The sequence below is a fragment of the Dictyoglomus sp. genome (genome assembly GCF_049968615.1).
Classification (GTDB): Bacteria; Dictyoglomota; Dictyoglomia; order Dictyoglomales; family Dictyoglomaceae; genus Dictyoglomus; species Dictyoglomus turgidum.
This window is the reverse complement of the sequence record NZ_JBMFQK010000002.1, coordinates 1-57671: the sequence shown is the minus strand read 5'-3', so window position 1 is coordinate 57671 and position 57671 is coordinate 1. Positions and strand designations below refer to the sequence as shown.

Below are 57671 nucleotides of genomic sequence, written 5' to 3'. Positions count from 1 at the left end.
AAGATCTCCTTAAGAAGAAAGAGAGCGATATGAGAGAAATTCGCGGTAATAAAATCTCTATGATATTTCAAGACCCAATGACTTCTCTAAATCCTGTATTTACTATTGGTGATCAAATAATGGAAGCAATTATTTTGCATCAGAAATTAGATAAGGCTTCAGCAAGAAAAAAGGCTATAGAGATGTTAGAACTTGTTAGGATCCCTGAAGCAAATAAGAGGGTAGATGAGTATCCTCATCAATTTAGTGGTGGAATGAGACAAAGGGTTATGATTGCTATGGCTCTGTCTTGTAATCCTGAAATACTTATTGCAGATGAGCCTACCACAGCTCTTGATGTAACTATTCAAGCTCAGATTTTGGATTTAATAAAACAGCTTCAAAGGGAATTAGGTATGTCCTTAATACTCATAACCCATGATATGGGAGTAGTAGCAGAAACCTGTCATAATGTCCTTGTGATGTATGCAGGAAAAGTAGTAGAATACGCCGATGTTAAAACCATATTTAAAAAACCTGCTCATCCTTATACTATAGGTCTCTTAGAATCGGTTCCTAGACTTGATATAAGAAAAGAGAGATTAAAGGCAATAGAGGGTCAACCACCCGATTTGATATCTCTCCCTAATTACTGCTATTATGCAGAAAGGTGTCCGTATAGAACTTCTGAATGCTTTGAGCAAATACCAGAGCTCGTAGAAGTTGAACCAGGACATTATTCTCGCTGTATATATGCTAAAAACCTCGGGAGGTCCTATGAATAACTTTTCAGAAGAAATTATAATAGAGGTAAAAAATCTTAAGAAGTACTTCCCTATAAAGAGAGGAATAGTTTTATCTAAACATGTAGGTGATGTAAAGGCTGTTGATGATGTGAGTTTTTATATACGTAAAGGGGAAACCCTTGGTCTTGTGGGAGAATCAGGTTGTGGTAAAAGTACTGTGGCAAGAACCATTATAAGACTTCTTGAACCAACAGATGGACATATTATTTTTGATGGTATTGATATTACAAAACTTCCCTCAAGAGATTTAAGAAAAATTAGAAAAGATATGCAGATAATATTCCAAGATCCATATTCTTCTTTAAATCCAAGAATGACCGTGAGTGAAATCATAGGAGAGCCATTAAAGGTTCATGGTATTGTTAAAAATTCTAAAGAGAAGGAAAGAAGAGTGCAAGAGCTTTTAGATCTTGTAGGACTTGCTCCCTACCATGCCACAAGGTACCCCCATGAGTTTTCAGGTGGACAAAGACAAAGAATAGGAATAGCAAGAGCTCTTGCTTTAAATCCTAAATTCATAGTGGCTGATGAGCCAACTTCGGCATTGGATGTTTCCATAAGATCTCAGATAATCAACCTAATGCAGGATCTACAAAAAGAGTTTAAATTAACTTATCTTTTTATCTCCCATGATTTAGCAGTTATAAGGCATATATGCGATAGAATTGCAGTAATGTACTTAGGAAAAATTGTAGAAATAGCTAATAATGACGATCTATATAATTCTCCTTTGCATCCCTATACTCAAGCCCTACTTTCCGCAATACCTATTCCAGATCCTGAAATGGCAGAAAAGAGAAAAAAAATAGTACTTACGGGAGATGTGCCAAGTCCTGTAAATCCTCCTTTGGGTTGTAGATTTCATCCCAGATGTCCCAATGTGATGGATATATGCTCTAAAGAAGAACCAAAGTTAAAAGAAATTAAGCCGGGCCATTTTGTGGCTTGTCATCTTTATTGAAGCTATGGAAAAAAGAGATTTTAAAGAACAACTTAAGAAAACTGCTCATCTTGCAAGATTATATCTTACTCCTGAAGAGGAAGAGCTTTATGCTAAGCAATTACAGGATATTCTTGACTACTTTAAAAAATTACAGGAAGTGGATACTTCAAATATAGAACCTATGGCTCATGTATTGTCTCTTTCTAACATTTGGAGAGAGGACGAACCCAAAGGGAGTATATCTCAAGAAGAAGCCTTTAAAAATGCTCCTGAGATTGAGAATTTGGGATTTAAAATTCCAAGAATAATAAAGAGGGAAGAATGAAAACTATAAAAGAGATAAAAGATCTTTACAAAAATAAAGAGGTAAGTATTAAAGAAGTTGTTGAATACTACATTAACAAGATAAAAGAATGGGAACCTTATATCAAAGCCTTTCTATATGTACCTTATGATAATATAGAAGAGCAAGTTAAAGATCTGGAGAAAAAAGATTCTAAACTTCCTCTTTATGGTGTTCCCATTGCCATAAAAGACAATATTTTGACAAAGGATATAAGGACTACTTGTGCATCAAAAATCCTTGAGAACTTTATACCACCTTATGATGCTACAGTGATCAAAAGACTAAAAGAAAATGGTGCTATTATAATCGGCAAAACTAATTTAGATGAATTTGCCATGGGATCTTCTTGTGAAAATTCTGCCTTTGGACCTACAAAAAATCCTTGGGATATAGAGAGAGTTCCTGGAGGATCCAGCGGAGGATCTGCTGCGTGTGTCTCTGCAGGCGAAGTTCCTGTATCCTTAGGATCCGATACAGGAGGATCCATTAGGCTTCCTGCATCTTTTACGGGAGTTATTGGCTTAAAACCGACTTATGGATTAGTTTCCAGATTTGGACTTGTTGCTTTTGCATCATCCTTAGATCAAATAGGACCCTTTGGAAGAACAGTGGAAGATATAGCAATAGTACTTCAGGTTATTGCAGGACATGATCCTATGGATTCTACTTCGTCTCCATATGAAATTCCTAATTATTTGGAATCTTTGGGAAAAAGTGTAAAAGATTGGAAGGTGGGGATTCCAAAAGAACTTTGGCAAAAAGGGGTTTCAGAAGAGGTACTTATCATATTGGAGAAGTCTTTTGATGTTTTTAAAGAAATGGGTGTAAAAGTTGAAGAAATATCTCTACCTTCTTTAGAATATGCTCTTCCTGTTTATTATATAATCTCTACCTCGGAGGCAAGCTCAAATCTTGCTCGTTATGATGGGGTAAAATATGGTTATAGAGATTTTTGGGCTGAAGATCTCATATCTATGTATAAACAAACCCGAGGAAAGGGATTTGGGAGTGAGGTAAAAAGAAGAATAATTCTTGGCACCTATGCTTTAAGTGCAGGATACTATGATGCATATTATTTAAAGGCTACAAAAGTAAGAAGATTGATAAGAATGGAATTTGAAGAAGCATTTAAAAAGGTGGATATTATAGCATCACCTACAAGTCCTGTTTTACCTTTTAAGCTTGGAGAAAGAATTTCAGACCCATTACAAATGTATTTAACAGATATAATGACTATTCCTGTAAATCTTGCAGGAATTCCAGCTATATCCATGCCTGCTGGTTTTTATAATAATCTTCCTGTAGGAATCCAATTTATGAGCCCCTTCTTTACAGAAGATAGGTTACTACAATTTGCCTATATTTATCAACAGTTCATGAATTTTTCAGAAAAATATCCTGACCTTCCTAATAAGGAGAGAGTATAGATATGTATAAACCTGTTATTGGGCTTGAAGTACACGCTCAACTTTCTACAAAAACCAAATTATTTTGCTCTTGTAGTACTGAACATGAGAACCTACCTCCAAACACTAATGTTTGTCCTATTTGTATGGGATTTCCTGGGACTTTACCAGTGGTGAATAAAAAGGCAGTGGAATATGCTATAAAAGCTGGAATTGCTTTAAATTGTGAAATATCTAATTATTCTAAATTTGACAGAAAGAATTATTTTTATCCTGATCTTCCTAAGGGGTATCAAATTTCTCAATATGATTTACCTCTGTGCAGAAATGGATATATAGACCTTTATGTGGATGGAGAGATAAAAAGAATAAGAATAAAAAGAATTCATCTTGAAGAAGATGCAGGAAAGCTTCTTCATATAGGTTCTGGTGATAGACTTTCTGAATCTGATTATAGTCTTGTAGATTTCAATAGGGCAGGTATACCTTTAATTGAAATAGTTACAGAACCTGATATAAATTCTCCAAAAGAAGCAAGACTCCTCTTACAAGAGTTAAGATTAATACTAAGATACCTTGGTATAAGTAGCGGTGACATGGAAAAAGGCTCACTACGGTGTGATGCTAATATATCTATTCAGACAGAAGAGGGTAAATTTGGAACAAGAACAGAGATTAAAAATGTGAACTCTTTCTTCTCTCTTGAGAAGGCTTTGGAGTATGAAATAGAGAGACAAGTTGAAATATTAAAAAGGGGAGAAGAAGTTATTCAAGAGACAAGACATTGGGATGAAAAGAATCAAAAAACTATAAGTTTAAGAAGTAAAGAAGAAGCTGAGGATTATAGATATTTCCCAGAGCCTGATCTTCCCCCATTAATTGTAACAGAAGAGATGAGGGAGAGATTAAATAATGAAATTCCAGAACTCCCATCTAAAAGAAGAGAGCGATACTTAAATTTAGGACTTTCTCCCATAGAAGTTGAGATTCTTGTCTCCGATAAAGATCTTTCAGAGTTTTTTGACAAATCTCTAAGGATCTATAACAACCCTAAAAATCTTCATAGTTGGTTATCGGTAGAGATATTAAGTTATTTAAATGAAAACAAAATTGAATTTAAAGATTTGGAAATTGAGCCTGAAAAATTTATAAGGCTTATAGAGATGGTGGATAAAAATGAAATAACAAGACCTGTTGCCAAAGAAGTTTTAAAAAAATATCTCTTCCAAAAAGAAGATCCTTTGGTTATAATAGAAAAAGAGGGGTTAAAGACTGTTTCCGATACTTCTTATTTACAAGACGTAATTAAGAGGGTTATATCAAATAATCCGAAGGCGGTGGAGGATTGGAAGAAGGGTAAAAAGCAAGTTATAAACTTTTTGGTAGGGCAGGTAATGAGGGAAACTAAGGGCAGAGCGAGTTTGGATATAGTTAAAAATCTTCTTGAAGAAGAATTAAATAAATTATGAAAGAAAAAAAGCCTTTAGGTGAATACTTATTAGAACAGGGGCTAATTACTAAGGAACAGTTAGAAAAAGCCCTTGAAGAGCAGAAAAAAACAGGTGCAAAACTTGGACAAATTCTCATTGAAAGAGGATATGTAAAACCAGAGGATATAGGAAAAGTTTTAGAGAGGCAAAGTGAGATTCCATATATTTCTCTTACCGAAGTTCAGATAGATGAAAAGCTTGCAGGAAGCTTTTCGGAAAATCTGCTGAGAAGATATAAATTTATCCCTATAAAAAGAGAAGCAGGAGTTTTGCATGTAGCAGTTGTTCCTCCTATTGACCCTGCAATCATAAACGAGATAAGACGAATTGTCAAATCTCCCATAAGAATTTTTATTACCACTGATAAGGAATTTAACCAAATAATATCAAGGCTTTTCCCCTTAGAAAAAACTACTCTTTCCGTGGTACAAGATTTTCAGAGAACTGCACCAGAACCCATGGTAGAGACTCCACCTGCTATAGGAGTAGAGGAAGCCCCTATTGTAAGGTTGGTTTCTTCCATAATAAATGAGGCAATAAATAGAAATGCCAGCGACATCCATTTAGACCCTCAAGAGAAAGAAATGAAGGTAAGATATAGGATACATGGAATACTTTACGATATAATGGCTATTCCAAAGGAGATCCAAGATGCAGTAGTTACAAGAATAAAAGTAATATCGGGAATGGATATAGCGGAAAAAAGAAGACCCCAAGATGGGAGAGCTACTTATAGATATGAGAATAGGATATTTGATCTTCGTGTAGCATCCATAGGTACCACCTATGGTGAGATGGTGGTAATAAGACTTTTAGATAAGACAAAGGTGCTTATTGAACTTGATAGATTAGGGATGTCAGACTATGATCTGAAGATTTTTGAAAACCTTATAAGAAGACCTTTTGGGATGATACTTGTTACAGGTCCTACAGGGAGTGGAAAAACTACTACTTTATATTCAGCCCTTAATGTATTAAACAAACCTGAGGTGAATATAATTACCCTTGAAGACCCTGTAGAATATGCTTTACCAGGAATAAACCAAATTCAAATACAACCCAAAATAGGCATTGATTTCGCAGTAGGACTTAGAAATATCTTGAGACTTGATCCAAACATAATTATGGTAGGTGAAATAAGGGATACTGAGACATTAAATACATCCATTGAAGCTGCGTTAACAGGACACCTGCTTTTGAGTACCTTTCATGCTAACGATTCTGTGAGTGCTATAGCAAGACTTGTTCAAATGGGAGTTGAACCTTTCCTTATAGCTTCATCCTTAATTGGTATTGTAGCTCAAAGGTTAGTAAGAACCATTTGTCTCTCTTGTAAGGAAGAATACTATCCTTCACCAGAAGAAGCAGAAGAGCTTGGCTTAACAAAAGAAGAGAGTAAAAACATAACCCTTGCTCGAGGGAAAGGGTGTCTCTTTTGCAATTACACAGGATATACAGGTAGAACAGGAGTTTTTGAGATTCTTAGAATTACAAAGAATATAAGAAACTTAATAACCTCAGGTGCATCTATTGATGAGATAAGAAGTGCAGCTCTTAATGAGGGAATGAAAACCCTATTCATAAATGCAAGAGAAAAGGTCTTAAACCAAATTACTACTATTGATGAAGTAAGAAGAGTTATAGCCTGGGAGGAAGATTAACTTGCCTTCTTATAGATATGTAGCAAAAGATCTCCAAGGGAAAATATATAAAGGTATATTAGAAGCTTCTTCTGAAAGAGAATTAAGAAAACTTTTAAAGGCAAGAAAATTATATGTAGTTTCTATAAAAAAAGAAACGGGACTTTGGAAAACCCTCACTTATAAGAAAAAAGTTACCCTTCCTGAATTAGTACTTTTTACTTCTCAATTTGCCACTCTCCTTAGATCTGGGATTATCTTAACTGAGTGTTTATCAACCCTTGCATCTCAAACTGATAATGCCTACTTTAAAGATGTACTCCTTGATGTGAGAAAGAATGTAGATGCTGGGTTGAGCCTTTCTGAAGCCCTATCTAAATATCCTGATGTATTCCCAAAAATATTTATAAGCCTTGTGAGAACAGGAGAGGTTACAGGAAGCCTTGATGTAATGTTGGATAGACTTTCCAAATATTTTGATTCCCAACATGAGCTTAGAGAGAAAATAAAATCTGCAACTACCTATCCCACCATTGTTATAATTGCAGCCATAGTGGTGGTAATCTTTATGTTGACTTTTGTGGTCCCAACCTTCCAAAGAATTTATGGAAGAACCAATGTTCCTCTTCCTTTTCCTACAAGAATTACCATTTTTCTTGGCAATTTTGTAAAAAATAATATCTTGATTATATTAGTCCTTTTAGCTCTTCTTATTGCGGGAGCAAGACAAAGTTTAAGAAACAAAAAAATAAAAAGATGGTGGGATGAAAATAAGTTGAAAATCCCTAAGATAGGAAAATTATGGAGACAAGTGCTTCTTACAAGATTTTCTGGTACCTTTTATGTCCTTCTCACAGGAGGTATTTTGATAACCCAATCTTTGGAAATATTAGAGGATGTAATAGGAAATCTATATTTTTCAGAACATTTAAGAAAAATGCTCTCGGGAGTCCTCGAGGGAAGAAACCTATCGGATATGATGGATGAAGAAGTTTTTACTCCTCTCTTAAAACAGATGGTAGTAATAGGGGAGAGAAGTGGTAGACTTGATACCATGTTAGAAGAATATACAAAATTTGCAGAAAGAGAAATAGATATAGCTACAAAAAGACTTACCGCTATGATTGAGCCTGCCTTGACCATATTCTTGGGGGTTGTGGTATTCTTTATTGCCATCTCCATGTATCTTCCCATGTTCAATATGGTAAGACTCTTTAGAAGATAAATTGAAAGTTATTAAAAATGTGTTATAATAAAAAAAATTTTAAAAATATAATAAGTACGAAAGGAGGTGAATAATTTTGAAGAACAGTAAAGGTTTCTCCCTTTTAGAACTCTTAGTAGTAATTGCAATTTTAGGAATTCTCGTAGCTATTGCTCTACCAAGATATTTTGATGCAGTAGCAGACGCAAAGAGAGCAGCTCAAAAATCTAACGTAGCAATTATAAGAACAAGCCTTGAATATTATAGAAACAAAAATAATAAATATCCACAATTAACAGAATTCAATTCATTTATATCAAGCCAAACCTATTTTGCAGAACCTCTTGTATGTCCATATAACAACAAAACTTATTCAGTAGTTGATCTTACAGAAACCTCTACATACTGGGGAACATCAGGTAATGAACATTATCTAGGATATACAAGCACAGATAACTCATATACTTTAGTCTATACTGCTCCTTAAAAAACTACAACCCGGGGAGTTTCCCCGGGTTTTTATTAAATTTAGTAAATGAAGATTTTCTCAATCTTTTCCATTAGAAGATACAAGAGAGGTATAATTTATGTTATACTTATCAGTGTTCTTCTTTTTTCGTTATCCATGCTTTTTCACATCTTCTATTGGCTAAGGGTAAACACTTTTATTTTATCCCATGAAGTTATTATAAATTCCAAATATGCTTTGGAATTATCTATAACTAAAGGAGAAAGAATAATATATTCCTTTGAATATTCACCTAAACTAAATACTATACTTTTTTATTGGATTTATGGAGAAAAAAGTAAAAAAGTATATCTTCAACCTCAGCTTTTACCTTCGGAAATAAAGGGGATAAGTCCTACAAATACTTATACTTTTTATTTTGACAATGGGAATTTATATCCTGAAGGAGAGATTCTTTTTTCTACGTATTTTTATAAAAAAGGAGTAAAGTTTTATAAAAACGGAAGAGTTGTTTTTGTGGACAAATGATTACTCTTGTGTAATATTTATTTTTTTATTAAAATTAAAAATATGAAAAGGGGTTTTAGCTTCATTGAGGTTATTGTAATAGTTAGCATTCTTGCTATTCTGCTTGTAATAGCTCTTATATCCTTTAGATCTTCGCCTGACAAAAAACTGATTTTGGAGAACATAGTAAACCAATTTAAAGAAGATATTAGATTCGTAAGACAAAGGGCAATTATAAATAAAACTACTTGGACTCTATCTCTAATACCTTCTTCCACCTCCACCTATACCACTTATACTTCTTATACTTTTTTAGATGATAAAAATAAAACGGTCTTAAGAACTCTAACAAATCTTGATCAAGTAACATCTACAGCAACTCTTTTTTCCTTTGACAAAGATGGAATTTTTACAGGGGATGCTTTGGAAACTTCTGCTACTTTAACTTTTCAAATTGAAACCTATTCTGCCACAATAAGGATAAACCCTATGGGCTATATTGAGGTTACAGGATTATGAGGAAAGGTTTAACCTTTTTAGAGGTTCTTATTGCAGTACTTCTTTTAGGTATTATTATGTCGTCAGTAGGTGTTGCAATCTCTTACATATTAAGAGCTGATGAGTATGAAAACATGATGAATATCTGTTTATATCTTACGGAAAAGAAATTAGAAGAATATAGAAAAGCAGTTCTTGCCAATTGGAACATTTCTTTTACTTACTCAGGAAACTTTGCAAATATTGGATATACTGATTTTTTTTACAGTCTAACGGTATTTAATACTACCTATTCTTTAAAACAAATATTTTTACAAGTATGGAAAGAGGAAAACAATAATAATAAATTAGATGATTTTGAGCCAGAGACTATAATTATTACTTATATTTCAAGAAGGAATTAGTATGAAAAAGGGATTAACTTTTATTGAGATTTTAATAACCATACTTATATTAGGGCTTATAGCCATCTTGCTGGTAAATATTTTTTTTAATACTAACGGGTTGTTCTCACAAAAGTTGCAAGAAAGAGAGTCAATAAGTAATCTTCAAATCATTATAGATAAACTTACAAGGGATATAAGACAAGCAAAAGAAGTTTTAGATATAGGTTCTTCTACTCAAACTCTGGGTTACGTAGTTTTATCTTTTCCCTCAGGAGATCAAAGTACTTATTCTTATACTTATTACAACGGAAAGTATTATTTTACTGTTGATGGAGAAATTCTTGCAGGGCCTATAAAAGAAATAATATTTACAGGACTTGATGATAACTTGACATATACCATGTTAACTTCCTCTATAAGAACCCTCTCCATAAGTGTTACTATGGACGATGGAAGGTATATGAGTACTATGGTGGCTTTGAGACCTCAAATAGTTCCTCAAATTACAGGAATATTCATCTCCGAGATCATGTATTATCCTGCTCTAAGAGATAGACAAGGAAATAATGTAAATGAGAACCTAATGGAGTTTATAGTAATTAACAATGCAACTAATTCTCCGCTAAATCTTTTTAATTGGAAGATTAATAACCATGCAATATCTAACACTAGAAGTGGTACTTATACGGTACCAGCCTATGGTTGCGCTATTATAGGGGTTTCAGGCTCAAACTTATCCACTCATTATTTTGTTCCCAAGAATTATATTATCCTTGAAGTAGCTGATGCATATTTAGGTCAGGGGAACAACCCCCTAAACAATAATAGTGATACATTAGTACTTCAAGATAGTAATAATGTAACTATAGATAAATTAACTTATAGTAGTAGCTGGGGAGGACAACCTCAAGGAAATAGATATTACTCTTTGGTAAGAAAAAGCATACAAAATCCCTCTCAGGATCCATCTAATTGGATAAGTAGTATCTTTAAGAATTACTCTGTTCAAAATATTGATGTATATTGCCTTGTTCCTCCCGTTTTAATAAACGAAATAATGTATTATCCAGCTCCTTATGATAAAAATCGAAGATCTAGAAATGAAAGAGATATGGAATTTATAGAAATATACAACGCCTCAAATCAGACTATTAATATTCGAAACTGGCGAATAAACGGCAATACATTATCTAACCTTGTTTCTGGAAACTGGGATCTTTCTCCAGGAAGTTATGCAATAATAGGAGGAAGTTGGTCTAGATTAAATAATTATTATAATTTACCGGCAGGTACTACTTACATAAAAGTGAATAACAGGGGGCTTGGTGCAGGTGGAATAGAGCTTTCTGATAGTGGAGCAACTATAACCTTGTCCGATGCTAATAACTTGGTTGTAGATCAGGTAAGTTATTCCTATACTTGGGGAGGCTCTCCTTCAAGTTCTGGAAATTATAGGAATTATTATTCTCTTGAAAGGGGAAAGTGGGATGCATCTCCTAATGATCCTTCTAATTGGGGAAGTAGTAGCAATTTAAATTATTCTGTTTTTATTAATCCTTTAACTTATTATGTATATTGCACTCCGGGAGGAAAGAATTCCAATTCACCATGAATAAAGGCCAAATTCTTATTACAGTTTTATTAATTATTGCCATGTTGAGTCTTATCTTCTCAGGACTTATCATCTTCTGGGAAGGTAATATATCTAAGGTCTCCGCCCAGATTGCGGAAAAGCAATCTCTCTATTTGGCAGAAGGTATGGCTGAGATGGCTATTTATAGTTTAATCTGGTTTACTGGTATTCCTACCTATACCACTTTTGGTCCTATAACTTTTTCCTATACTAATTTTTACGGTATTGCAAAATCTGATTTTACTTATAGTCCTACAGAGAGCTCCTTTATAATAACTTCTAATGCAATTGTTACTGTTATATATACTGGACAAACTTATACCTATTATAGGTCCTTAAGATTAGAAGGGATAAGAATTGGAACTTCGGTTCCTTATTCTCTTACTATAATAAACTGGGTGGAGGAGTAATATGATTGGAATTCAATGGCTTAATGGAAAATTAAGGATTGCGAGGATTTCTAAAAAAGGAAAAAAAGTAGAGCTGAGAGATTATATTGAAGTAGAAATTCCTACGGGAGATTTTTGGAATAGAGGATTAGAAGAAGTAAATTTAGTTAAAGAGAGAATTGAGAAGGTCTTTAGGGAAAACAAAATAAAAGACAAAGAAATTGTTATGCTTTTTGAAAGCAAAGATATATCTCTAAGGACCTCAGAATACCCTTATATGTCTATAAAAGAGCTTGAAATGGCAATTCTTGATGACCTTGAAGAGTATCAAGCCTTTGATGAAAATTATAGTCTGTTTACCTTTTCCATGCTTGATCAGGATAAAAGTAAGATAAGAACTACTGTGGCCACAATTCCTAAGGTAATAGTTAATACTTGGGAGAGCATCTTTAAGAATTTAGGATGTAAGCTTGTTTCTTTTGAGCCATCTTTTGTCTCAGGGACAAGGTATATTCTTTGGTCGGGTAAAAATAAGTATCCCAATGGAATTATATTTATAGGTAATGAGACCACAGATTTAGTTTTTATAAAGGAAAAAAAGATTAATTCTATTATAAACTTAAGTGTGGGAATTAATGATTTCTATAACTTAGATGAACTATCCTTTGATACTACCTTTTTAAGCTGGCAAGAAGAGTTGATTACTTATTTAAACAGTGCTTTTTATGAACTTGGAGATAAAAATATAGTAATATTTGGAGAAGATGAAAGATATTTTAAGGTTGCAGAGAATTTTGTAAAAAATCTATCCTTAGATTACAAAGTAGATATCATAGAAAATCTCAATATTTCCCTTTTGGGAACAGCATTGTATGACGTAAATATACTAAGGATCAATTTTATAAAAGAGAGGATTCTTATAGATAGAGAATTAATCATAAGATCCCTTATTTCCTTTCTTCTTGCTCTTTCTTTAATCTTTCCTATAAATTTCTATTTTGATTTAAAAATTAGAGATTTGGATAGGAAAATAAACTATCTACAAAGCGAAATTCTCAAATACAATGATCAAATTTCTAATTTGAGGAAAGAAGTTGACAATCAAAATGCAATGGTACAAATACTAGAAAAATGGCTTGAAGAAAGATCTGCAGTATCTCTTCCTTTTATTTTTCTTTCCGACTTAAGATATTTTATCCCTAAAAATGTATGGCTTACAGCTCTTGATATTGGAATTGATAAAAAATTAATTATAGAGGGATACAGTCTTGATACCGAAGGAGTTGCGGATTTTTTGCTTGCATTGTCTCGTTATGAGAGGATTAAAAGTATTAAATTAGAAAGCGCTATTTTAGAAATTATGGAAAATAAGGAAGTACAAAAATTTAGGGTGGTGGGGTATATAAAATGAGAAACAAAATACATCTATACATTTTTACCATCGTTTTACTTCTTGGCTTGATTTTATTTGTAATGCCAAAATATTCTCAGGTAAGTAAGAAAGAAAGGGAGTATAACACAAAAAGATTAGAGTTAGAAAATGCCATAGAAAGCATAGCCACATTAAGGGATACCTTAAATAAAATAGAAGAAAGAAGAAGGGTTATTTTTGCGGAGAGAAATCTTCTTTTTTTAAGAGAAGAGGAAATTCCCATATTTTTTAAAGATCTGAGCATAGTGATAAAAAGAAACAAAATAACGAGCTTTGAGATAAAACCTTCTGATTTTGAGGAGATACAAGATCTTCCTGAAAATTTCCCTTTGAAGCTCAAAAAATTGCCTATTAACTTAAAGCTCATAGGAAATTACAATCAATTTATAGACTTCTTTAGGGATCTTTATGACGAGAGTTATCCTATAAGCTTTAATCAAGTTCAACTCATGAGTAGCGAGAACCTGTTAACTCTTAATGTAATTTTTGACGTATATGTCCTTGAAGGAGGGGAATAATATGAAGAAGATAGACTATTTATTAAGTACTTTTCTAATTGCCTCCTTAGGATTAAATACTTATCTTGTAGTTAATGTTGACAGACTCTTAAGGGAGGATTTTGAAGAGATAGTATTAGCAAAAAAAATATCCTTTGTTAAACAAGATGCAGAAAAAATAGAAGATATTAAGGCAATAAAAACTATGGATGGCATTAGAAAAAATTATAGGTTATCTTTAGGAAGAGATGATCCTTTTAAACCACTAATAAAAGTGGAAAAAGAAAAGATTAGTATCAAGAATTCTGTATCCACTGATAAGACTGTTCCAAAGGTTGTATCTGAACTTGAAAAGCCACCCTTTATCTTAAGAGGAATACTAAAGGGAGAGTATAGCGAAGTAGCAATTTTAGAAAGAGTTGGAAGGGAAGAGAGTTTTGTGGTTGAAAAAGGTAAAGAAATAGATGGATATCATATAATTAAGCTTGATATTAACAATAACACTATTACTCTACGCAAAAATAATAAAGACTACATCCTGAAATTAGTAGGAGATAGGTAATTCCTCTAAGAATACCGTTCCATTGAAGGTAACGTCTCTTGTTCTTACTATATTTTGATACCTTCTTTGAATGCTTAAAGAAACTTGCACCTGTTGAATATTTGTATTTCTTGAAGGAATAGTATCGGTATAAGTAGTTAAAGAGTATGTATTGTTTGACGGATCCAGAGTACTATAATCAATTACATAATAGCTTACAGTAAAGCCGTTGGGTACTATGTAATCCGCAATTATTTTTGGAAATTCTCCAGAAGTAAAGGTTATATTTGTAGGATAATTAGTGATTTTTCCTATCTTTAGAGTCTTAGATGTGCCTGTAAAAGCGACAGTAATGGTATAAGTAGCGTATTGAGGGCTCCAATTTATAAATTTTCTATAATATAAAAGCATTCTTGCATTTGGAAGAGCACTATCTGTAGGAACTCTTGGTCTTGTTAAGTAGACATTTAAAAAGTAACCTCCTGAGGAGGCAGGGGTGATTGTAAGAAGTTTATCATAACCAATTCTTTCATTTATATTAAGATTAAAATTTGAACTATCGGAAAGCCTTATATTTACATTTGGAGGATATATAAAAATACTCTTTAGCACAGAATCAAGGATGTTGGTTTTTGCTGAATTAAGATACTCGTATATTTCTCTATCAAGTTTTTGAGAAATAAAATCCCTCTGTACCGACATCCATATGGCGAAGGTTACTGCAAGTATAATAAATAGTATGAAGAGAGAAATGATTAATTCAACTAAGCTCATTCCTTTTTTCATGGTCTTGTAACTACCCCCGCAAGTTCTGCCAAAGGATTTTCATACCTTTTTGGCGGTGCACCACTTCCAGGCTTATGTATACTGGTATTAATTTCTCCATTTGGCTTCGCATAGTACACCCTCACCGTAATTCTCTTCATTATAGCAATAGAAGATCCCGGACTTTGATAATCTTTGACAAGAAATTGTACTACATATTTAGGTGCTCCATTTACCTTAGGAATGTTATAAAAATCCGTATATAGTCTGTCATTTTCAGGTGGATCTGCAGGAATTGCAGGTCTTATGGTAGGTATTGCAGGGATTGCTCTTGTACTATTTACTTCATTTTCTACTAATGCATCAAAGTTTGCTTCGCTACTTCCCGCCCAAATTTTTGTTGTCTCAATAATATTTTTGGCAATATCCTGAGCTTCAGCTCTATCTCTTGCTCTTTTGTTTAAGGCATAGCTCCAAATAGTAGCCCCCGTTAAACTAAGTACTAATATCATCAAGATAATGGTGAATACCACTACCCCCACTAAAGATTGTCCTTTTTCCTTATCTATTCTCACACCATCACCCCCCAAGATTTTATTCTACAAACTCCACAAAGGGAGGATAAGGACCCTTTTCAGGTGTGTTATTAATATTTAAAGTGTTGGTTGACTTAACTGTGCTTTCAATCTCCAAATTTATATCCTTTTCCACTCTTTCCTTCATCTCCTTTGGTGATGTATATTCATTGAAATTCCTAATTGAAAATATTTTAAAGATCAATATGACTATGAAAATAGCTATACTTATAATTAACAAAACTTTGTCAATATTTTTTATTTCCATATTTCCCTCCAAGAGTCAATGGAAATCCATCTTTGGGTTTGAGGATTGCCTTCTTGTATAGTTCTTCCTGTGGTTGGGAAATAGGGTGGAGCATAGCCTGATCTCATTCTATAATCGTACCAAAAATCTCTACCATAACCACTTGTTGGAATTGGGTTTCCATTTCTGTCTGTGGAAAAGGTACCAAAAGCTCCATAGTTTTTAGAGATAATACCTCCTAAAAGATGTACATCCCCAGCTGGGGGTCTCGTGCTATAATTTGCTACCTGTACCACACCGTTTGGAGCCATAAGTACTGCATGAATATTGGGATCTCCCAATACATTTCCACTACTATCTTTTGGATCAATAATTATATTGCCAGTTTCTGCAAGAAGTCCGAGCACATTTACAGCATCTGGATTGTTTCTTGGATCATCCTCATAGGTCAAATGATTTGTAATGGTAATGTTACTTTTAGCAACCACTGTAATCCTTTGATCTTTCTGTACCATACCTTTTATACTTGTGACATTTCCATTAACATAAATAACTCCATTAGGGGCTTTATTTATCTCTATAATTTGATTTCCTATTTTTACATAGGTTTTGTTATTTTCAACATCAACTGTAAATACATAAGTACTCGATCCCTGGGTTATAGTATAAACTGATCTACCCAAGGAATCCTTTCCAAATTCTATACTGGCATCACCCTGTATATATATTCCACCGCCATTGGCTATAGTTATGGTATATATTCCGTTAGGAGGGGCAGTGTTTCCAGGAGGCAGTCCAAGATAGTTTCTTATTACCGAATAAGTGGGACTGTACGTAGGAAAATTATCATTTGGAAAGTAGGAAAGGGCAGCATAAAGCTGAGTATAAGCTACAGTAGGAAGATTGATTGCAGGAGCTCCCCTTGTAAATCCCTTCGCAAAATAAGGGATATCTCTCGGAGGATTGCTATCTGCTGCAAGTTGTCTTGGATTTCCACCATTATAGAAGTATGCGGTTGTAGCTACCGATGAAACTTCATCAAAAAATTGTGGAGTATAAGCAAAAGCAAATTGTCCATTAGTATGAACAGGTCCATAGAACTTTGTTCTATCAGTAAACCAGACCCTTGAACCATCGCTCATTAAGTGTCTATCGGTAAACAATGCAAACCTAGCAAAATTTTCCTTTCTTAGCACTCCTTCGATTTTTCCCGTGACGGTAACTTGAAGGGTTATGGTAGGATTAAAATTTACTTTTTGTCCGAGACAGGTTATAGTATATACATAAGTATAGCTAACTTCGTCGGTTGTTCCACCTCTTGTTATTGCAGTGTAGTTTGCTAAACTAAAAGAGTAATCTAAAATGGAGTAAACAGTATTAGGATCTACCTGGGAAGTATTTGTATAAATATAATTGATAGTATTAATAAAATTGGTATTATTTTTTGATAAAAGGGAGGATAAAAAATTCTCATCTATGTCTGTTAATTTTCTTCTTGTTAATTGATCTTTTAAGTAGTATCTTGCAGTGGTGAGAACGGTTTTAATTCCTACTTGAGTAGCGTATAGTACTTGATCTCTTGCTTGACTTCTACGGGTAAAGAAGGACTGTTCAATGGGGAAATTTACCACAAGAGCAATCAAAGCAGTTATAAAAATGGCAAAGGTTATAGCTGTTATCAGGCTAATATCACCCTTTTCCCCTTTTTTGATTCTCATTTGTTAACACTCCTTATTAAAAATTAAGATTTTTCTAAAATAAATTATACACCTAAAAACGTAAAAATAAACACAGTTATTTCCAAACTAATAGGGTTTGAAGTTTAGATTTGGTTTTTTAAGTTTTAAAATATATCTATAGAGATATTTTACCTGTTGCCATTATTTTAATTGAATAGGATAAATTTATACTCATACTCTTGCCTGTTATCACCACCCCATTATTGTCTATATTACTATCTGAATACAAAGTTCTACCACTTAATAAATTAACAATTTTAGCTTGTCCTCTAATTTCATTAGCATTTCCTCCAGCTTTAAACACAACCCCTAAATAATTTTTGCCGTTAATACTCACAGTAGGAGAAATAAATTGTAACTTTATATTCTTAGGCAGTTTTACAATTTTAAAATAACGAGAATTAGCATCTCCTGGTACAAAATGTATATTGTAAATTTGAGGATTTTGTAACATTCCATATTGCATGAACTCAATATAATACTCATCCTCTCCTATGTAGGCAATAAGATCTTGCTGCTGAACAATTGCCTTTTCTCTTGCAATCCTTAAATCTTGAGCAAGTTGCCACATTATATTTTCCAAAGTCTTTCTCTCATAGAAATTTCTTAGAGTTGGAATACTCGCTATTGCAATAATGGCTAAAACTGCAATGACAATATATAACTCTATTAGACTGAACCCTTTTCTCATAGCTCGGTCCTTACATCTTTATATTTATAATAGGATTTAGAGAGCTTACATAATTCTCAGAAACAGTCTTAGTTATAATCTCTGCCCATCTGTTTCTTAATACTTTTCCTGAAGAGGAAAAGGCTTCAAAAGAAACATTAACATACTTCAATGGCTCTCCCATCAATGGTGGTGGAGAAATAGTATTATTAGCGAGTCTGTTATCATAAACAATATTTTGGCTCCCGTTGAAGGTAACTCCTTGAGTACTTCCATAACCACCTCCAATAACAGCTCCAAATATGGTAGAGTTTCCATTAAAGGTAATGTTACTGTATGGAGCATACATTAAACCGTGATATTCTACGTTTCCATTAACTACTATTCCTCCATTTGTTCCTTGCCCTAAGGAGACAAGAGCTGAAATACTTTTATCGTCAAGATATTTAATTCTTTGTGCTCCATTGAATTGAATCTTCTTGGTTGATATTATGGTTCCTGAGCCTTTTATCTTAACTGTTCCGTTAAAAATTACATCTCCATTTACCCAAATAACTCCAGGAGAATTAAACTCAAGGGTACAATCACCATTAAAAGTGAGATCTCCATTAACATATAGAGCTACAGGAGGATTAGATGAGGTGGAGTTTATTTTTACATTTCCAGTTGCATTTAAGGTCAAGCTACCGTCTATGTAATAAGGAACGTTTGTTCCATCATATTTTCTTCCATTTACTATAAGGGTATAGTTACTATAAGTAGATAGTGATCCTTTTTGGATTGCACCGTAAGAACTTGCTATCTGTTTTATTTGTTCCTCTAAGGGAAGGGGAATTTCTGGTAATGATTCCTTTTGGTTGTAAATTATTTGTCCTTGAATATATGGTGCTCCAGTTATAGTGATAGGATTTACCTCTTGAGGCTGTGAAGTTATCAGATTCCCATATATTCTTGGATTTCCATTTAAAACTATATTTCCATCTACATATAAATCTCCATTAGTATATGTAGGTGTATAGGTTCCATTTGGAGATATGTTGCCTGAGTATATATTTAAGGCTCCATTTATGGTTAAGCGATTTCCAGACCAAACTGCATGATTAAAAGCAGGAGGTGTTATATTGTTAGTATAATCCTTAATAATCTGGGCTAAGATGCTTCCAATTTTGGCAGAAGAATAGATAGATCTAATTCTATTTGGACTGCTTAAATAGTAGGCTGTAATTCTTATCTGAAACTCGCCATTACTTCCATTATCATCATTGTATTGCACATTTGTTCTTATTACTATCCATCGAGAATTTATTTTAAAATTATAATCAAGGTCAGAAAGCCTATAAACGTTGCTTGAATAAAACTCCTGCAGCAATGTACTCCCATTTATTTCAGATAAGTTAGGAACTAAATAATATATCCCATTACTATTTAATCCAACTACTTTATACAGCCTTTTATCAGATAAATCGTATAAATATGTTCCATAATTGTCTAAAATATCCCATAATGATCCAGGAGTTTTATTCGCTTGAATATAATTACTATAACTTGCTCCTATATCCTGATAGGGATTTAAGCTGTTGTTTAAATTAACTACTTCGCCACCATTAATTTTTGAGAGCAAAAAGCTCAAAACGTAATATGCTGATGCTTTTTTAATCATGTTTTCATCAGTTAATTTTGTAGATATGATACTCAGGTTTTTATAAATATCTGAATTAACATTACGGGCAGATAGAGATAAAAATTTAGGGAAATCACTTATAGTAAGGAGTGTGTTATCAAGCATTAAATCACAAGCGACAAGGAGATTATCTGACATTTTTTCTTCACTAAAAAGGGTATCCTTGGTTAGGGCTGTATTAAGAAGAGTTATTGAGATTCCAAGAAATATTAAACCCAAAACCAATACTAACACAATAGTAGAGTATCCTTTTTCTGTAATTTTAATCATATTAAACTCCCCCCAGTCAGAAAAGATTAATTTACTGTCTTAAAGAGATCAAAAAAATCCTGTACATATTTATTGTATTTCCGTAGGGAAGAAGAGACTCTGCGAAGATCTCCACCTCCACAACTTTTGGATCCCAATAAGGTCTTCTTATGATTATGTTTTTGAATACCTTATCAGTTAAAGGTTGACTGCTGATGACACTTTGATATGTAAATCCACCATCGGTAGATAGATTTAGACTATAAAGCACCTCTCTCATTCCTTTAGAGTTAGGAGCTCCAAAAGAGTAGATTATTTTTCTGATCTGATTTTTATCATCTCTAATATTGAATTCAATTAATTTATTTTGACTAAAATCAGCGAAGTTATCAGAATATGTAGAATATGCCGGAAAGGTTATAGTATAAGCCTGTCTTAACTCATTGGACAATTGTTGAATAAAAATATTTATATCATCAAGAATTTCATCATATACTTGTTGAGATCGAGATATTTGAAAAGAGTAGAGAAGAGCACCAAAAATAAGGGAGAAGATAATCATAAATATGACAATAACTATCAATGTTTCTATAAGAGTAAATCCCTTTTCTCCTTTCCTCATGTTATTCTCCCCAGGTCATTATTTGGCTTGATACCTCATAAGAATATTCTCTATTCCCATAAACCCAAAAAACTTTCACAAGAACATCATAAAATTGCACATGGTCTGGCTCGTTGGGGTATCTTTTTCTTGCCACTATTCGGGTAAGAACCCTAAAACCCTCATAATTTGTTGTGTTCTTTAGTAAATTACTATCATTTGTGTAGTGAGGATCATAATCAAAGGAAGTAGGATCAGTTTTTCGTGTGTCATCTGTGTAGATCTTTGGAGTATAATTTTCTTTTGCCCTAAAAATATATTTTGGTATATTTTTTGAGTACTTAATTATGGGGAGTAAGTTGGTGCTTTTATCTCTATTATTATTAAGATTGGGATCAGAAACTCCATAGGGTACAAAACCTTGTAATACAGAGTAAAAAGCTTGAGGATTATTGTTATAAGTTTGGTAGGGAAGGCTAGGGCTAATATTAATACTTAAAGGATTTCCATTTATGTCTACCAATCCAGGATAATAATGAGAAGAGTCATTTCCTAAAGTATAACTGTTTCCATAGCTTAAGCCATATTTAGCATCTATAATAGATCCTTTTTCAGGATTGTTTTGACAAGTTATGTTTCTTGCCCTTATATACTCCATTGTATAAAAAGCTATGTTTTTAGCTATTTCTGAAAGTTCAGTCTTTTTAATCTTCTCTCCAGAGGAGACAAAAACTGGAAGAGAAAAACTCATAATGATAAGTAGTATGGTCATACTAACGAGAAGTTCTACTAAGGAAAAGCCTTTCAAATTTTTAAATAAGCTCACATCTTTCCTCCGAACTGATATCTTTCTTATTTTAATTTATACCCAAAATTTTTAAAATTTATTCAATTAAAATTTATTCAACTATTTAAATAAAGAAAATTGACTTATTGTTCTATAACTTTACATAATATATATTATCGGAAGTAAAATAGAAAATTTGAAAATTCTTTTATAAATTTATCTCATACCCTCTTTACAAAAAAAACATACTATGATATCATTACTGACTAAAATAAATCCTAAAAATCAATGGCGATGAAGAGGAGTAGTACGTAATTTCCCATATTTACAGAGAGCCAGCATAAGGTGAAAGCTGGTAATATGGGATTACGGAACTCGCCTCGGAGCTGAGATCCTGAATGAGTAAAGTAGGGATCTCCGTATACCTGCGTTAAAGGTTAGAGTTGCCTTGAGTTCTTTAACTTGAGGCAAGAAAGGTGGTACCGTGGGAAAGCTTCTCACCCTTTATGGTTGAGAAGCTTTTATTTTAAGAAGGGAGGTAAAAAAAATGTTAATGACTGTTGCCGAAGCAATCATAAAGTATATGCAGGAAGAAGAAGGCATAGAAGTAATATTTGGATATCCAGGCGGCGCAGTAATAGGTTTTTATGATGCCCTTCATAATTCCACTCTAAAACATGTTCTGGTAAGGCATGAACAAGGTGCGGCTCATGCGGCAGACGGATATGCAAGATCTACCGGTAAGGTTGGAGTTTGCATAGCCACATCTGGTCCTGGTGCTACAAATCTCACCACTGGAATAGCTACTGCTTATATGGATTCGATACCAATCGTAGCTATAACAGGACAAGTTAAAACTTCTGCTATTGGAAAGGATTCTTTTCAAGAGGTAGATACAAGAGGCATAACCATGCCAATTACGAAGCACAATTATCTTATTACTAATCCCCACGAAGCTCTAAGAATCATAAAGGAAGCTTTTTATATTGCAAAAACAGGAAGAAAAGGTCCTGTACTTGTAGATATACCTTCAGATGTTTTCTTATCTAAAATAGAATATTCTGTCCCCTCAAAGGTTGACCTTTTGGGATATAAACCTAACTATGACCCTCATCCTTTGCAAATAAAAAGAGCTGCTCAGTTAATTAAGGAGGCAGAAAGACCAATAATTCTTGCAGGAGGTGGAGTGATAGCATCAGAAGCCTCACAAGAATTAATAAAATTTGCCGAGAAAATAAATGCTCCTGTGGTTACAAGTCTGATGGGAAAGGGTTCAATTCCGGAAACCCATGAACTGTCTTGCGGATTCATAGGAATGCATGGCGCAGCTTATGCAAGCTACGCGATTAATGATAGTGATCTTATTATTGCCATTGGCGTAAGATTTTCCGATAGATCTACGGGAAAAGTAGAAACCTTTGCCCCTAATGCCAAAATTATACACATAGATATTGATCCTGCTGAAATAGGTAAAAACGTTAATCCTTACGTTCCTATTGTGGCCGATGCTAAGAGAGCTCTAGAAAGACTTGTAGAAGTGGTTGAACCAAAGATAAATGCTATGTGGTGGGAGAAAATAAAGGAATGGAAAACCAAATATCCATTAAGATATAGAATGAGTAATGATATAATCAAACCTCAATATGTTATAGAAAGAATATATGAACTTACCAAGGGCGAAGCTATAGTAGTAACAGAAGTAGGACAAAATCAAATGTGGGCTGCTCAATATTATAAAGTGAAAAGGCCAAGACAATTTATAACATCTGGCGGACTTGGCACTATGGGGTTTGGATTTCCAGCGGCTATTGGAGCACAAATTGGTAATAGAGATAAAATTGTTATTGATATTGCTGGAGATGGAAGTATTCAGATGAATATTCAGGAGCTCGCCACAGCAGCCTCAGAGAGACTTCCAGTTAAGATTTTTATTCTTAATAACAGTTGCCTTGGTATGGTAAGACAATGGCAAGAATTATTTTATGAAAAAAGATATTCTTGTACTCTTCTTGATGTTGCTCCTAATTTTGAAAAACTCGCAGAGGCTTATGGAGCATACGGAAGAAGAGTTGAAAAAATAGAAGAATTAGATGAAGCCATTGAATGGGCATTAAATATTAATGATTCCCCTGTAATAGTAGACATCCAAGTTAATAGAGAAGAAAATGTATTTCCTATGATTCCTGCAGGCGGGTCTATTGACAAAATGCTTATTGATTAGAGGAGGCGATATTATGCAACATACCCTTTCCTTAATTGTGGAAAACAAACCAGGAGTACTCGCAAGAATAGCTGGTTTATTTAGTAGAAGAGGATATAACATTGAGAGTCTTGCAGTAAATACTACTGAAGTTCCTCACCTTTCAAGAATAACCCTTGTAGTTAAGGGTGATGAAAAAGTATTAGAACAAATCACAAAACAAGCCTACAAGTTAATTGAAGTAGTTAAAGTTAATGATTTTACTGGAGTTCCTGTAGTGGAGAGAGAGTTGGCTCTGATTAGGGTTAAATCCGATGCTACCACGAGAAGAGCGATAATTGATCTTGTAGAAATTTTTAGAGCCAACATTATAGATGTTAGTGATAAGGATTTGATAATTGAAATTACAGGTGATAGCGAGAAAATTGACGCTTTTAAAAAGAATTTAGAACCTTATGGGATTAAAGAGATGGTAAGAACAGGAAAGATCGTTATGGAGAGAGGATTAAAACTCTATTAATTAGGGAGGGTTTAAAAATGGCAAAAGTGTATCATGACACAGAAGTTAGTCTTGAGGCCTTAAAGGATAAAATTGTCACCATTATAGGATATGGAAGTCAAGGAAGAGCCCATGCCTTAAATTTAAGAGATAGTGGAATAAAGGTTATAGTCGCAGTAAGACCTAATGGAGAGTCCTGGAAAAGAGCTCTTGAAGAAGGTATGACGGTAGAAAAAATAGAGGATGCCGTTCAAAAATCTGATGTTTTAATGTTCCTAATACCAGATACTGAACAGCCTACAATTTATAAAGAAAAGGTTCTCCCCTATTTGAGACCAAATCAAGCATTAGGTTTTGCTCATGGTTTTAACATTCACTTTTCTCAAATAGTACCACCCCCATTTGTAGATGTATTTATGGTAGCCCCTAAGGGCCCTGGACCGTTAGTAAGAGATTTATATGTAGAAGGGAAAGGAGTCCCTGCCCTTTTTGCTGTGTATCAAGATTATACTCAAAAATGTAGAGATATAGCTTTAGCTTATGCTAAGGGAATTGGTGCAACTCGAGCTGGAGTTCTGGAGACTACTTTTAAGGAGGAAACTGAAACTGACCTCTTTGGAGAACAAGTGGTACTTTGTGGTGGGGTGACAGCCCTCATAAAAGCTGGTTTTGAAACTTTGGTAGAAGCAGGTTATCAACCAGAGGTGGCTTATTATGAGTGTCTCCATGAAATGAAACTCATTGTAGATTTAATAAACCAAGGTGGAATAAGTTTTATGAGGAAAGCTATTTCTGATACGGCAAAATATGGAGATATTACTAGAGGTCCAAGGATCGTAAATGAAGAAACAAAGAAAGAGATGAGGAAAATATTAAACGAAATTCAGAGCGGACAATTTGCTAAAGAATGGATATTAGAGAATCAGGTCGGAAGACCTGTTTTTAATGCTCTATTGAAAAAAGATGAAGATCATCTTATAGAAAAGGTTGGAAAGGTTTTAAGAGAAATGATGCCCTGGTTAAAACCTAAGAAATAGGGTGGTGATTTTGATGGGTAAGTTGTATATCTTTGATACTACTTTAAGAGACGGAGAGCAAACACCTGGGGTAAACCTGAATAAAGAAGAAAAATTAGAGATCGCAAAACAACTTGCAAAACTTAATGTAGATATTATTGAGGCGGGATTTCCTATTGCTTCTCCTGGTGAATTTGAGGCAGTCAAAAACATTGCGGAAAAGGTAAAGGGACCTATTATTGCAGCCTTAGCAAGAGCAATTCCTATGGATATTGACAGAGCCTGGGAAGCTATAAAATATTCTGAGTCTCCAAGAATCCATACTTTCATTGCTACTTCTGATATTCATATTGAGAAAAAATTAAAGAAAACCCGTGATGAAGTTTTAGAGCAAGCGGTCTCTGCAGTAAAATATGCAAAAAGATATTGCAGCGATGTGGAATTTTCTGCGGAAGATGCAGTAAGAAGCGACTTTAATTTTTTAGTAAAAATCTTTGAGGCAGTTATTGAAGCAGGAGCAACAGTCATTAATGTGCCAGATACGGTTGGTTATGCCCTACCCTGGGAATTTGGGGAATTGATAAGGAGGTTAAAAGAAAACATCAGAAACATTGACAAAGCTAGAGTGAGTGTTCATTGTCATAATGACTTGGGTTTAGCTACTGCTAATTCTCTCTCTGCTATAGTAAACGGAGCTGAGCAGGTAGAGTGTACCGTAAATGGACTTGGCGAAAGGGCTGGAAATGCAGCTATGGAAGAGATTGTTATGGCAATAAAAGTAAGAAGACTTCCCTTTGAGGTTAGTATAAAAACCGAAGAGATATATAAAACAAGCAAGTTAGTGAGTAATCTCACAGGCATACCTATACAACCCAATAAAGCAATTGTAGGTGAAAATGCTTTTGCTCATGAATCAGGAATACACCAACATGGGGTAATTCAAGATCCAAGTACCTATGAAATAATTGATCCAAAAACTATTGGAATTCCTGAGAGCAAAATTGTTCTTGGAAAACATTCGGGCAAACATGCCTTTGAAAAAAGACTGCAAGAGCTTGGATATTCTTTACCTCCTGATCAATTAGAAGAGGCTTTTAGAAGATTTAAAGAACTTGCTGATAAGAAAAAGGAAATTACTGATAAAGATATAGAAGCTTTAGTATCCAATCAAATAAGAATAATACCTGAGTATTATAAATTGCGTCATTTACAAGTAGTAAGTGGAATTGGTATTGTACCTACTGCAACTATAATAATTTCTGAGAATGGAGAAGAAATAAAAACTGTAGAAATTGGTAATGGGCCTGTAGATGCAGTTTATAAAGCTATAACAAAGGCAGTTAAAGTTCCCCACTCTCTTGAAGACTTCTCTTTAAAATCTGTGACTGGTGGAACCGATGCACTGGGAGAAGCTATGGTGAAATTATCTGATAAGGATGGGAACATATATGTAGGGAGAGCCACCAGTACTGATGTTATTGAGGCAAGTGCTTTGGCTTACTTAAGGGCATTAAATCAATTGGTAATGTTAAAAGGAAAAGATTAAAAGGAGGAAATGGATCCATGGGAATGACTATTACAGAAAAAATATTGGCTGATCATTCAAGCAAAAAAGAAGTATTTCCTGGTGAATTGATATTTGTTAAATTAGATTTTCTATTAGCTAATGATATAACTGGTCCCCTTGCTATAAAGGAATTTGAAAAAATTGGAGTGGAAAAGGTTTTTGATAATGAGAAAATAGCATTAGTACCTGATCATTCTACGCCAAATAAAGATATAAAATCAGCTATGCAAAGTAAAATACTGAGGGAATTTGCTAAAAAGCAAGGTATAAAATACTACTACGAAGTAGGTAGAGTAGGAATAGAACATGCATTGCTTCCTGAAGAAGGCTTAGTCCTTCCTGGAGATGCTATAATTGGCGCTGACTCCCACACTTGTACCTATGGTGCCCTTGGTGCCTTTTCTACTGGTGTTGGAAGTACGGACCTTGCTTATGCGATGGCAACGGGAGAAATATGGTTAAAAGTGCCTGAAAGCATAAAATTTGTGTATTATGGAAAACTTTCTCAGTGGGTTACAGGTAAAGATCTAATACTTTATACCATTGGACAAATAGGAGTGGATGGCGCAAGGTATAAAGCTATGGAGTTTACTGGTGAGGTAATAAGGAATTTATCTATGTCCGATAGGTTAACTATATGTAATATGGCTATAGAGGCGGGAGCTAAAAATGGAATAATTGAGCCTGATGAAATCACCTTGGAGTATGTAAGGAATAGAGCTAAGAGAAACTTTAAAGTATATAAGAGTGATGAGGACGCTCATTATAAAGAAATCTATGAGTGGGATGTTACAAATTTGGAGCCTATTGTTGCTTTTCCTCATCTTCCTAGTAATATTAAAAAGATCTCTGATATAGGGAAAGATATCTATATTGATCAAGTATATATAGGATCATGCACTAATGGAAGAATTGAAGACCTAAGACTTGCAGCAAAAATCTTAAAAGGACATAAAGTTCATAAGGATGTGAGATTAATAGTAACTCCTGCTACTCCTAATGTATATATGCAAGCATTAAAGGAGGGTTTAATAGAAATATTCCTTGAGGTAGGAGCCTCCATAACTCCTCCAAGTTGTGGTCCATGTTTGGGAGGTCATTTAGGAGTTTTAGCAGAGGGAGAGAAGGCAGTAGCTACAACCAATAGAAATTTTGTGGGAAGAATGGGACACCCAAAGAGTGAGGTTTATTTATCAAATCCTGCAGTTGCAGCAGCCTCAGCTATTTTAGGAAGAATAGCTGCTCCTTGGGAAGTGGAGGTGAAGGAATGATGATATATAAGGGTAAAGCATTAAAGTATGGAGACAATATAGATACTGATGTTATTATTCCTGCAAGATATTTGAATACTACGGATCCAAAAGAACTTGCAGAACATTGTATGGAAGATTTGGACTTAAATTTTAAAGAGAAAGTAAAAGAAAAAGATATTCTTGTAGTAGGAGAAAATTTTGGTTGTGGATCTTCAAGGGAACATGCACCCATAGCTATAAAAGCTTCAGGGGTGAAGTGTATAATTGCAAAGTCTTTTGCAAGAATCTTTTATAGGAATGCTATAAACATAGGACTTCCTATACTTGAGATTTCAGAAGCAGTAGATAGGATTAATGAGGGGGATGAGTTAGAAGTAGATTTTGATAAAGGTGTTCTCAAAAATTTAACTACAGGGGAAACTTTTACCACTTTCCCCTTCCCTCCCCTTATTCAAGAGATAATAAAAAAGGGTGGATTGATTAATTTTGCAAGGGAGAGGGTAAAAGGAGGTAGTTTATGAGGGTAAAGATAGCTGTACTTCCTGGTGATGGTATAGGTCCTGAAGTGGTAAAACAAGCAATAAAAGTAATAAACGTGCTTTCTAAAAAGTTCCACCATCAGGTAGAAATAAAAGAAGGTATTGTAGGAGGTGCCGCCATAGATAAATTTGGAGACCCCCTTCCCGAAGAAACCTGGAAAATATGCGAAGAGAGTGATTCAATATTATTAGGTGCTGTTGGAGGACCAAAGTGGGATAACCTTCCTGGAGACAAAAGACCTGAAAAAGCATTGTTAAAATTAAGATCAGGATTTAATCTTTTTGCCAACCTAAGGCCAATTTCTATTTTTGATGAATTGATTTTTTCCTCTCCAATTAAAGAAGAATACTTAAAGGGAGTTGATTTTATAATTGTAAGAGAACTTACTGGAGGTCTATATTTTGGAAAACCTAAGGAAACCAGAATAGAAAATGGTGAAGAAATTGCTATTGATACCATGATATATAGGACTTCTGAGATTAGAAGAATAGCACATGTCGCCTTTAAGATGGCCCAAAAAAGAAAAAAGAAAGTGACCTCTGTTGATAAAGCAAATATCCTTGAATGCTCAAGACTATGGAGAAAAATTGTGGAAGAAGTGGCTAAAGAATATCCTGATGTAGCTCTCGAACATATGTATGTGGATAACTGTGCTATGCAAATAGTGAGAAATCCTAAGCAATTTGATGTGATTCTTACGGAAAATACTTTTGGAGATATATTGAGTGATGAAGCTGCAGTGATTACAGGTTCTATTGGAATGTTGCCTTCTGCAAGTCTTGGAGAAACCAAAAAGGGATTGTATGAGCCTATTCATGGTTCAGCTCCAGATATAGCGGGTCAAAACGTAGCAAATCCCATTGCTACTATTTTGTCTGTAGCTTTAATGTTCAGATATTCTTTTGATCTTGAGGAGGAAGCAAAACTTATAGAAAAGTCTGTAAGAAAAGTATTAAGTCTTGGTTATTTTACAAAAGATCTCTATGCTAACAATCCCTATGCTCAAAAAATGGTAACAACCGAGGAAATGGGAGATCTAATATGTAGTGTAATCGAGGGAGGTGCTTAATATTAATGAAGAAAGTTTTTTTTTATGATACCACTCTAAGAGATGGTGCCCAAAGTGAGAGAATTTCATTTTCTCTTGAAGATAAGATAAGAATAGCCCAAAAGCTTGACGAATTTGGGATAGATTATATTGAGGGAGGATGGCCAGGATCTAATCCTAAGGATTTAAATTTCTTCAAGAGGATAAAAGAAGTTCCCTTAAGACATGCTAAAATAGCAGCCTTTGGGAGTACAAGGAGAGCTCAAGTATTGCCAGAAGATGATGCCAATCTAAAAGCTCTTCTTGATAGTGATACACCTGTAGTAACTATCTTTGGAAAAAGTTGGACTTTACATGTAACAGAGGTGTTGAGAACAACTTTGGAGAATAATCTAAAAATGATTTATGACTCTGTAAAATATCTAAAAAGTTTTGGAAAAGAGGTAATATACGACGCAGAGCATTTTTTTGACGGGTATAAAGCCGATCCTGAGTATGCTCTCTCAACCCTTGAGGCTGCATCAGAGGGTGGTGCTGACTGGATTGTACTTGCAGATACCAATGGTGGTACGCTTCCTTGGGAAGTGGAAGAGATCTTGGAGAAGGTAATGGAAAGGATTAAAAAACCTATAGGAATACATGCCCATAATGATTCGGGACTTGCAGTAGCAAATTCTATAGTCTCGGTAAAAAAAGGGGCAACACAAGTTCAAGGCACTATAAATGGATATGGAGAAAGGTGTGGAAATGCAAACCTGTGTACTATAATACCTATTCTTCAATTGAAAATGAATATTGAAGTTGTACCGGAAGAAAAGCTTTCTCAACTTACGGACCTTGCTAATTGGGTCTCTGAGATTGCTAACTTACCTCCTGATCCCTCTTCGCCATTTGTGGGAAGAAGTGCCTTTGCCCATAAAGGTGGGGTTCATGTGAATGCTGTTCTTAAAAATCCTAAATCTTATGAGCATATAGATCCTGCTAAAGTAGGAAATAAAAGAAGAATACTTGTTTCTGAACTTTCTGGAACAAGCACCATAGTATCAAAGGTGAAGGAATTTAATATAGATCTTGACAGAGATTCTCCTTTGGCAAAATTGATCTTAGATAAAATTACTCACTTAGAGAATGAAGGTTATTATTTTGAAGGAGCAGAAGCTTCTTTTGAGCTTCTAGTAAGGCATCTTTTAGGTCAGGAGACAAAATTGTTTGACTTAATAAGCTTAAGGGTTTTAATTGAAAAGATAGGAGACTCTGGCGAAACAATAACTGAGGCAACTTTAAAACTTAATGTAAAAGATCAGATTGTTCATGTAGCTGCCGAAGGAGATGGTCCTGTCCATGCCTTAGATCAGGCTTTAAGAAAAGCTCTAATTGAATTTTATCCTGAATTAAAGAACATTCATCTCTCTGACTTCAAAGTAAGAGTAATCAATGGTAATGCAGGTACAGCTGCAAAAGTTAGAGTATTGATTGACTCTACTAATGACAAAGGTGATACTTGGAGTACCGTTGGGGTCTCTACAAACATTATTGAGGCAAGTTGGGAATCTCTAGTCCAAAGTATAGAGTATGGAATAATGAAAGTGCGGGAGGCTTAAACCTCCCGCACTCCATTAGAAGTCTCCAATATTAAAATATCCGGCTTAAACCCAAATTTTTTTTCATAACTTGTAGTAATCTTCCCTATCCATTCCTCAATAATGGTTTCTGGTACAAGGTTTATAGTGGAACCTCCAAAACCTCCTCCCGTCATTCGAGATGCGAAAGCGCCATACTCAAGAGCTTTTTCAACTAAGAAATCTAATTCTTCGCAGGTTACCTCATATAAATTTTTTAAGCTTAAGTGAGAGTCTAACATATATTTGGGTAGATTTTCCCATTTATTATTTTTCAAGTCATTTACAAAATTTAGAACCCTTTTGTTTTCGTTATAGACGTGGGCAACTCTCTCTTTCAATGGGGAGGGTAGAATTTCTTGAGAAAGCTCAAAAGCTTTTTCATCAAGTTCTCTCAATGAGTTTATATTTAAGTGTTTTTGTAGCATTTTCAGAGCCTCTTCTCCCTCTCTTCTTCTTGTAGAATAACCTTCTCCTGCTATGGAATGTTTTACCTTGGTGTCCACTACTGCGAGTCTCAATTCTTTACTTTTTATATCAAAGGGAATGTGTTCATAATCCAGAGTTAAAGTATCGATTAAAAGAGCAGTATTTTCTCTTCCAAAAGTTGCAATAAACTGATCCATAATGCCACAAGGTGCTCCTACAAAGTTATTTTCTGCTCTCTGAGAAAGTTTTGCTATCTCTTTTTTCTCAATATTTAAATTAAAGTATTCAGAAATTCCATAAGCAACTGAAACTTCATAAGCAGCTGAACTTGATAAGCCTGCTCCCATAGGAATCTCTCCATATAAATAGGCATCAAAGTAAGGAATTTCTCCTTTTATTTTTCTTATCTCGTTTATCACACCCATAAGGTAGTTTACCCAGGGTTTTTCTTTATTAAAAATCAAATCCGAATAATCAAACTCAAAATAATCATTAAAGTTTTCTGAGAAAACTCTAAATTTATTCTCTGTATTTCTCTTCAGGTAGAAATAAAAAAACTTATTTATGCTTATGGGCAGAACAAAACCATAATGATAATCAGTATGTTCACCTATTAAATTCACTCTACCCGGAGCCCTAAAAACCCTAAAACCTTCTTTACTTCCAAAAATTTTTTCGAAGTTACTTCTCATTTTTAGAAATCCTCCTCAAACTTTCTCTCATAAGTTCGGCCGATTCTTCAGGTGGTAAAGGATTTATAAAGGTTCCAGCTCCAGATTCTACGCTTGCAAGATATTTTATCTTATCTTTTGCTCTATGAAGAGAGTAAAACTCTACATGAAAATGATAATTAGGATAATCCCCTTTAACGGGTTTTTGATGAAATACCATCATGTACGAAAAATTAAAGCCATAGACATTATCATAAGCTTTTGTTATTTTTTGAATAATCTCAGCAAGGTACATCTTTTCAGCATAGGTCATCTCGGTGAGAGAACCTAAATGTCGTTTGGAATATATGTGGAGTTCAAAGGGATATTTACCATAAAAAGGCATAAATGCTGTAAAATACTTATTTTCATACACAATTCTTTTTTCTTCCTTTAGCTCCTTTTCTAAAATAGAGCAAAATAGACATTTTTTGTACTCTTCATAAAATTCATTAGTGGCTTTTAGTTCCTTCTCAATTATAGGAGGTATAAAGGGAAAAGCGTAAATCTGACCATGAGGATGATGTAAACTTACGCCTACTATCTCTCCCCTATTCTCAAATATAAGAACATACTGAATAAAGTCTAAGCTTCCCAAATCCTTATATCTATCTTCCCAAACTAGTATCAGTTTCTCTATTTGTTCAAGAGGCATTCTGGACATAGAGGAATCGTGATCCATAGTGTATAAGACTACTTCACAAACTCCCTTACCACCTTTTACTTTGTATATCTCATCTTCCCATTCAGTAATGTCAGGAGTTTCCTTGGTCAAAGAGGGATATCTATTTTCAAAAACTGCTATGTCAAAGGGCTTTGGTACCTCTATTCCACCATAACACAGAGGGCAAGCATTTCTTGCAGGAAGAACAGGTCTCTCTTGTACTTTGCCAGCAACTATTACCCATTCTTTTAAAAATGGATGCCAGCGTAATTCACTGCTCATCTTCTATCTCTCCTTCTAATTCAAAATCATAATAATACATCAATCTTCCATCTTCCTTAACTTCTATTTTTTTTATCATTTTCCATTTTCTCATAGGTTATACCCCACCTTTTGCTTTATTAGATTTTTGATCCAGTTTTTAATGTATTCAATTTGTTCAAGATTTTCAATTTCTTTAAATTCTTTCCAGGACTCTAATGCATATTTGATGAAAGACACTATGTCTTTAAAATTAATAATACCCTTTATAAAAAGTTCCACCAAAACTTCATCAGATATAGCAAATATAGCAGGATAGACTCCTCCTTTCTTACCCACTTCATAAGCCAGTTGTAAAGCGGGAAACTTATCATAATCCACATCGTAAAATTCAAGTTTCTGGTTCTTTAAATCAAAAGGACTCCATTTTATTTTGGGTCTTTGAGGATAGAATAAGGCGTACTGTATTGGTATCCTCATGTCTGGATATGCCATTTGGGCTATAATAGAGCCATCCACAAGCTCTATCATACCATGTACAATACTTTGAGGATGAATCATTACTTTAATAGAGTTATAATCAAAATTAAAGAAGAAATGAGCTTCAATTACCTCTAAACCTTTATTTACTAAATTAGCAGAATCAATAGTAGTTTTGTATCCCATTTTCCAGGTAGGATGTTTCAATACTTCTTCTAACTTAGTTTTTTCCATTTCTTCTCTTGACTTATTCCAAAAAGGACCTCCTGATGCTGTTAAAATTATTTTTTCAATATTCTTCTTCCTAAAAGAGTTTATCAATTGAAATAAAGCACTATGCTCGCTGTCTATAGGTATAAGTTTTGACTTTGATTTTTTTAACCACTTTTTTATTAAATCCCCGCATGCCACAACAATCTCCTTAGTAGCAATAGCAATATTTGCACCTCTCTCTATGGAAATTTTCAAAGGATAAACTGCTTCTATACCTGAAATAGACATTATTACAAGATCTGAATCTAAGTTTGCAAGTTGTTCTAATCCTTCTTTACCATAAAAAGTCTTTGCATTATAAGATAAAGAAAAAGGCTTATTGTCAAATAGGGCAACATAAGGTACCTTGAATTTTTCTGCAATTGCTTTTAATTTGTCAACGTTACCCTTTGAGGCTACTCCTATGAGTTCAAATTTATCTTTATTTTTGTCTATAATTTCAAGGGTTTGCGTCCCTATTGAGCCAGTTGCTCCAAATATGATTATCCTCTTTCTCATAATAGCTTTAATATATAAAGCATATAATAAGTTGTTGGAGCTATAAACATTAGACTATCAAATCTGTCCAAAATTCCCCCATGCCCTGGTAAAAGAGAAGAAGAATCCTTAGTACCAATTTCCCTTTTCAACATAGACTCTACAAGATCGCCAAGTTGTCCCATTATTCCAAGGGTGACCCCAAGAATAGCAGGTAAGAAATATCTTTCATAATATATACCTCCAAAAATCAAAGCCACAATTGCCGACGAAATAATCGCAGCTAAACTACCCTCTATGGTCTTGTTAGGACTTATGGAAGGAGCAAGTTTATGCTTTCCAAAAAATTTTCCAACAAAAAAAGCAGCCGAATCACTGATCCATGTGATTAATATTATTAAATAAGTAAGCTGTTTCCCTAAGGGTAAGTTTCGTAAGATAATTAAATACCCTAATAAGAGAGGTATATAGAAAAAACCTAAAAAGGTTAGTGAAATCTCTATTATAGAGTGTTCTTTTTTTATAAGTTCGTAAATTAAAATTGAAAGAATTAGCAATGGAAGAAAAATTCTCATTGCCCATCGAGTTTCTAAGTATAAAAAGAGAAGGTACAAAAAACCAGCAATTATGCCTTCTAATTTTAAGGTTTTATGTCCCTTTTTTTCAAGAAGATTATAAAATTCGTATAACCCAAAACAGGCTATAATTTCTACCAAAATAAAAAATACCTGATCCCCTAAATAAATATACCAAAGTATTAAAGGAATTCCCCAGAGTGCTGTTAATATTCTCTTAAGCATTATTTTCTAATCCACCAAATCTTCTTTTTCTTTTAGCAAAATCCAAACAAGCCATTCTTAAATCTTCTTCATTAAAATCAGGCCAATACTTGGGGGTGAACCACAATTCGGTATAAGCTATTTGCCAAAGAAGGAAATTACTTATCCTATACTCTCCACTGGTTCTTATTAAAAGATCTGGTTCTGGTAAATCATAAGTAGATAAAAAAGATGAAAATAAGTTTTCATTTACATCCTCAATTTTTAAATTATTCTCCTTTACCTGTAATGCAATCTTTTTTACTGCTTCTAAAATATCCCATCTTCCACCGTAATTAAGAGCAACAGTTAAAACTTTATCTTCACCATTCTTTGTTTCCTCAACCACATAATTGATTCTTCTTTGGAGATAAGTTGGTAGTTCATCCAAATTTCCTATTACTTTTAACCTTATTTTATTTTTCACAAGCTTATCCTTGAATTTATCTATACTTTCATCAAGAAGTTGCATTAACCCTTCAACTTCTTCTCTTGGTCTCCTCCAGTTCTCCGTAGAAAAGGCAAAAAAAGTCAAATAATTAATCCCCCAATTAAAAGCTATTTCAGAAATTTTCTCGACCACTAAAGCCCCCTCTCGATGTCCTATTAATCTTGGAAGGTTTCTTTCTTTTGCCCATCTACCGTTTCCATCCATTATGAAAGCTATGTGTTTAGGTAATTTCTCTTTTGGAACTTCTATCTCTTTCATGCTTTATTTCTCTTTCTTCATAATTTTCATAGGAAAGAATAAAAAACCATTTTTCTCCATCGTATCTTTCAGAGACAATTCTCAGATCACCAAAAGCCTCATTAGAATTTGAGATATAATTTAGTTCATACTCAACCTTATTTTTTGGTAATTCTTTCATCACATCTTTGAACCTCATACCAATATAAGTCTTCATACTTCCATAATTTCCTTTTCCTTCATTTCAATTAACTTTTCTATTTCCTCTATAAACTTATCAGTGATTTTTTGTAGTTCCTCTTGAAGTCTATAAAATTCATCTTCTGAAATTTTACCTTCTTGTTTTTCCTTCTTGAATATTTCTAAATAATCTCTACGGATATTTCTTATAGCAACCCTTCCTGTTTCGGCTTCTTTATGTACTATTTTCACAAGCTCTTTTCTTCTTTCTTCTGTTAAAGGTGGAAATACCACCCTAATAACTTGACCATCATTTTGTGGAGTTAACCCTAACTCGGACTTAAGAATTGCTTTTTCAATTTCTCCAATAATACTTTTGTCCCATGGTTGAATTAATACTGTTCTACCTTCCGCAACCTTTAAAGTTGCTACTTGATTTAACGGCATCATATTTCCATAATAAGAAACTTTTATCTCATCAAATATGCCAACCGACGGTTTCCCTGTTCTTATGTTCTGAAACTCTTTTTTAACAACCTCCACAGCTTTTTTCATCTTTTCTTCTATCTCTTTAAAGTGTTCCTTACCCATTTTCTCCCCCCTTATCCGGAATAATTTCCACATCCCCAATATAAGTTCCCACTTTTTCTCCTAAAATGACCCTTTTAAGGTTTCCTCTAACGGACATATTAAAAACAATAATAGGTATTTTATTGTCCATACATAAAGAAACCGCTGTTGCATCGAGAGCTTGAAGCCTCAATTTTAAAAATTCGATAGGCTCAATAGTCTCAAACTTTTCGGCGTCAGGATATTTTAGTGGATCTTTATTATAAACCCCATCAACTTTTGTTTCTTTTAAAATAACTTCTGCTTTTATCTCTGCAGCTCTTAAAGCTGCTGCTGTATCGGTAGAGAAGAATGGATTTCCTGTTCCTGCAGCAAATATAACTACTCTACCTTTTTCTAAGTGTCTTATTGCTCTTCGCCTTATAAAAGGCTCTGCTATTTGCCTCATCTCAATCCCTGTTTGTACTCTAGTAATTACTCCCATCTTTTCTAGCATATCTTGGAGAGCAAGAGCATTTATTGTGGTTGCAAGCATGCCCATGTAATCTGCTGTAACCCTATCTATTCCCAAGATTTTACTCTCTCTACCCCTAAAAAAATTTCCCCCTCCAACAACAACTCCTATTTCAACTCCAAGATCGTGAACTTCTTTAATATCTTCAGCAATACTCCTTATACAATCTGGATTTAAACCAAAGCCTTGTTCTCCACTAAAGGACTCTCCACTAATTTTTAAAAGAATACGTTTGTACTTCGGCTCCATATCACTCTTCCCCTACTACAAAACGAGCAAATCTTCTTACTACTATATTTTCTCCTAATTTAGATATGGCTTCCGTTATTAAGTCTTTAACTTTTATTTCTGGGTTTCTAACAAAAGGTTGTTCTAATAGACAAACCTCTTCGTAAAACTTTTCTAACTTTCCTTCAATTATTTTTTCTATTACGTGCTCAGGTTTGCCTTCATTCCTCAGCTGAGTTCTATATATTTCCTTTTCCTTTTCTATAACCTCGGGGGGTACATCTTCCTTACTCACATATTGAGGATTCATCCCTGCAATTTGTAAGGCAATATCTTTTGCAAGTTTTCTAAATTCATCGGTTCTTGCAACAAAATCTGTCTCACAATTGATTTCTACTAAAACTCCTAATTTATCTCCCGTATGTATATAAGCCTCAATTATACCTTCTTTTGCAACACGACCTGCCTTTTTAGCAGCTTTTATAACACCCTTTTCTCTTAGAATTGTAACTGCCTTCTCCATATCTCCATTAGCTTCTTCTAAGGCTTTCTTAGCCTCCATAACACCTGCGCCTGTTCTCTCTCTCAGTTCTTTTATCATTTCAATAGTAATTTCCATATCGCTTCAACCTCCTGAAATTATGATATCTCTGATTGGAGATCCTCATCTTTAAGCTGTAAATCTGCTTCTTTTTCTCTTAATTCTCTTCCCTCTAAAATAGCATCAGCTATTTTGGAAGTAATAAGTTTAATTGATCTTATCGCATCGTCGTTTCCGGGAATTGGATAAGTAATCAACTCAGGATCACAATTAGTATCAACAATAGCTATAATTGGTATACCAAGTTTATTAGCCTCTTTTACAGCAATCTCTTCTCTTTTAGGATCTACTATGTATAAAACATCTGGGATTCTCTCTATACCCCTTAAACCATCGAATACTTTTATTAACTTTTCCAATTCTCTATTAAGCCTATTTGCCTGCTTTTTAGGCAGTTTATCAAAGTAACCATTATTCTTTAGTTCTTCAAGTTTTATCATGTAATCAATACGGGATTTTATGGTGGTAAAGTTTGTTAACATACCTCCTAACCATCTTTGATTAACGTAGAAAGCCCCACACCTTTTAGCTTCTTCCTCAATAGTTTGTTGAGCTTGCTTTTTAGTCCCTACAAAGAGAAAAGTCTTTCCTTCTTTTGCCTGTTCCTTAGCAAACTCATAAGCTTCTTCAAGCTTAACTAAGGTTTTTTGTAAATCAATGATGTGAATACCATTTCTCTCCGAAAAAATATACTCTTTCATTTTAGGGCACCATCTCTTGGTTTGATGCCCAAAGTGTACACCAGCCTCTAAGAGTTGTTTCATTAAAATATGTGCCATATCACACCTCCATTTTGGTTTTTTCCTCCCCTTCTTTCATCTTCTCTTGGGACTTCATTAAGAAGCACCGCCAAGAGAATCCAGAAGGGTGAGTTTTAAAACATTCAGAAAAAAGTATACCACGAAGAATAAGGGTTTACAATACTATTTTAATGAATTTTAATTTATGGTATACTTTCTTTAAAATTATTTTAAAGGAGATGGTACTAAAAATTGACCAATTTCCCTATTTATGTTGTATACGTATGGAAAAAAGATGATAGTATAGATAAATTAGATCTCCCAATAATTGCTATAGGAAATCCGCGGGAAATTTTGCTTCTTTGCCAAAGGATATTAGCTCCTAAGTCAACTATTACTGAATTTTTTCAAGAATATAAAAGTTATGCTCAAAAGATGGGATATGATACCCACAACTTAGAACTTTTATCTTTTTTGAAATTACTCTCTAAAATGAAGATTATTGAGCTTTATGAAGTTCCTAAGGAAATTTTTAGTAGTGATGGTTAGATTTTTAATTTTTTGTAAAATTTTTATTGCTTTTTATTAACATTTAGGGTATACTTATATCAGTAAATTTAAAGTTTTAAAGAAAATTTTTGGTATAAAAAGTGGGAAAACCCACTTTTTATTTTTAATAGGAATAGGAGATGAGGAAAAATGAAAGATCAAATATATATGGAGCTACTTAAAAAATTAAAAGATATTGTGGAGCCAATCTGTGAGAAGTACTCTTACGAACTTGTAGATCTTGAATATAGAAGGGAACCTCATGGTTGGGTTCTAAGGGTATATATTGATAAGGTTGGTGGAGTTACAGTGGAAGATTGTGCCTATATCAGTGAGAAAATAAGTAAAGAATTAGATATAAAAGATCCAATTCCTCATTCTTACATTCTTGAGGTCTCATCTCCTGGATTAGATAGACCATTAAAAAGAAAGAGAGATTTTGAAAGACATATTGGAGAAAAAGTAAATATTACACTATTAGAAGAAATTGAAGGTAAGAAGAAAGTAGAAGGGAAAATATTTAAGGTTGACGAAAAGAATGTTACCTTAAAAGTTGATGATTCTCTTATGGTTATTCCAATCGAAAAAATAAAGAAGGCTCTGCTTATTGTAGAATTTTAAGGAGGATGATATCTTATGAAGTTAAGAGAAGATTTTTGGGTTGTATTAGAGCAAATAATTACAGAAAAAAAACTCGATAAAAATGTGGTTTTAGAAGCTTTAAGAAAGGCTTTGCTCTCTGCTTTTAAGAAGGCATATGGTACCAGTAAAGGAGCAAGGGTAGAGATTAATTTTAATAAACAAGAAATAAATATTTATGTGGTTAAAAAGGTAGTTGAGAAGGTTAATGACAATATTTCAGAAATAAGCCTTGAAGAAGCTAAAAGTTTAAAGCCCGATGCCAAAATTGGAGATGAAATAGAAATAGAGATAGAACCACAAGAATTTGGTAGAATAGCGGTTCAAGTGGCAAAACAAGTTATAATGCAAAGCCTCAAAGAGGCTGAAAGAAAAATTCTTTATGAAAAATATAAAGCAAAAGAAGGAGAACTAGTTAATGGCACAGTGGTAAGAGTAGAAAAGGGAAATGTATATGTACGTTTTCCTGACATTGAGGCAATCCTTCCTGTAAAAGAGCAAATTCCAGGAGAAGAATACTGGATTGGAAGAAGACTTAGGGCATACCTTTTGGAAGTAAGAAAAACCACAAAAGATCCGTTAGTAATCCTTTCCAGAAGTCATCCTGGATTTCTAAAAAGACTCTTTGAATTAGAAGTTCCAGAAATTAGGGAGGGTACAGTAGAAATTGTAAGCATAGCTCGAGAGCCTGGAATGAGGTCTAAAGTTGCAGTTTATTCTCATCTTCCAGAAGTTGATCCAATTGGAGCATGCGTAGGGTATAAAGGGGTTAGAATTCAGAATATTATTAATGAGCTAAATGGAGAAAAGATAGATATTGTGCTATGGAGTAAAGATCCTGCAGAATTTGTTGCAAGAAGTCTTAGTCCTGCAAAACCCCTTTCCGTAGAGATAAGAGAAGACGAACATAAAGCTATTGTAATAGTTCCTCCCGATCAATTTTCTCTTGCTATAGGGAAAGATGGACAAAATGTAAGGTTAGCTGTTAAACTAACATCTTGGAGAATTGATGTAAGAACTCCAGAACAATATGCAAAAGAGAAGGAAGAAAAAGAAAAGGTGGTAGAGAAGAGTGAGTAAAGGTAAACATATTCCTTTAAGAACGTGTATAGGATGTGGAGAAAAAAAGCCTAAAAGGGAACTCTTGAGGATAGTTCGTGGAGAAAATAATTCTATTTTTTATGATCCGACAGGAAAAGCTTCGGGTAGAGGAGCATATATATGTCCAAAGATAGAATGTCTTGAGCTTGCTATTAAAAAGAGAGCTTTTTCGCACGCGTTAAAGTGCGAAATTTCTAAAGAAGATCTAGAAAGAATCAGAGAAGAATTAGAAAGAGAAATCACAAAACGGGGGGAGATGGTAGTATGAAAAAGAGAATATATGAATTAAGCAAAGAATTAGGAATTGATAATAAGGACTTATTGAAGATATTAGCAGATTTAGGAGTCAATGTGAAGTCAGCATTAAATGTTATTGATGAAGAGGTGGAAGAAATTGTAAAAGAACTTGTTTTAGGAAAAACCGAAATTACAGAGGAAAAAGCCGAGAAACCAGAAACTCCCCCCGTGGAAAAGGAAGAAAGAAAAGTTCAAGAAGAAACTGTAGAAGTTATAGAACTACCAAAAGAGGAGAAGAAGGAAAAAGTTCTAAAAATACAAGGTAGTATGAGGGTAAAAGACTTAGCAGAAGCTCTTTCTATATCTCCTACGGAGCTTATAATGGAACTTTTAAATATGAAAATTTTGGCCAATGTAAATCAAATGCTCGACCCAGATATCATAAAAGAATTAGCAAAGAAGCATGATTATAAAGTTGAGGAAGTAAAACCACAAGTAAGTTTAAAGAAGAAAATCCTTTCTCCCGAAGAAGAAGCAAGATTAAAATCACGTCCTCCTGTGGTAGTAGTAATGGGACACGTAGACCATGGTAAAACTACACTGCTTGATGCAATAAGACAAACAAAAGTAGCAGAAAAAGAGCATGGAGGAATAACGCAGCATATAGGTGCATCAATGGTAGAACATAATGGAAGAAAAATAGTCTTCCTTGATACACCAGGACATGAAGCTTTTACTGCTTTAAGAGCTCGTGGAGCTCAAGTTACAGATATAGCAGTTCTTGTAGTTGCTGCTGATGATGGGGTTATGCCTCAAACAATTGAAGCTATTAATCATGCTAAAGCGGCAAATGTACCTATAATTGTTGCTATAAATAAGATAGATAAGCCAGAGGCAAATCCTGAAAGAGTAAAGCAGCAATTATCAGAATACGGACTAATACCTGAAGAATGGGGTGGAGATACTATAATGGTTCCCATTTCTGCTAAGAGAAAGCAAGGAATAGACCAGCTTTTAGAGATGATATTACTACTTGCAGATATATTAGAGCTAAAAGCAGATCCAGATAAACCTGCAAAAGGAGCAATAATAGAAACGAAAATGGATAAAGGTAGAGGTCCTGTTGCTACAGTGATAATTCAAGAAGGAACTCTCCGATTGAGGGATGTATTTGTAGCTGGAAATGTAATGGGAAGAGTAAGAACTATGTTTGATGATAAAGGTAGACCACTAAAAGAAGCTCTTCCTTCCTGGCCAGTAGAAGTCTCAGGTTTTGATGAATTGCCCCAAGCAGGTGATATATTAGAAGTTGTAGAAAATGAAGAAGTTGCAAAGGCAATTCTTGAGGAGAGAAAACAAAAGAAAGAAACTTCCAATATTGAAGTTTGGGGACTTGGAGAGAAAATTTTGCCTATTATTGTTAAAGCGGATACTCAAGGTTCTTTAGAGGCAATATTGCAAACTATTGATAAGATGCATACAGAGGATATTACCATAAAGGTGATACATTCAGGCGTCGGCGGAATAACAGAAAGTGATGTAATGCTTGCTTCAGCCTCAAAAGGGATAATAATAGGTTTCAATGTTAGACCTGACTCAAAAGCTCAACAGGCAATAGCTAAAGAGAAAGTCATAGCTAAAACCTATAGAATAATTTATGAGATAATTGAAGATCTCCAGAATTATATTAAAGGTCTTAAAGAACCCCAAATTAAAGAAGTAATAATTGGAAAAGGCGAAGTCAAAGCAACCTTTAATGTACCAAAAGTAGGAACCGTAGCAGGAGTTTATGTAAGAGAAGGTAAAATCCAGAGAAATGCTAAGGTTAGGTTGATAAGAGATGGAAAAATAATATATGATGGAAGAATTGCTTCGCTTAAGAGATTTAAAGATGATGTGAATGAGGTATTAACTAACTTTGAATGTGGGGTTGGGTTAGAAAACTTTGGTGATATTAAACCTGGAGATATATTAGAAGTTTATGTTCTACAACAAACTCAATAGAAATGTTGATAGGTGTTTGTAGAGTCATCATATCCATACCCGATAGCTTCTCGCTTAAGGAAAAAAGAAAGGTCAAAAGAAGTATTGTGGATAGAGTTAGAGCAAAATTTAATGTTTCTATTGCAGAGGTAGATTCTCAAGAGATATGGAATGAATTAGTCCTTGGAATAAGTATGGTTTCTACAGAATCAAAACATATATATGAAGTAATGTCGGAGATAATAAAATTAATAGAGGAACAAAAAGAGGCTGAACTAATAGATTACGAAATTGACATCTTATGAAACAGGGAGTGATTGAAATGAGACAAAGGCAAGAAAGATTAAGTGCTCTAATACGACAAGAAGTAAGTGAGATTTTACTTAGAAGAGTAAAAGATCCAAGAATTTCTTCTTTTTTAGTTATAACAGGAGTAAAAATGAGCAAGGATTTGAGATATGCTCATATATACGTAAGTGTCTATGGGTCTGAAGAGGAAAAAAAACAAACCATGAAAGGTTTAGAAAGTGCAAAAGGTTTTATAAGGAGTGAGCTTGGAAAAGATTTAAGAATAAGATTTGTTCCTGAGATATTCTTTGAACTTGACGATTCTCTTGAAAAAGGTGATAGGATTTTGAGAAAACTAAAAGAATTAGGACTTGAAGATGAAGAATATTCGGAATAAGACATTAAGAGTGTTAAAAACAGTAATTGAAGAGAATCAGGATTTTATTTTATTTACTCACCAAAATCCTGATGGAGATGCTATAGGATCAGTTCTTGCCTTTTACTACTTTTTAGAAGAATTGAATAAAAATCCGACAATTTATATGACGGGGGTTGTTCCCTATTTTTACGAGTTTTTATTAAAAAAAGAGGTAAAAATTGTGAAAGAGATAGATAGAAAATATGAGGTGGGAATAGTTTTTGACTCCAGTGACAAAAATAGAATTACTGAAGAATTTGATATATCAGAAAAGGTAAAAGTCCTTATAAACATAGACCATCATCCAACAAATAGTAATTTTGGAAATATAAATATTGTTAACCCTAAAGCAGCTTCAGTAACTGAAATAATCTCTGATATTATTAAAAAATTAGGATATGAAATTTCCATAAATGTTGCCGAATGTATCCTTACTGGATTAATAACAGATACTGGCAGTTTTAAATTTTCTAATACTAATTATAAGTCTTTAAAAATAGCAAGTGATCTCGTAAAAAAAGGGGCTAATATTTCAAAAATCTCAAAAGAAATTTATGAAAAAAGAAGGATGGCTTCATTAAAATTAATGGGAATTGCTCTGTTAAGACTGCAATTATACAGGAACATAGGATGGAGTTTTATTGAAGAAGAAGATATGAAGGTTAATGGTGCCTCTCAAGAGGATATAGAAGGCATAATTGACCTTCTAAGAACTTTAAAGGAAGCCGATTTAGTAGTTCTTTTTTATCCTTATAATAAAGAAAAAATAAAAGTTAGTCTAAGATCAAAGAAAGATAGCATAGATGTAAGTAGGTTAGCTCTCAAATTTGGTGGAGGAGGACATAAAGAAGCAGCAGGTTTCCAAATAGACAAAACTCAGATGAATTCCTACGACGATTTTATAAAAAAAATAGACTCATATATAAACTCCGATGAATGGGTTTATACTCATAAATAAGCCACCGGGAATAACTTCTTTTGATGTAGTAAAAAAAGTAAAAAGACTTTTTAAAGAGAAAAAAGTAGGACACATGGGAACATTAGATCCCAGGGCATGTGGACTATTAATAATAGGATTGGGAAAATATGTAAGATTAGAGGAATATATTTTAAGACTTCCCAAGACTTATATAGTGGAAATTTTGTTTGGAGTTTCTAGTGACACTTATGATAGGGAAGCCTATAGTTTTTTTTATGAAAAGGAAAAAAAACAAATTGATTTAAGAGAGTTAGAAGATGTCTTAAAATATTTCATAGGAGAAATAGAACAAACTCCTCCTCCCTACTCTGCCATCCATATTGACGGAGAAAGAGCTTACAACTTGGCAAGAAAAAACATATCCATAAATCTTCCTAAAAGAAGGGTTATAATATATGAATCCAAAATTCTTGATTTTAATAAAAGTATGAACAAAGCGTTAATTGAATTTAAAGTCTCATCAGGAACTTATATAAGAAGCCTTGTAAACGATATAGGCAAGAAGCTAAACATAAAAGCGTTAGTATCCTTTTTAGTACGAACTCAAATAGGACACTTATCAGTAAATCAAAGTGTTTCTTATAGTAAATTAAAGGAGACGGAGATAAATAATTTATTACTATCCCCTATAGAAGTATTAAGTTTCCCGGTTTATCAGACTTCTAAAGATGAAGAAAAAAAGATATTAAATGGAAATAGCATAGAATCAAGACTTTTCCAAGATGGAGAGTATGTCTCTCTGATCAATGCTCAAAATAGGTTCATAGCAGTAGGTAAAGTAATAGGAAATACAATAAAACCTGAGAAGGTATTCCCTTAAAAATGGAACTCTCAAAATATATCAAGAAAGTCAAATTAAATAAATTAGAAGCCAAAGAAAAATTTGTTATAACCATAGGAGTTTTTGATGGCTTACACTTAGGACACTCTTCTATTGTAGATGAGTTGGTTAATAATGCTTTATTAAATGGATTCAACTCTGGAGTAATTACCTTTGAAAATGCCTTTTCTCAAAACCTTAAAAAAATTTCTTCCTTTTTGTTAACCTATGATGAGAAAATAAACCTTTTATCTTTAAAAGGAGTCGACTATTCTATTATTCTGCCTTTTAGCAAAGAGATTAAAAATTTATCTTCAGAAGATTTTATTAAAGTACTTTTAAATACTATTCCCATTTCATGTATATGTGTAGGAAGTAATTTCTTTTTCGGAAAGGATCGAATGGGAAATATTAACACTTTGTTAAGTCTCAGAGAAAAATATAATTTTAATGTAAAAATTGTTCCCTTAGAAAAGGGAAACTCAGATATTATCTCAAGTAGTCATATTAGAAACCTGCTTCTCAACGGAGAGATAAATATGGCTAATGATCTTTTGGGATATAAATACTTTATTAATGGTGTTGTAGAAAAGGGAGATAACTTAGGGTCTAAAATAGGATTTCCAACAGTGAATGTAAAATATAATAAAGAGAAGTTAATACCAAAGGCTGGTATATACAAGGGAAAAGTAAAAATAAAAAAGAATATTTATAATGCAGCAATCTATATAGGTAAAAGACCAACTTTCCATGGGAAAGAATTAAGAGTAGAAGCCTACATAATAGACTTTAGCGATTACTTATATGGAGAAGAAATTGAAATAGCTTTAGAAGATTACATAAGACCGGATCAAAAATTTGATTCCATTGAGGCACTTAAGAGACAAATTCAAAAAGACTTACAAGCAATAGAGGATAAGATTAAAAAGGAGGAAAACAATATAAAGATTATAACCATAGATGGAACCGCTGGCTCGGGTAAGACTACAATAGCAAAATTTATAGCTGAAAAACTCAAATTTGATTATATTGATAGTGGAGCTCTATACAGAGCAGTAGGATTTATTACCAAAGAGAAAAATCTTTCTACTGAAGAGGAAATTATAGGATTTCTCTATCAAAATCCTATAAAATTTAATTTTGAAGACAAAATATTCAGAGTCTACATTTCTGATAGAGAAATTACATCTATGATAAGAACAGAAGAAATAGGAAAATACGCCTCCATAGTAGGTAGAATGCCAAGAGTAAGAGAATTTCTGACTTCTTATCAAAGAGAGTTTTTGAGAAAAGTAAAAAAAGGACTTGTTCTTGAAGGAAGAGATAGCGGTACAGTAGTTTTCCCTAATGCAAATTTAAAGCTTTTTGTCAATGCAAATATAGATATAAGAGCCCAAAGAAGAGCAAGGGATCTAAGTGAAAGGGATATTGAGAGAATTAAAAAATATATAATTGAAAGAGATAAACAAGACATGAATAGAGATATTGCTCCTTTAAGATTTCCTAATCATGGATATTTTATTGATAATTCCGAATCCCCTTTAGAGGAGATCTATGACAAAATAATATCCTTGTATCTCAAAGCTCTATGAGGTTAATTATTTATTTAGATAAACTAACCTCTACTATGGACATTGCCCACATACTCGCTGAAAAAGGGTATCCTCATGGAACAGTTATAGTGGCAGAAGAGCAAACTCAAGGTAGAGGAAGATTTGAAAGAAAATGGTATTCTCCAAAAGGTGGATTATGGTTTTCCATAATACTAAGGTCCAAAGACCTATTAATTCAGAGCGGCTTTTTAGGGATAATTATAGGAGTATCAGTTTTGGAAGTTTTGGAAAAGTTCTTAAAAGATATTGAGTTAAATTTTAAATGGCCTAACGACATTGAATATAACGGTAAGAAGGTTGCAGGAATACTAATAGAGAGCATTTATGAAAAAGAATTGAAATATATAATAGTAGGAGTTGGAATAAATTTGTTGGTAGATCCTAATGATATTAAAGATTTAAAAGCCTTCTCTCTTAGAGATTACATAACCACTTATGATAAAAACATTGTCCTTATAGAAGTTCTTGAGAAATTAGAAACAAACCTAAATGGTTTTCCTCACAATTGGAAAGAAATCTTCAACTTTTATAAAAACAAATTTCCCTATATTGGAAAAGGAGTTTTTATAAGAAATAAAAATCAAAAAGCCAAGGTAATAGATATGACTGAAGATGGAGGTATTGTGTTGCTTACTGACAATAAAGTACAAAAATATGAATGGGGAGGAGTTAGTCTTGAGTTTGAAGGGACTTCTCATTGATTTAGATGGATCCATATATAAAGGAAATACTTCTCTACACTATAGCAGAGAGTTCATTGAGTTTCTAAGAAAAGTGAATATAAAGTTTCTATTTCTCACAAATAACTCTACTCAGTTACCTATGGATTATGTGAACAAATTAAGAAACATGGACATTGAGACCAAAGAGGAAGAAATCTTAACTTCTGGGATTGCTACTGCTATTTACCTATCAAGTTTAAAAAATGTTGGAAATGCATATGTTATTGGAGAAGAAGCCCTTAAAAAAGCTATAATAAGTGTGAATTGGAAGGTTTTAGAAGACGCAGATTATGTGGATGCTGTAGTTGTAGGACTTGATAGAAGCTTTAATTTTGAAAAGCTTAGAAAAGCCAACTACTTAATAAGGAATGGAGCTAAATTTATAGCCACAAATCCTGATAAGACATTCCCTATGGAAAACCGCATAGATCCAGGTGCAGGGTCTCTTGTGGCAGCTGTTTCAGCGGCTTCGGAAAAAAAGCCCATTGTAATTGGTAAGCCTTCTCCATATATAGGAAAAATAGCTCTATCAAAATTGGGGTTAAAAAGCCATGAGGTTGGAATAGTTGGAGACAGACTAGATACAGACATACTCTTTGGAAAAAGATTAAAAATTAAGACTTTTCTTGTCCTTACTGGAATCTCAAAAAGAGAGGATATGGAAAAAAGTAAGATTAAACCTGATTTTGTCTTTGAAAATTTAGAAGAAATGACTATGTTCCTAAAAGGTTATTTAGAAAATAAATCATAGAAAATATGAAAACAAAGTCATATAATACAATTAGAAATATTGATCCCACACCTTTGTAATTCTTATTGGCTAAAATTTCTAAGATTCGCAGCATTAAAAATACAATTAAAGAATAAAAGAAAGAGAATTTATAATATACAAAAAATATCACCGACCTAAATAAAACTTCTAAATATTTAGACTTTGTTGAAATTCCTTCTTTACCAAAAAAATTTTTAATCCCGAAAGTTTTTACTATATAGAAATAGAATATGGTTCCAGCAAAGCTTACAAAGAAATAACCTATTCCAAGTAATATATAATAATCGCTGTTGTAAAATCTCTCAATAAATCTAAGAGATTCTGGTAGACTTAAATATAGTACTCTGTTTCCGGAAGGTAAAAGAAAAACCAGCATTAGAGATAAAAAATGCTTAAACTGATCCAATAAAAACTCTTTTAAACCATCCTTTGATAAGAAATTTCTGACCTTCGAAACGTCTATTAGAGTATGAATAGAAAACAAAAATATTAGAAAAATCACTGCATCTAAATATCTCAGGTAAGGAATAGAAAGAATCACAGAAATAAGAAGATAAATTCCAGTATGAGCCAGAATTCCGTATGGAGTAGATCTTTTAAATTCAAATATTTTATTGGTCTGAAGGGGAAAATCGGCTATTAAATGAGCTAAAAACAATCTTAAGAACCAAAACAAAATAGTTTCCCCCTTTGATATAAGCTATTAAGAATGTTTACGATATAAGGGTCAAAATGGACTCCAGATAAACTATTGATTTCTAATAAAGCTGAGTGAACATCTAATCCTTTTCTATAGGGTCTATCAGAAGTTAAAGCATCAAATACATCTGCTACTGAAATTATTCTGCCCAAAAGAGATATATTTTCTCCCTTTAAACCTTTAGGATATCCACTTCCATCATATTTTTCATGATGCTCTTCTACTCCAGGAAGGATCTCCCTCAAAAGGTCAATAGGCTCTAAAATTTTTTTACCAATGGTTGGATGTTTTTTTATAATCTCTATTTCCTCAAGAGTTAGCTTACCTTTCTTGGTAAGTATACTTTCCTCAATACCAATTTTCCCGATATCATGCAATAAACCTGACAATCTGACTTTTTCTATAAAATCGGTAGAGTTATCTATTTCTTTAGCTATCAAGATAGCAATTTCAGAAACTCTCTTAGAATGGCCATGAGTATATGGATCTTTTGCATCAATAGCACTTACAAGAGACTCTATAGTGTCAAAGAAAAGAGTTTTTAGATCTTGATAAAGCAAAGCATTTTTAATGGCTATAGAAGCCTGATTTGAAATTGCTTGTAAAAGTTTTAAATCGCTTTTAGTAAACTTCTTATTGTCCTTCTTATTAATCACTTCCATAACTCCAATGATTTCACCCTGATGTACTAAGGGTACACAAATTAGTGCTTTTGTCTTAAAAGAAGTCAAAAAATCAAATTTAGGGTTAAATAAAGGATTAGTTTCCACCCTATTCTCAATAATTGGTATTCCAGTTTCTGCCACTTTTCCAGCTATACCCTCCCCTACCTTTATGGAATATCTCTTTATCTCCTCACCTTTTTCTCCTAAAGCCACCTCAAAATATAGTTCTTCTTTATTCCTATCCAATAGCAAGAGAGAACAAGCTTCAACATTTAAATTCTCCTTTATCAAACTCATAATAAGATCCAACAACTCATGAATATCTAATTTTGAATTAATTTTAGAACTAATATTCAGAAGTAAAGACAAGTCTTTAATTTTATTTTCAAAATATTTAAGCTTTCTCTTCATCTTTTAAAATTCCTGTAACTTTATAAATATGCACAGGTCTTTCTTTACCTTTGATATTTACATAACCCAAATCTTCTATCATAAATTTATCCTTAATTCTCTCATATGTATTTTCACAGATAAGAATTTCTCCTCCTTTAGCTATACTTTCAAGACGAGATGCAAGATTAACAGTACTTCCTATAGCAGTATATTCTATCTTTTGAGAAGGTCCAACAATTCCTACAAGAGCTTCTCCTGTAGCTATTCCTATCCCTACCTCAAATTTTGGATATCCTTTTAGTTCCCAGTTCTTTTGTAATTCTTTCAATCTACGCTGAATCTCTAAGGAGGAATAAACTGCCCTCTCTACAAAATCTCCATAATATATGGGTGCTCCAAATATCGCCATAATTGCATCACCCATAAACTTATCTACTGTTCCTCCATATTTAAAAATAACCTCTATCGCTAAAGCAAAGAACTCATTTAAAATCTCTACTATTTCTTCTGGTTTCCTTAGATCAGAATAGTAAGTAAAATTTCTTATATCTGCAAAAATTACACTTATGTTGCTTCTCCTTGAATAGACGACAGTTTTATGGTTTAACTCGAGTAATTCATCAATAATACGTGGTGAAATAAATCTTTGAAATAGATCTCTTATTCTTCTTTTCTCTTTTTCTTCCGAAGTAAGATCATATATGAGATTTGAGAGATAAGAGACAGAGGCCCCTATTGGAGGTATATAATAAGGTAAGAGAATATTATGTTTTAGAAAAGTTATGTTAGTAAAGATGAAATATAAAGCTATCATAAGAGTTAGGATGAAAAATCTTAAAAAATTACCAAAACTCACTGGCAAAAATAGAGGAAATATACTTAATATAAAGGAAATAAAAAAAGTTAAAACGTCACTATTTAATAGGTGAATAAAATCTTTTTTAAGTAATGTACCAATAGAGTTTGCGTGAATTTCTACTCCAGGCATCTTGCCTAATCGGACTCTGCTACCTTTCCTAACATACCCGGAAAATGGAACAAAATAGGTATCATGTAATGCTTCAGTGGTAGCCCCAATTAAGACTATTTTATCTTTAAAAACAATAGGGTCAAAATTACCGTTAATTATATCCACAAAAGAAAAGTAAGGATATAAATAAGGTCCTCCTCTGTAATTGATTAATATTTTATTATCTTTCTTAAGAATATTTGCAACATTTTTTAAATATTCCTCCGGGGTTATATCTAAGAACTCACAACTTACTAAGAGTGGAAAGGAATACCAATTATTGTCAAACACATTCTCAATTAATGAAAAACGCCTAATAAAACCATCATTGTCGTACTCATGATTTACAAGTCCAACCTTAGAGTATCTTGAGAAAATGTCTAACGGAAGAAATAATCTCTTTATAGAACCAAACTTAGGATTATCGGTTATAGTATAAAAGGCAGCAATTATTATTCTGTTATTGGTTTTTAATAATTCAGAAAATACCTTATCTGAATCCTTATTGGATTTGATATCAAAATATAAGTCAAAGGCAATTACCTTAGGGTATTCACCTAATTTTTCTATTAAAGTCTTATAAATTTTTCTATCCCAAGGAAAGTTGCCTAGCTCCTCAATTGAAGAATCATCTATACCAATTATTACTATGGGATCTGTTATTTCCTTTTCTCCTCTGAGAGAGAATCTCAAATTAATAGAACTTAGTTCTAAGTTATATAACCAATGTATCTTAAATATGAAAATTGTAAAAATTATACTTGAGATAGTTATTAAAACTCTTGTGTATAGTTTTTTATCCCTAATAATAAATTTAATTCTTTGCACTTTTCTCTATCATAGTCTTATTTTTGTAGTCAAGTAGTATATATCCTTAGGATTTCCATCTGAGTCATAGATTCTTTTAACAGTTAAAATAGCATCTACATTCTGGGCAATAGGATATATCATATTTAATACAAATATAGTATTGTTGTTTATAAATTGAAAAGGTGAAGAAATATTATCCTGTTCATAGGAGAGACTTGCTCTTAATCTTTCACCTAAGCTAAGATTTAAGTTACCATACAAGTTAGGCATTTTATAATCATAGGATTCGTATCTCATGCTTAAGGAAATTATATGTAGTATATTTGAATCAAAACCTAAAATTAAACCATTTATTCTTTTTATAGAATCTGTTATGGTAGGCAGTAGTCCGAGGATTTTATTTCTCTCATAGTATGCATCAAAATAGCCAGGAGTAAAGTTATCAGAGTAGCTTAATCCTTGAACATATAATATCGAATTAAGGGTAGGAACAGACATTTGTAAACCTAAGGCAAAACCATTCTCAGAAAGTACTCTCTTATCCTCTAAAGAAATACCATCGTGAATAACCCTCTGTGCAAAAGTTAAGTAACCTATTAGATTTTTTGTAAAATAATATCCAGCATCTATCCCAACAATACCTTGTCTTTTAGATAAATCACTGTCCAAATCAAACATACCATTTAAGCCAATTTCTAATCTGCTTAGCGGTCTGTAGAATAGTCTTAAAGCATAAGTAGAGGTGATATTTTCGCCTCTATTAAAGGGAGAGGGAAATAGAGTTAAAACACCACCTTTCTTAGGATCTTCTAATCTTAAAACTATGCCATCCATTTCATAGGTGGAGTACCTATCAGCAATTAGTCCATAACCCAAATTAAAACTATCAATCGTTCCATATCTAAAACCTAACCATGGAAGATTTAATTCTCCATATTTAACTTTTGCTTGAATATAACTTATATCTTCCCCATTAGTATAAAGAGAAAGATCTAACCCTAACTTTAACGCTCCAAAGGAAAGTTCAGGAGTTAAAGATAATTTTGTCAAAACTAAAGTATCTCTTTTATAGAGCCCATAATCTAAACTATTACTAAGAATTGAAGCTCTTTGTACTTTTTCTGATTCAGGAGTAGTTTCTTTCTTCTCTTCTTTCTTCTCTTCCTCATCAAACCTTTCTATCTCTTTTATCTCAGAAGGCTCCGAAGGCGGTTCATCAGGTTTTACCACGCTTTGAAATCCTTCTTTTACTTCTATAGTTTTATCTTTTGCAGTAAGGAAGACTATTCCTCTTAAAGTCCAAATTTTTGTTGTTCCATCTTCTGATACTTCCTGAATCCATTCCGTTCCTCTTACCCCAGCCACAGCTGTAGGAGTCTGAATTTCTATTCTTTCTCCCTGAGATAAAAGTCTTTCTACTGTTGCCCATATTTTTCCTATAAGCAATTTGAATATGGAAATCTCTTTTTTAGTGTCTTTCTCATAGTCTAAATTTAAAATATCAAGTTGGGTATTCGAGCCAAGCTTCAATGTAGATTTATCAGAAAACTGTAAAATAGCCTGAGAATTTTGTTGTACCCATACTTTATCTCCTGATGTAAGTTCCATCTTTACCTTAGCAGGAAGCCACAATTCTGAAGTTACTTTTTTTACATACACATTCCCTTTTATGTATGTGATTATGGCTACCCTTGGTTTAGGAGAATCTTGAGAGAACGCCAAGGAAAACAAAAAAATTAGAAAAACTAATACAAAAGTTATAAATTTTTTACTCATTTCCCCACCTCTATTTTAAAGTTTTATTAAATTAAACTTTAGTTAGATTATATCACAGATTTTTTAAGTAGAGGTAATACAATCCTTTTAGAGTAAGATATGGATCTATATCTTTTTCTTTTAAATATTTGGTATATGGAACAATCCTCTTTGCCCATCCTCCCGTACTCACAAGAACTGGTTTATATTTCAATTCTTTAATTTGTCTTTCAAGAATACCATCTACTAATCCAGCAAAACCATAGACAATACCTGCTTGAATAGCTGATATGGTATTTTTCCCCAGAGAACTTTCAGGGGCTTTTATATCCACCTGGGGAAGTTTAGCGGTTTTCTCAAAAAGAGCGAAAGCTGAAGTACCTACACCGGGGGCTATAGCAGCCCCCAGAAATTTTTTCTTTTCTACTACAGAGAAAGTAGTGGCTGTTCCAAAATCCACTGCTATACCACAGTGCCCATATTCTTCAGTTATAGCAACTACATTACAAATTAAATCTGCTCCTACCTCTTTGGGATTTTCTGTCTCAATAGATATTCCAGTTTTTATTCCTGGTTCTACTACAAAAGGAGGCTTTCCAAAAAGATACTTTATAGCATCAATAAAGGCAGAAGTTAAGGAAGGCACCACCGAGGAAAGAGCAACCCCTAAAATATCCTTTTCTTGCAATTTTTCTCTTTTTAGGGTCCACTCAATTATTAAAGCATACTCATAACTTGTAGAGAACTTTTTGGTCTCAAATTCATAGTGGGATACTATTTTATTTCCATTAAAGTAAGCTAAATCAATATTTGAATTACCAATGTCAATGGTCAAAATCAAGCCTAATCACTCCCTTTAAGGAATCTTTCTATAGCTAAAACAATGGGAGGACATATTATAGTAGCTAAAATAGCTTCAGGGATTCCTTGAACAATTCCTATGGTAATAATAACTTGAATAGGAAAAATTTTAGCTATAGCTGCAAGTCCTAAAGTACCAATGGTGTTAGTGATACTTCCTAAAAAAGAAGCCACACCAAGTCCTACAATTTTTGTTTCTTTTTCTTTTATAAGAAATGTTATTAAAATCGAAACCAAAAAAGCAATGAGCGCTATTAAGAAACTATACTCTATGGGATATAAAACAAGCGAACTTGAGAACCACTCATTGAGTATAAAAATTCCCGAAAGATATAAAAATGAAAATACTACTATGCTAATAATTATTAGAGCATAATTTTTAATTCTTTTTTGAGGATTGGTATATCTCATAAAAAAACTGTAAACTAAACCAGCTATTATTCCTATAAAGGGTCTTGCAGGGAGAAGTACCCAAAAAGGAGCAATATAAGAGAAGTATAAAACAGCAGAAAATCCAAACATTAAGCCTGCTAATGCCCCTATCCATGGACCTAAAAGAACACCCGAAAGAATAACAGGAATGTGCATGAGAGTCGCAGCTCCAGCAGGTGTTGGAACAGTTATGTATCCTATACGAGTAAGTCCCATGATTAGAGTTAAGGCAAGGAAGATTGCGGAAAGTGCAATTTTCTTGGATTTCATTTTTATACCTCCCTTCCAGCTCCCCAAAGGGGATGCCGTTTTGATTATTAAAAATCTTTAACTCCTTAAATTTGAGTCCTGCGACCCTTAGGTCTACAGGCTTAGATGTATTATAATAGAAAAACATAAAAAATAAAAGGAGTTTAAAAGATGAACTTGGACAAGAAAATGTTAAGAATAGAGCTAAGAGAAAAAAGGAAAAAAATAGAGAATAAAGAAGAAAGATCCCATCAAATATTCCACAATTTGGAAAGACTTCTTATATGGAAAGAGGCAAAAATTATAAATACCTATGTGTCCTTAGAAGAAGAGGTAGATACAAAGTTTATAATCTATCATGGACTAATTGAAAGAAAGAGAATCTTCTGTCCTATAATTTACAAAGAAGAACTAAAATTTGGGGAGATATTTTCTTTTAATGACTTGAAAAAGGGAACATTTGGAATATTACAACCTGAAATTCCTACAGAGATAGATGTCTTTGATCTAATAATCGTACCTGGAATAGCTTTTGACAAGAAAGGATACAGATTAGGATATGGGAAAGGATATTATGATAAATTTCTGAGTAGAACAAAAAAAGGAATAAAAATAGGCCTCATCTTTGATGATCTCCTTTTAGAAGAATTACCTCATGAAGATCATGATCAAAAAGTAGATATAATAATAACGGAAAATAAAGTTATTGAGATAAAGTAATTTCTATTGAATCCCTATACAGGATAAGCATAAGAGAGTACTATTCCTGAAGACTTCTATAACTTCACTTCTTAAGAGTCCGATATAAATAAATATGCCTACTAAAATTATAATTAAAATTCTCAGAGTTAGTCTTTTAACCATTTTTCCAAATCCTTTTTAAATTCTTTTTCTGGTAATATACCTAGATATATCTTTCTCACTACGAACTTTTTATCAATTAAAAAAGATGTAGGAATAGCTAATATGTTATAAGCATATCCTACACTTCCCTTTTTGTCAGAAAGAACAAGAAAACTCACATTGACATTCTTTAAATAATCCCTGAGAGCATTTATATCACTATCAAGGCTAACTGCAACTATTTTAAATTTTTTATCCTTGTACTCTTTCTGTATTTTATCTAACATAGGTACCTCATATCTACAAGGAGGGCACCAAGTAGCCCAAAAATTTAATAATATTACGTTTCCCTTAAAAGAAGAGAGAGAATATTGCTTACCTTTAATGTCAGGCAAAGTAAAGTCCAGTGCTGGTGAATTTTCTGAGATCTGTGTCTGTTTAGGGTATATCGATGTTGTTAGAAAGAATACTATAAAGATAAATAGGATCAGGAATTTAAGGATTAAAGATTTTCTCATATTTAATTTTCACCTCCTTATAGAATAAAACTTCCAGGCGAGGTAGGGGGTGATGGGTGAGGGGGGAAGGGGACCCTCGCCTGGAAGTTTCGTTAACAAACTATTCTTGATTAAAATCATATACCACAATTTTATTTTTGTCAAGATTCCTAACATAATTTCTGATAAAAACTTTTTAAAAAAATTCCCAAATAAAACAAAAAAAAGGGAGGAAGGCTCTCTGGCGATGACCTACTCTCCCACCCCGTCGCCAGGGTAGTACCATCGGCGCTGGAGGGCTTAGCTTCCGTGTTCGGAATGGGAACGGGCGTTTCCCCTCCGCTCTAATCACCAGTAGCCTTCCTCCCTCTCCTTCTTCCATAACTCCCAAGAGGAATCATACAGTAACCAGCCAGGCGTCAAAGCCTCGGCATATTAGTACCGGTCGGCTCCACGCATTGCTGCGCTTCCACCTCCGGCC

General features: G+C 33.4%; 62 protein-coding genes, 1 rRNA gene and 1 other annotated feature (1 of these 64 running past the window's edge). Of the genes, 37 read left to right on the top strand and 26 right to left on the bottom strand.

Annotated features, from left to right (window positions below):
* The 16 genes from ACP5QL_RS02420 to ACP5QL_RS02345 all read left to right on the top strand — a co-directional run.
* Nucleotides 1-764, top strand: partial view of an ABC transporter ATP-binding protein gene (locus ACP5QL_RS02420; RefSeq protein WP_012583524.1) — the 3' portion only. The gene continues 226 nt to the left of window position 1, outside the view; only the last 764 of its 990 coding nucleotides appear in the window; its start codon lies off the left edge, out of view; it ends in the stop codon at nt 762-764.
* Nucleotides 757-1746 (top strand): ABC transporter ATP-binding protein, encoded by a 990-nt coding sequence (locus ACP5QL_RS02415; protein WP_428125211.1) that lies wholly within the window; start codon nt 757-759, stop codon nt 1744-1746. The genes ACP5QL_RS02420 and ACP5QL_RS02415 overlap by 8 nt, the downstream gene beginning before the upstream one ends.
* Before the next feature lie 4 nt (nt 1747-1750).
* A complete protein-coding gene (gene gatC, locus ACP5QL_RS02410; RefSeq protein WP_012583526.1) occupies nt 1751-2053 on the top strand; it encodes an Asp-tRNA(Asn)/Glu-tRNA(Gln) amidotransferase subunit GatC in 303 nt (100 codons plus the stop codon).
* On the top strand, nt 2050-3501 hold the full coding sequence (gene gatA, locus ACP5QL_RS02405) for an Asp-tRNA(Asn)/Glu-tRNA(Gln) amidotransferase subunit GatA (RefSeq protein WP_012583527.1): 1452 nt from the start codon (nt 2050-2052) through the stop codon (nt 3499-3501). The genes gatC and gatA overlap by 4 nt, the downstream gene beginning before the upstream one ends.
* Nucleotides 3502-3503: 2 nt before the next feature.
* Nucleotides 3504-4949 carry an Asp-tRNA(Asn)/Glu-tRNA(Gln) amidotransferase subunit GatB gene (gene gatB / locus ACP5QL_RS02400; protein WP_428125207.1) on the top strand — a complete coding sequence of 482 codons (1446 nt, stop codon included), beginning with the start codon at nt 3504-3506 and terminating at the stop codon, nt 4947-4949.
* Nucleotides 4946-6631 carry a GspE/PulE family protein gene (locus tag ACP5QL_RS02395; RefSeq protein ID WP_272995281.1) on the top strand — a complete coding sequence of 562 codons (1686 nt, stop codon included), beginning with the start codon at nt 4946-4948 and terminating at the stop codon, nt 6629-6631. The genes gatB and ACP5QL_RS02395 overlap by 4 nt, the downstream gene beginning before the upstream one ends.
* Before the next feature lies 1 nt (nt 6632).
* On the top strand, nt 6633-7835 hold the full coding sequence (locus ACP5QL_RS02390) for a type II secretion system F family protein (RefSeq protein ID WP_272995279.1): 1203 nt from the start codon (nt 6633-6635) through the stop codon (nt 7833-7835).
* 76 nt (nt 7836-7911) lie between these two features.
* Nucleotides 7912-8301: a type II secretion system protein gene (locus tag ACP5QL_RS02385; protein ID WP_272995277.1), complete on the top strand. Its 390-nt coding sequence runs from the start codon at nt 7912-7914 to the stop codon at nt 8299-8301.
* Between the two features lie 48 nt (nt 8302-8349).
* On the top strand, nt 8350-8811 hold the full coding sequence (locus tag ACP5QL_RS02380; RefSeq protein WP_272995275.1) for a hypothetical protein: 462 nt from the start codon (nt 8350-8352) through the stop codon (nt 8809-8811).
* 42 nt (nt 8812-8853) lie between these two features.
* Nucleotides 8854-9309 carry a pilus assembly FimT family protein gene (locus tag ACP5QL_RS02375; RefSeq protein ID WP_428125203.1) on the top strand — a complete coding sequence of 152 codons (456 nt, stop codon included), beginning with the start codon at nt 8854-8856 and terminating at the stop codon, nt 9307-9309.
* Nucleotides 9306-9692, top strand: coding sequence for a type II secretion system protein (locus ACP5QL_RS02370; protein ID WP_012583534.1), 387 nt, complete (start codon nt 9306-9308; stop codon nt 9690-9692). Before ACP5QL_RS02375 ends, ACP5QL_RS02370 begins: the two co-directional genes overlap by 4 nt.
* Before the next feature lies 1 nt (nt 9693).
* Nucleotides 9694-11286, top strand: a complete 1593-nt coding sequence (locus ACP5QL_RS02365) for a lamin tail domain-containing protein (protein WP_428125199.1) — start codon at nt 9694-9696, stop codon at nt 11284-11286.
* A complete protein-coding gene (locus ACP5QL_RS02360) occupies nt 11283-11717 on the top strand; it encodes a hypothetical protein (protein ID WP_272995269.1) in 435 nt (144 codons plus the stop codon). Before ACP5QL_RS02365 ends, ACP5QL_RS02360 begins: the two co-directional genes overlap by 4 nt.
* A 1-nt stretch (nt 11718) precedes the next feature.
* Entirely contained in the window at nt 11719-13107 is a 1389-nt protein-coding gene (locus tag ACP5QL_RS02355; protein WP_012583537.1) for a PilN domain-containing protein, read from the top strand.
* On the top strand, nt 13104-13646 hold the full coding sequence (locus ACP5QL_RS02350; protein WP_012583538.1) for a hypothetical protein: 543 nt from the start codon (nt 13104-13106) through the stop codon (nt 13644-13646). The genes ACP5QL_RS02355 and ACP5QL_RS02350 overlap by 4 nt, the downstream gene beginning before the upstream one ends.
* 1 nt (nt 13647) lies before the next feature.
* Complete coding sequence (locus ACP5QL_RS02345) at nt 13648-14187, top strand: hypothetical protein (protein WP_428125195.1); 540 nt, start codon at nt 13648-13650, stop codon at nt 14185-14187.
* On the opposite strand, the gene ACP5QL_RS02340 is transcribed toward ACP5QL_RS02345, so the two are convergent.
* The 8 genes from ACP5QL_RS02340 to ACP5QL_RS02305 form a co-directional block, all read right to left on the bottom strand.
* Nucleotides 14170-14952, bottom strand: coding sequence for a prepilin cleavage protein (locus ACP5QL_RS02340; protein WP_273333545.1), 783 nt, complete (start codon nt 14950-14952; stop codon nt 14170-14172). The two genes, ACP5QL_RS02345 and ACP5QL_RS02340, sit on opposite strands and share 18 nt — an antisense overlap.
* Nucleotides 14949-15506 carry a type IV pilus modification PilV family protein gene (locus ACP5QL_RS02335; RefSeq protein ID WP_012583541.1) on the bottom strand — a complete coding sequence of 186 codons (558 nt, stop codon included), beginning with the start codon at nt 15504-15506 and terminating at the stop codon, nt 14949-14951. Before ACP5QL_RS02335 ends, ACP5QL_RS02340 begins: the two co-directional genes overlap by 4 nt.
* 19 nt (nt 15507-15525) lie before the next feature.
* Nucleotides 15526-15774, bottom strand: coding sequence for a hypothetical protein (locus tag ACP5QL_RS02330; RefSeq protein ID WP_012583542.1), 249 nt, complete (start codon nt 15772-15774; stop codon nt 15526-15528).
* On the bottom strand, nt 15765-17471 hold the full coding sequence (locus ACP5QL_RS02325) for a DUF4900 domain-containing protein (RefSeq protein WP_428125191.1): 1707 nt from the start codon (nt 17469-17471) through the stop codon (nt 15765-15767). Before ACP5QL_RS02325 ends, ACP5QL_RS02330 begins: the two co-directional genes overlap by 10 nt.
* Nucleotides 17472-17607: 136 nt before the next feature.
* Nucleotides 17608-18183, bottom strand: coding sequence for a prepilin-type N-terminal cleavage/methylation domain-containing protein (locus tag ACP5QL_RS02320; protein WP_012583544.1), 576 nt, complete (start codon nt 18181-18183; stop codon nt 17608-17610).
* Between the two features lie 10 nt (nt 18184-18193).
* Nucleotides 18194-20113 (bottom strand): DUF7305 domain-containing protein, encoded by a 1920-nt coding sequence (locus ACP5QL_RS02315; protein WP_428125188.1) that lies wholly within the window; start codon nt 20111-20113, stop codon nt 18194-18196.
* A 31-nt stretch (nt 20114-20144) separates the two neighbouring features.
* On the bottom strand, nt 20145-20714 hold the full coding sequence (locus tag ACP5QL_RS02310; RefSeq protein ID WP_428125186.1) for a PulJ/GspJ family protein: 570 nt from the start codon (nt 20712-20714) through the stop codon (nt 20145-20147).
* A 1-nt stretch (nt 20715) separates the two neighbouring features.
* Nucleotides 20716-21519 (bottom strand): prepilin-type N-terminal cleavage/methylation domain-containing protein, encoded by an 804-nt coding sequence (locus ACP5QL_RS02305; RefSeq protein WP_428125184.1) that lies wholly within the window; start codon nt 21517-21519, stop codon nt 20716-20718.
* A 246-nt stretch (nt 21520-21765) separates the two neighbouring features.
* Nucleotides 21766-21988 (top strand) — a binding site (T-box leader).
* 39 nt (nt 21989-22027) lie between these two features.
* Between ACP5QL_RS02305 and ilvB the strand changes: the two genes are divergently transcribed.
* The 8 genes from ilvB to cimA are packed head-to-tail and all read left to right on the top strand — an operon-like array spanning nt 22028 to nt 31204.
* Nucleotides 22028-23701, top strand: a complete 1674-nt coding sequence (gene ilvB / locus ACP5QL_RS02300; RefSeq protein ID WP_272995250.1) for a biosynthetic-type acetolactate synthase large subunit — start codon at nt 22028-22030, stop codon at nt 23699-23701.
* 13 nt (nt 23702-23714) lie between these two features.
* Nucleotides 23715-24200: an acetolactate synthase small subunit gene (gene ilvN / locus ACP5QL_RS02295; RefSeq protein ID WP_428125181.1), complete on the top strand. Its 486-nt coding sequence runs from the start codon at nt 23715-23717 to the stop codon at nt 24198-24200.
* A gap of 17 nt (nt 24201-24217) precedes the next feature.
* Nucleotides 24218-25216 carry a ketol-acid reductoisomerase gene (gene ilvC, locus ACP5QL_RS02290; RefSeq protein WP_272995249.1) on the top strand — a complete coding sequence of 333 codons (999 nt, stop codon included), beginning with the start codon at nt 24218-24220 and terminating at the stop codon, nt 25214-25216.
* 13 nt (nt 25217-25229) lie between these two features.
* Nucleotides 25230-26741, top strand: coding sequence for a 2-isopropylmalate synthase (locus ACP5QL_RS02285; protein ID WP_012583551.1), 1512 nt, complete (start codon nt 25230-25232; stop codon nt 26739-26741).
* 17 nt (nt 26742-26758) lie between these two features.
* Entirely contained in the window at nt 26759-28033 is a 1275-nt protein-coding gene (gene leuC / locus ACP5QL_RS02280) for a 3-isopropylmalate dehydratase large subunit (protein WP_012583552.1), read from the top strand.
* Nucleotides 28033-28536, top strand: a complete 504-nt coding sequence (gene leuD, locus ACP5QL_RS02275; RefSeq protein WP_164931084.1) for a 3-isopropylmalate dehydratase small subunit — start codon at nt 28033-28035, stop codon at nt 28534-28536. Before leuC ends, leuD begins: the two co-directional genes overlap by 1 nt.
* Nucleotides 28533-29624, top strand: coding sequence for a 3-isopropylmalate dehydrogenase (gene leuB / locus ACP5QL_RS02270; protein ID WP_012583554.1), 1092 nt, complete (start codon nt 28533-28535; stop codon nt 29622-29624). Before leuD ends, leuB begins: the two co-directional genes overlap by 4 nt.
* A 5-nt stretch (nt 29625-29629) precedes the next feature.
* On the top strand, nt 29630-31204 hold the full coding sequence (gene cimA / locus ACP5QL_RS02265) for a citramalate synthase (RefSeq protein ID WP_428125176.1): 1575 nt from the start codon (nt 29630-29632) through the stop codon (nt 31202-31204).
* Here the strand turns inward: cimA and galK are convergent.
* From galK to rpsB, 10 genes are all read right to left on the bottom strand, one after another.
* Complete coding sequence (gene galK, locus ACP5QL_RS02260) at nt 31201-32343, bottom strand: galactokinase (protein ID WP_428125174.1); 1143 nt, start codon at nt 32341-32343, stop codon at nt 31201-31203. The genes cimA and galK overlap by 4 nt on opposite strands.
* Entirely contained in the window at nt 32333-33307 is a 975-nt protein-coding gene (gene galT / locus ACP5QL_RS02255) for a galactose-1-phosphate uridylyltransferase (protein ID WP_012583557.1), read from the bottom strand. Before galT ends, galK begins: the two co-directional genes overlap by 11 nt.
* A gap of 90 nt (nt 33308-33397) precedes the next feature.
* Nucleotides 33398-34537, bottom strand: coding sequence for a 1-deoxy-D-xylulose-5-phosphate reductoisomerase (gene dxr / locus ACP5QL_RS02250; protein ID WP_012583558.1), 1140 nt, complete (start codon nt 34535-34537; stop codon nt 33398-33400).
* The gene (locus ACP5QL_RS02245; protein ID WP_428125171.1) at nt 34534-35316 is read right to left on the bottom strand and encodes a phosphatidate cytidylyltransferase; all 783 of its coding nucleotides are present in this window, start codon (nt 35314-35316) and stop codon (nt 34534-34536) included. The genes dxr and ACP5QL_RS02245 overlap by 4 nt, the downstream gene beginning before the upstream one ends.
* On the bottom strand, nt 35309-36043 hold the full coding sequence (locus ACP5QL_RS02240; protein WP_272996205.1) for an isoprenyl transferase: 735 nt from the start codon (nt 36041-36043) through the stop codon (nt 35309-35311). The genes ACP5QL_RS02245 and ACP5QL_RS02240 overlap by 8 nt, the downstream gene beginning before the upstream one ends.
* Entirely contained in the window at nt 36006-36239 is a 234-nt protein-coding gene (locus ACP5QL_RS02235) for a hypothetical protein (protein ID WP_164931014.1), read from the bottom strand. Before ACP5QL_RS02235 ends, ACP5QL_RS02240 begins: the two co-directional genes overlap by 38 nt.
* On the bottom strand, nt 36236-36793 hold the full coding sequence (frr, locus tag ACP5QL_RS02230) for a ribosome recycling factor (RefSeq protein ID WP_012583561.1): 558 nt from the start codon (nt 36791-36793) through the stop codon (nt 36236-36238). The genes ACP5QL_RS02235 and frr overlap by 4 nt, the downstream gene beginning before the upstream one ends.
* A complete protein-coding gene (pyrH, locus tag ACP5QL_RS02225; RefSeq protein ID WP_012583562.1) occupies nt 36786-37535 on the bottom strand; it encodes a UMP kinase in 750 nt (249 codons plus the stop codon). Before pyrH ends, frr begins: the two co-directional genes overlap by 8 nt.
* A gap of 1 nt (nt 37536) precedes the next feature.
* The gene (tsf, locus tag ACP5QL_RS02220; protein WP_012583563.1) at nt 37537-38133 is read right to left on the bottom strand and encodes a translation elongation factor Ts; all 597 of its coding nucleotides are present in this window, start codon (nt 38131-38133) and stop codon (nt 37537-37539) included.
* A gap of 20 nt (nt 38134-38153) precedes the next feature.
* The gene (rpsB, locus tag ACP5QL_RS02215) at nt 38154-38894 is read right to left on the bottom strand and encodes a 30S ribosomal protein S2 (protein WP_272996202.1); all 741 of its coding nucleotides are present in this window, start codon (nt 38892-38894) and stop codon (nt 38154-38156) included.
* Between the two features lie 213 nt (nt 38895-39107).
* Between rpsB and ACP5QL_RS02210 the strand changes: the two genes are divergently transcribed.
* The 12 genes from ACP5QL_RS02210 to ACP5QL_RS02155 all read left to right on the top strand — a co-directional run bounded on the left by ACP5QL_RS02210 (nt 39108) and on the right by ACP5QL_RS02155 (nt 48955).
* On the top strand, nt 39108-39404 hold the full coding sequence (locus tag ACP5QL_RS02210) for a hypothetical protein (RefSeq protein ID WP_012583565.1): 297 nt from the start codon (nt 39108-39110) through the stop codon (nt 39402-39404).
* Between the two features lie 150 nt (nt 39405-39554).
* The gene (gene rimP / locus ACP5QL_RS02205; RefSeq protein ID WP_012583566.1) at nt 39555-40025 is read left to right on the top strand and encodes a ribosome maturation factor RimP; all 471 of its coding nucleotides are present in this window, start codon (nt 39555-39557) and stop codon (nt 40023-40025) included.
* A gap of 15 nt (nt 40026-40040) precedes the next feature.
* Nucleotides 40041-41123 carry a transcription termination factor NusA gene (gene nusA / locus ACP5QL_RS02200; protein WP_428125165.1) on the top strand — a complete coding sequence of 361 codons (1083 nt, stop codon included), beginning with the start codon at nt 40041-40043 and terminating at the stop codon, nt 41121-41123.
* Nucleotides 41116-41412 (top strand): RNase P modulator RnpM, encoded by a 297-nt coding sequence (gene rnpM / locus ACP5QL_RS02195; protein WP_012583568.1) that lies wholly within the window; start codon nt 41116-41118, stop codon nt 41410-41412. The genes nusA and rnpM overlap by 8 nt, the downstream gene beginning before the upstream one ends.
* Entirely contained in the window at nt 41409-43385 is a 1977-nt protein-coding gene (gene infB / locus ACP5QL_RS02190; RefSeq protein WP_272996197.1) for a translation initiation factor IF-2, read from the top strand. The genes rnpM and infB overlap by 4 nt, the downstream gene beginning before the upstream one ends.
* 2 nt (nt 43386-43387) lie before the next feature.
* The gene (locus ACP5QL_RS02185) at nt 43388-43669 is read left to right on the top strand and encodes a DUF503 domain-containing protein (protein ID WP_012583570.1); all 282 of its coding nucleotides are present in this window, start codon (nt 43388-43390) and stop codon (nt 43667-43669) included.
* 17 nt (nt 43670-43686) lie between these two features.
* Nucleotides 43687-44049: a 30S ribosome-binding factor RbfA gene (gene rbfA, locus ACP5QL_RS02180; RefSeq protein ID WP_164931015.1), complete on the top strand. Its 363-nt coding sequence runs from the start codon at nt 43687-43689 to the stop codon at nt 44047-44049.
* The gene (locus tag ACP5QL_RS02175; RefSeq protein ID WP_428125160.1) at nt 44030-45028 is read left to right on the top strand and encodes a DHH family phosphoesterase; all 999 of its coding nucleotides are present in this window, start codon (nt 44030-44032) and stop codon (nt 45026-45028) included. The genes rbfA and ACP5QL_RS02175 overlap by 20 nt, the downstream gene beginning before the upstream one ends.
* Nucleotides 45003-45869 (top strand): tRNA pseudouridine(55) synthase TruB, encoded by an 867-nt coding sequence (truB, locus tag ACP5QL_RS02170; RefSeq protein ID WP_012583573.1) that lies wholly within the window; start codon nt 45003-45005, stop codon nt 45867-45869. The genes ACP5QL_RS02175 and truB overlap by 26 nt, the downstream gene beginning before the upstream one ends.
* A gap of 2 nt (nt 45870-45871) precedes the next feature.
* Nucleotides 45872-47461, top strand: coding sequence for a bifunctional riboflavin kinase/FAD synthetase (locus tag ACP5QL_RS02165; RefSeq protein ID WP_428125157.1), 1590 nt, complete (start codon nt 45872-45874; stop codon nt 47459-47461).
* Nucleotides 47458-48183, top strand: a complete 726-nt coding sequence (locus tag ACP5QL_RS02160) for a biotin--[acetyl-CoA-carboxylase] ligase (RefSeq protein ID WP_272996191.1) — start codon at nt 47458-47460, stop codon at nt 48181-48183. Before ACP5QL_RS02165 ends, ACP5QL_RS02160 begins: the two co-directional genes overlap by 4 nt.
* Nucleotides 48158-48955 (top strand): HAD-IIA family hydrolase, encoded by a 798-nt coding sequence (locus ACP5QL_RS02155; RefSeq protein WP_012583576.1) that lies wholly within the window; start codon nt 48158-48160, stop codon nt 48953-48955. The genes ACP5QL_RS02160 and ACP5QL_RS02155 overlap by 26 nt, the downstream gene beginning before the upstream one ends.
* Here the strand turns inward: ACP5QL_RS02155 and ACP5QL_RS02150 are convergent.
* From ACP5QL_RS02150 to ACP5QL_RS02125, 6 genes are read right to left on the bottom strand one after another with little or no spacing between them, the layout of a single operon-like run.
* Nucleotides 48918-49652: a DUF3307 domain-containing protein gene (locus ACP5QL_RS02150; RefSeq protein WP_273333560.1), complete on the bottom strand. Its 735-nt coding sequence runs from the start codon at nt 49650-49652 to the stop codon at nt 48918-48920. The genes ACP5QL_RS02155 and ACP5QL_RS02150 overlap by 38 nt on opposite strands.
* Nucleotides 49637-50752 (bottom strand): HD-GYP domain-containing protein, encoded by a 1116-nt coding sequence (locus ACP5QL_RS02145; RefSeq protein WP_272996187.1) that lies wholly within the window; start codon nt 50750-50752, stop codon nt 49637-49639. The genes ACP5QL_RS02150 and ACP5QL_RS02145 overlap by 16 nt, the downstream gene beginning before the upstream one ends.
* The gene (locus ACP5QL_RS02140; protein WP_012583579.1) at nt 50736-52571 is read right to left on the bottom strand and encodes a CHASE2 domain-containing protein; all 1836 of its coding nucleotides are present in this window, start codon (nt 52569-52571) and stop codon (nt 50736-50738) included. Before ACP5QL_RS02140 ends, ACP5QL_RS02145 begins: the two co-directional genes overlap by 17 nt.
* A 9-nt stretch (nt 52572-52580) precedes the next feature.
* Complete coding sequence (locus tag ACP5QL_RS02135) at nt 52581-54329, bottom strand: FecR family protein (RefSeq protein WP_424662246.1); 1749 nt, start codon at nt 54327-54329, stop codon at nt 52581-52583.
* Nucleotides 54330-54381: 52 nt separating this feature from the next.
* Entirely contained in the window at nt 54382-55149 is a 768-nt protein-coding gene (locus ACP5QL_RS02130) for a type III pantothenate kinase (protein ID WP_012583581.1), read from the bottom strand.
* A gap of 2 nt (nt 55150-55151) precedes the next feature.
* Entirely contained in the window at nt 55152-55871 is a 720-nt protein-coding gene (locus ACP5QL_RS02125; RefSeq protein WP_272996178.1) for an ECF transporter S component, read from the bottom strand.
* Between the two features lie 150 nt (nt 55872-56021).
* On the opposite strand from ACP5QL_RS02125, the gene ACP5QL_RS02120 reads away from it, so the two are divergent.
* The gene (locus tag ACP5QL_RS02120) at nt 56022-56570 is read left to right on the top strand and encodes a 5-formyltetrahydrofolate cyclo-ligase (RefSeq protein WP_012583583.1); all 549 of its coding nucleotides are present in this window, start codon (nt 56022-56024) and stop codon (nt 56568-56570) included.
* Between the two features lie 128 nt (nt 56571-56698).
* Here the strand turns inward: ACP5QL_RS02120 and ACP5QL_RS02115 are convergent, their stop codons facing one another.
* A complete protein-coding gene (locus ACP5QL_RS02115; RefSeq protein ID WP_428125150.1) occupies nt 56699-57211 on the bottom strand; it encodes a TlpA family protein disulfide reductase in 513 nt (170 codons plus the stop codon).
* A 218-nt stretch (nt 57212-57429) separates the two neighbouring features.
* Nucleotides 57430-57546 (bottom strand): 5S ribosomal RNA (gene rrf / locus ACP5QL_RS02110).
* Nucleotides 57547-57671 lie beyond the last annotated feature (125 nt).

Coding starts and splice junctions, on each gene's coding strand:
- ACP5QL_RS02415 (WP_428125211.1), top strand. CDS start 757: ATGAATAACTTTTCAGAAGAAATTATAATAGAGGTAAAAAATCTTAAG.
- gatC (WP_012583526.1), top strand. CDS start 1,751: ATGGAAAAAAGAGATTTTAAAGAACAACTTAAGAAAACTGCTCATCTT.
- gatA (WP_012583527.1), top strand. CDS start 2,050: ATGAAAACTATAAAAGAGATAAAAGATCTTTACAAAAATAAAGAGGTA.
- gatB (WP_428125207.1), top strand. CDS start 3,504: ATGTATAAACCTGTTATTGGGCTTGAAGTACACGCTCAACTTTCTACA.
- ACP5QL_RS02395 (WP_272995281.1), top strand. CDS start 4,946: ATGAAAGAAAAAAAGCCTTTAGGTGAATACTTATTAGAACAGGGGCTA.
- ACP5QL_RS02380 (WP_272995275.1), top strand. CDS start 8,350: ATGAAGATTTTCTCAATCTTTTCCATTAGAAGATACAAGAGAGGTATA.
- ACP5QL_RS02375 (WP_428125203.1), top strand. CDS start 8,854: ATGAAAAGGGGTTTTAGCTTCATTGAGGTTATTGTAATAGTTAGCATT.
- ACP5QL_RS02370 (WP_012583534.1), top strand. CDS start 9,306: ATGAGGAAAGGTTTAACCTTTTTAGAGGTTCTTATTGCAGTACTTCTT.
- ACP5QL_RS02365 (WP_428125199.1), top strand. CDS start 9,694: ATGAAAAAGGGATTAACTTTTATTGAGATTTTAATAACCATACTTATA.
- ACP5QL_RS02360 (WP_272995269.1), top strand. CDS start 11,283: ATGAATAAAGGCCAAATTCTTATTACAGTTTTATTAATTATTGCCATG.
- ACP5QL_RS02355 (WP_012583537.1), top strand. CDS start 11,719: ATGATTGGAATTCAATGGCTTAATGGAAAATTAAGGATTGCGAGGATT.
- ACP5QL_RS02350 (WP_012583538.1), top strand. CDS start 13,104: ATGAGAAACAAAATACATCTATACATTTTTACCATCGTTTTACTTCTT.
- ACP5QL_RS02345 (WP_428125195.1), top strand. CDS start 13,648: ATGAAGAAGATAGACTATTTATTAAGTACTTTTCTAATTGCCTCCTTA.
- ACP5QL_RS02340 (WP_273333545.1), bottom strand. CDS start 14,952: ATGAAAAAAGGAATGAGCTTAGTTGAATTAATCATTTCTCTCTTCATA.
- ACP5QL_RS02330 (WP_012583542.1), bottom strand. CDS start 15,774: ATGGAAATAAAAAATATTGACAAAGTTTTGTTAATTATAAGTATAGCT.
- ACP5QL_RS02325 (WP_428125191.1), bottom strand. CDS start 17,471: ATGAGAATCAAAAAAGGGGAAAAGGGTGATATTAGCCTGATAACAGCT.
- ACP5QL_RS02320 (WP_012583544.1), bottom strand. CDS start 18,183: ATGAGAAAAGGGTTCAGTCTAATAGAGTTATATATTGTCATTGCAGTT.
- ACP5QL_RS02315 (WP_428125188.1), bottom strand. CDS start 20,113: ATGATTAAAATTACAGAAAAAGGATACTCTACTATTGTGTTAGTATTG.
- ACP5QL_RS02310 (WP_428125186.1), bottom strand. CDS start 20,714: ATGAGGAAAGGAGAAAAGGGATTTACTCTTATAGAAACATTGATAGTT.
- ilvB (WP_272995250.1), top strand. CDS start 22,028: ATGTTAATGACTGTTGCCGAAGCAATCATAAAGTATATGCAGGAAGAA.
- ilvN (WP_428125181.1), top strand. CDS start 23,715: ATGCAACATACCCTTTCCTTAATTGTGGAAAACAAACCAGGAGTACTC.
- ilvC (WP_272995249.1), top strand. CDS start 24,218: ATGGCAAAAGTGTATCATGACACAGAAGTTAGTCTTGAGGCCTTAAAG.
- ACP5QL_RS02285 (WP_012583551.1), top strand. CDS start 25,230: ATGGGTAAGTTGTATATCTTTGATACTACTTTAAGAGACGGAGAGCAA.
- leuC (WP_012583552.1), top strand. CDS start 26,759: ATGGGAATGACTATTACAGAAAAAATATTGGCTGATCATTCAAGCAAA.
- leuD (WP_164931084.1), top strand. CDS start 28,033: ATGATATATAAGGGTAAAGCATTAAAGTATGGAGACAATATAGATACT.
- leuB (WP_012583554.1), top strand. CDS start 28,533: ATGAGGGTAAAGATAGCTGTACTTCCTGGTGATGGTATAGGTCCTGAA.
- cimA (WP_428125176.1), top strand. CDS start 29,630: ATGAAGAAAGTTTTTTTTTATGATACCACTCTAAGAGATGGTGCCCAA.
- galK (WP_428125174.1), bottom strand. CDS start 32,343: ATGAGAAGTAACTTCGAAAAAATTTTTGGAAGTAAAGAAGGTTTTAGG.
- galT (WP_012583557.1), bottom strand. CDS start 33,307: ATGAGCAGTGAATTACGCTGGCATCCATTTTTAAAAGAATGGGTAATA.
- dxr (WP_012583558.1), bottom strand. CDS start 34,537: ATGAGAAAGAGGATAATCATATTTGGAGCAACTGGCTCAATAGGGACG.
- ACP5QL_RS02245 (WP_428125171.1), bottom strand. CDS start 35,316: ATGCTTAAGAGAATATTAACAGCACTCTGGGGAATTCCTTTAATACTT.
- ACP5QL_RS02240 (WP_272996205.1), bottom strand. CDS start 36,043: ATGAAAGAGATAGAAGTTCCAAAAGAGAAATTACCTAAACACATAGCT.
- ACP5QL_RS02235 (WP_164931014.1), bottom strand. CDS start 36,239: ATGAAGACTTATATTGGTATGAGGTTCAAAGATGTGATGAAAGAATTA.
- frr (WP_012583561.1), bottom strand. CDS start 36,793: ATGGGTAAGGAACACTTTAAAGAGATAGAAGAAAAGATGAAAAAAGCT.
- pyrH (WP_012583562.1), bottom strand. CDS start 37,535: ATGGAGCCGAAGTACAAACGTATTCTTTTAAAAATTAGTGGAGAGTCC.
- tsf (WP_012583563.1), bottom strand. CDS start 38,133: ATGGAAATTACTATTGAAATGATAAAAGAACTGAGAGAGAGAACAGGC.
- rpsB (WP_272996202.1), bottom strand. CDS start 38,894: ATGGCACATATTTTAATGAAACAACTCTTAGAGGCTGGTGTACACTTT.
- rimP (WP_012583566.1), top strand. CDS start 39,555: ATGAAAGATCAAATATATATGGAGCTACTTAAAAAATTAAAAGATATT.
- nusA (WP_428125165.1), top strand. CDS start 40,041: ATGAAGTTAAGAGAAGATTTTTGGGTTGTATTAGAGCAAATAATTACA.
- infB (WP_272996197.1), top strand. CDS start 41,409: ATGAAAAAGAGAATATATGAATTAAGCAAAGAATTAGGAATTGATAAT.
- ACP5QL_RS02185 (WP_012583570.1), top strand. CDS start 43,388: ATGTTGATAGGTGTTTGTAGAGTCATCATATCCATACCCGATAGCTTC.
- rbfA (WP_164931015.1), top strand. CDS start 43,687: ATGAGACAAAGGCAAGAAAGATTAAGTGCTCTAATACGACAAGAAGTA.
- ACP5QL_RS02175 (WP_428125160.1), top strand. CDS start 44,030: ATGAAGAATATTCGGAATAAGACATTAAGAGTGTTAAAAACAGTAATT.
- truB (WP_012583573.1), top strand. CDS start 45,003: ATGAATGGGTTTATACTCATAAATAAGCCACCGGGAATAACTTCTTTT.
- ACP5QL_RS02165 (WP_428125157.1), top strand. CDS start 45,872: ATGGAACTCTCAAAATATATCAAGAAAGTCAAATTAAATAAATTAGAA.
- ACP5QL_RS02160 (WP_272996191.1), top strand. CDS start 47,458: ATGAGGTTAATTATTTATTTAGATAAACTAACCTCTACTATGGACATT.
- ACP5QL_RS02145 (WP_272996187.1), bottom strand. CDS start 50,752: ATGAAGAGAAAGCTTAAATATTTTGAAAATAAAATTAAAGACTTGTCT.
- ACP5QL_RS02135 (WP_424662246.1), bottom strand. CDS start 54,329: ATGAGTAAAAAATTTATAACTTTTGTATTAGTTTTTCTAATTTTTTTG.
- ACP5QL_RS02125 (WP_272996178.1), bottom strand. CDS start 55,871: ATGAAATCCAAGAAAATTGCACTTTCCGCAATCTTCCTTGCCTTAACT.
- ACP5QL_RS02120 (WP_012583583.1), top strand. CDS start 56,022: ATGAACTTGGACAAGAAAATGTTAAGAATAGAGCTAAGAGAAAAAAGG.
- ACP5QL_RS02115 (WP_428125150.1), bottom strand. CDS start 57,211: ATGAGAAAATCTTTAATCCTTAAATTCCTGATCCTATTTATCTTTATA.